This is a genomic window from Peptoniphilus koenoeneniae, assembly GCF_030812875.1.
Taxonomy (GTDB): Bacteria; Bacillota; Clostridia; order Tissierellales; family Peptoniphilaceae; genus Peptoniphilus_B; species Peptoniphilus_B koenoeneniae.
In genome coordinates this window covers 172,808-220,732 of record NZ_JAUSTN010000005.1, presented here as the reverse complement: position 1 = coordinate 220,732, position 47,925 = coordinate 172,808, and the positions used below count along the sequence as shown (strand labels likewise).

Here is a 47,925-nt window from a genome sequence, read left to right as displayed (position 1 = left end):
GGTGTCCTTTTTTCAAGAACTTTCCGCTTTAAGCTTTGTGTTTGTTTTATTCTCTTCACACTATTTATTTTTCTTGGTTCTTGCTGTCTTTTTTTTAGACAGCTTGTTTAGTATATATGATGAAAACTTTTTTGTCAACAGTTTTTTTTTTAATTAAAATTTCATTTTTTAATTTTTTTCCTGCCTCGAAAAAAGTCAGCTTTAATAGTATATGCAGCCTTTGTTTTCTTGTCAACACTTTTTTAAAAAATTTTTTAATTTTTTTTAATTTTTTGCTTTTGCGCTAAAAATAGGCTTTTCTTTGCTTTATTATCTTTATTTTTTAGTCTTTTTTATTAAAATTTCTAAATAAAAAAATCCTAAAGCCCTATAAACTTATTTTTCAAAGTTTATAAGACTTTAGGATTTTTATTTTTTTACTTTAAGCCTAAGTCAAAGCCTTGTTTTTTTATGGAATCTAATACTTTTCTTCTCTTTTCGTTAGCTTGTTCGTATCTAGTTACCACTTGTTTACTAAAGGAGTCGCTTCGTCTTCCCTCTGCCCTTGTGTCATAGTAGTGGGTCATTTCCATGTCATAGTCTTTTATCTTTTCAAGGTAAGAATCAAATTTTTTGTACTTATTTTCAAAAACTTTAAGTTCCATGGGCATTCTCGGTTTTATTTGAGGATCTTGATTGGGGTATCCCATTCCCAGTCCTACTACGGGAAAGGTAAGTTCGGGTAGGTCCAGAAGTTCTATTATTCTGTCATAGTCATTTAAAATGCTTCCAAAGTATACTGTTCCCAAACCTAAAGATTCTGCTGCAACTACCATATTTTGAGCAGCAAGGCAGGCGTCTGTAAAACCTTGAAAAAACCTGTCCATGTCCCTTGCTTTTTCAAGATTTTTTCCTTGTTCTTCCCCTATTTTTAAATTCCTATAATTATCAACTATAAAAATTAAAAGTTCCTTAACTCTTGAGGCATATTCCTGATTGCAAACCTTAGAAATTTCTTTTTTTAAATTTTCATCTTTTACTCTTATTATGGAGAAACTTTGCATTCCCGTTGATGTAGCAGTTCTGTTTGCAACTTCAAAAAGTTTTTTTAAGGTTTTGTCGTCTATTTCTTCTTCCGTAAATTCCCTTATTGATCTGTGCTTCAATTGGTTTTCAATGGTATTCATAATTTTTTCTCCTTTCAGGTTTTCTTAAGTTTCTGCTTCTTGGACTTTTTTTGCCATTTTATAGTTGTAGTACCCTGCTCCTATTATCATTGCCATTCCTATTAGGCTTAAAGAATCCACTTTTTCTCCAAAACAGATAAGGCCTAAAATTATTCCTATGGGTATGGCGCTGAAGTTATATATGCTGACTTCTGATGCAGGAGCGTATTTGTAGGCAAGGGTTACGAAAAGTTGTCCTAGGCCTGCAGTGATTCCTATCATTATTAAAAGTAAGGCTTCTTTTAAGTCGGGAACTTGGAAATTTCCCACTATAAAGGGTAAACAGCCTAAGGTTGAGTAAAGTCCGAAATAAAATATTATAACTTCTGAACGTACTTTATTTTTAAGAACTCCCAACATTGTGTAGGCCAAAGATGCTCCTATGGCGGAAATTACAGCAATCATAGCAGGCCCCGGATCGTTTACTAAGTTGGGTCTTATTACTATAAACATACCTGCTATGGAAAGTATCAGGGCAAAAATTGAATAGCCCCTAAGCTTTTCTTTTAATATAAGGGCTGCAAATACCATAACAAAAAATGGACTCATTTTTGTTATGGCAGATACGTCTGCTATTGCCATATGATTAACGGCATAAAAGTTTGTTATCATTCCTAAAAATCCGAAGGTACACCTTAAAAATAAGGGCATTTTCCCATCTTCAACTTTTAAATTTTTAAGATTTTTTTCTAATGCCAAGGCTATAAACATGCCTATTGTTATTATTAAATTTCTGGAAATAAGTTGTTGAAATATTGGTATTTCAGCTGTATATCTTACAAATATATTCATAAGAGAAAAGAAAAAGGCCGATAAAAACATATAAAGAGCCCCTTTTTTTCTGTCTACTTTGATACTATCATCTCCTCTAAAAATTTTTTTAGTATATCTATTTCTTCTTTTGTATTAAATGTGGATAGGGATAATCTTACCATTCCTCTTTCTTCAGTGCCAGCTCTTTTGTGTAAAAGAGGAGCACAGTGGGAATTTGGTCTTGAACAAAGCTCAAGTTTTTCCCAAAGTATTTGGGAAACAAAGGCCGAGTCATAATCTAAAAGATTGAAGGATAAAATTGGAAGATGATTTTTTTCAAAATCTCCATATATTTTTATTCCTTCTATGTCTTTTAAAGAATTGTATAGGTAAGAGCTTAATTCTTCAAGTTTTTCATAGGGGGGATTTTTTAAAAGGTAATCCACTCCGGCTCCAAGTCCTATTATGGAATGGACATTTATCGTTCCATATTCAAATAGGTCTGGATAAATGTCTGGAGTGTGTCTTTCAAAGGATCTATAGCCGCTTCCTCCACTGAAGACTGGCTTAAATTTTTCAGAACTTCTATTTATTATGCCCCCTGTACCTGTGGGTCCATATAGGGATTTATGACCAGTAAAACAATAAATTGCATTTTCAAATTTGCTCAAATCAGTTTTTATTGCTCCGGCTCCCTGGGCTCCATCTATTATTAAAAGTAGCTTATGTTTTTTTGTAAAAGCATAAATTTTTTCCAAGTCGCTTATATTTCCCACTACATTGGAAGCCTGGGTTATTATAAGGGCCCTGGTATTTTTTCTCAAAAGTCCTTCCAAGTCCTGATATTTTAAATTAAATTTATCATCACAATCTAAAAAGCTTATTTCCATTCCCCTGTCTTGAAGTTGATAAAGGGGTCTTAAAACAGAATTGTGTTCTAAGACACTTGTGATTACATGGTCTTTTTCATTAAACAAGCTTTTTATAACTAAATTTAAGGAACTTGTAATGTTAGGGGTAAATGCAATGTCCATTGCTTCCACTCCGAAAAGTTTTGCAATGGACTTTCTAACTTGATAAATTTTATTCATGGCCGCTAATGCTGGTCCATAGGCTCCCCTTGAAGGATTTGCGTATTTTCCTGAAAGGGCATCTGACATGGCAACTTTTACTTCTCCCGGCTTTATTAAACTTGTTGCGCTGTTGTCAAAATATATCATAACTTTTCTATCTCCGGCAGGGCAAAGGTACAAGATCTGGGATTTCCATAGGTGAAGGTGTATCTTCCCAAAAGGTGCATATCTTTTTTGTCAAAAAGTTTTTCTATTTCTTCTCTATTTTCAAAGGGGCTTCTAAGACAAAAACCACAGCCCGACTGAACTTTTGAAGGAACAGGTATAAGCCTTGCTTCAATATTATTTTCTTTTAAAAGGTCATTAGCAGCTTCAGAATAATTTAAACCCTCAAAGGTATACACAATATATTTCATTAAGGTTTCACCACCCTGTAAGTGGCCATAAGCCTTGCTATTTCATACATATTAGTTATTGTTCCCACTTGAATTTTTTCTTTAAGACCATATTGACCGGCGCAAAGTCCGCAGGAAAAAATTTCAACTCCTCTTTCTTCCAAAAATTTTAAATCTTTTATGGAATCTTCCCAAGTTGCAGGAATATAAACTCCCTTATTGTAAAAAATTATTTTTTCAGGAAGGTGGTTTTGCTCAGTTAGGGCGTAGATAAAGCCTCCTAAAAGTTTTTTAGAAAAGTCCTCATCTCCTACTCCCATCATATCTGATGAAATTACAACTATATAGGCATCTGAACTTTCACTTACTTTTTTACTTTCTTTTTTTTCTCCATTTTGTGTAAATAAAACTTCAAAATCAGTCTTTGAATTTTCTTTTACCTTGGTAATATAGCCCATTTGTTCTGCTAACTTTGAAAGATTTTCTGTTGCAATTAAATTATCTACAAGAACTGTAAATTCTTTTTCCTTTTCATCTTCAATAAATTTTTTTGACATTATAACAGGTTTTGGACAAGGAATCCCCCTGGCATCTATAATTTTCATACTACTCTTATACCTCCCTCTTCTTCTATTTCTCCAATTCTTTTTAAAAATAAATTTTTTTCTCTAAATCTTCTCATGACTTGTTCGCCCTTTTCCCTATCTATGGTAAAGAGCAGTCCTCCCGATGTTTGTGGGTCAAATAGAAGTTCCTCCATGGCAAAATCATCTATTTCAAATTTTACATTTTTTAAATAATTTCTATTTCTTTGACCACCTGCTGTAAATAAAAATTTTTTAGCTGCATCAAGAGCTCCAGGAATTTCTGGAATCATAGAAGAATAAATCCTGGCTCCATGATTTCCTATCATTTCATTTAAGTGGCCTAAAAGACCAAATCCAGTCACATCTGTAACGGAAGATGGATTAAATTCTTTTAAAACTTCGCCACTGTATTTGTTAAGGCTTATCATGGATTTTACCGCTTCCTCATAGGATTCTTTACTTGCCTCATTTTGCAAATAAGCTCCAGCAACTAAGGAAACTCCCAATTTTTTTGTAATAAAAATATAATCTCCCGGCTTTGAGCCTGTATTTCTCCAAATTTTTTCAGGATTTACCATGCCCGTTACGCTTAAACCATATTTTATTTTTTTATCATGAATGGAATGACCGCCTGAAAGGGAAGCTCCTGCCTCTTTAACCTTGTCAGCTCCACCCCTTAAAATTTCTTGTAAAATATTTATGTCTTCCTCTTCTGGAAAGGCGACAATGTTAAGAGCTGAAATAACTTGTCCACCCATGGCATATACGTCGCTCATGGCGTTGGCAGCGGCAATTTGCCCAAATATATAGGGATCTTTTACCATAGGAGGAAAAAAATCCAAAGTGTTTATTATGCCAATTTCATCTGTAAGTTTTATGACGCAGGCATCGTCTTTTCCTTCAAAACCTACAATAATTTCCGGTCTTTTATAAATGCCCAAATTTTTTAAAATTTCATCTAAATTTCCGGCTCCTATTTTTGCATTGCAGCCTCCGCAAACTTCAAGTTCCACATTCTCATCTCCTTTGTATATTTTATCACAGTGTTGTAAAATGACAATGGAGGTCGGATAAGCCTATGTTTGAAGATAGTAAAATTGAAGATGTAATAGACAAAGATTTTATTTATATAGATTTAAGAAGCCCATCAGAATATAAATCTTCTCATATTGCAGGAGCTTTAAATTTGCCAATTTTAGATGATGATGAAAGAAAAATCGTCGGCACCCTTTACGATAATTCCCAAGTGGAAAAAGCAAAGCTTTTGGCTGTTAAATACGCCTCAGTAAAGCTTTCAGACTTTTATGAAAAAATTGTAAACCTTACAAAAGAAGCCACTCCTATTTTATATTGCTCAAGGGGCGGCATGAGGTCTGGTGTTTTATTTAATTTTTTAAGATCTATGAAAATCCCTGTGAAAAAATTGCATGGAGGCTATAAGGCTTATAGAAATTACCAAATTGAAGCCCTTAAAAAAATGACGGAAGAAATTGATTTTATAGTCCTTGACGGCTATACAGGTTGTGGAAAAACTCACATTATAGAGGAACTTAAAGGCCTGGGCCTTGATACTTTAAATTTGGAAAAATGTGCAAACCACAGAGGATCTATTTTAGGAGCTGTCCTTTTAAGTGACCAACCCTCCCAAAAACAATTTGAAACAAATATTTTTGAAGAACTTAGAAAGAGAAAATCAAACCTTGTTTTTGTGGAAGCTGAAAGCATAAGGATTGGAAAATTAAATGTTCCCAAATATCTTTTTGACAAATATAACTCTTCAAAGAGGATTTTAATCACTTCTTCCCTTGAAAAAAGGAAGGAAAGAATAAAAAAAGATTATGTTCATGACAATGACCTTGAATTAATCGACACTTTAAAAAATTTAAAAAAACGTATTAATGAAAATCTTGTGGATCAAATGATAAAAGAAATAGAAAATAAAAACTATGACATAGTTATAGAAAGACTTATGATGAATTATTACGATCCCCACTATAAAAGTTCAAACAAGACTTTTATTAAGGAATTTTTAAATGAAAATTCGAGGGATACGGCTTTAAAAATTAAAGATTTTATAAATGAAAAAAATAAGATGTGAAAAAATCACATCTTTTTTTATATTTATTAAACTTATATCTTGTTCTTAAAAAATTCTTCAATTCCCCTTAATAAATTTCTGTTGTCCTCTGTTTTTAAAAGGCAAAATCTGAAAAAACTTTCATCTAAATTTTTAAAGGAGGCGCAATCTCTTATTACCATTTTTTCTTTTAAAAGATATTCCCTTAAATCTTTTGCACTTTTACCATTTAAGATTTTTACCAAGATAAAATTTCCCTGAGATTCATAAACTTTAAGGTCTTTTATTTCTTTTAAATGGGAAATCATATATTTTCTTTCCTTGCTTATGTGCTCATAAACCCTTTCTTCATAATCCCTATCTAAAAACATGACTTTTCCCATTATTTCAGCAGCTATATTTACTCCCCAAAGGATAAGCTTTTTTGAAAAACTTTCTAAAACTTCTTCATTTCCACTTATACCATAGCCAAGTCTTATTCCAGGACTTGCAAAAAATTTGCTTGTGGAACGGACTGCCAAAAAATTTTTATACTTTTTAATAAGTTCAAGGGAAGTATATCTTTTTATATCTGTAAATTCCACATAGGTTTCGTCTATTAAAAAATTGCAACTTTCATTTTTTAATAGGTCTTCTATTTCTTCTTTTGTAAAAATGGAACCTGTGGGATTGTTGGGATTTGCAAAGGCGAATAATTCTATTTTTTCATCTTTTATTATCTTTATAATCTCTTTAAGGTCAGCCTTAAAATTTCTTTCTTCTTTTAAATTATAATAAAATATTTGAGCATTTATTTTTTTAAGTTCATTTTCATATTCACTATAACAAGGGGACAATAAAAGGGCTTTTTTAGGATTTATAAGCCTTATATAGTTACAAATAAGCTCCGTTGTCCCTGAACCTAAGATTATATTTTCTTCATCTATTTTTGTGTAAGTTGATATGGAGTTTTTAAGGTCAAAATATTCCGGATCTGGATAAGTTGTAAATAAATTTAAATTTTCCTTTAAGTAATTTATAGCTTTTTCTGAATTTCCAAGGGGATTTATATTGGAAGAAAAATCCCTGATTTCTTTTACGTCAAACTTATATTTTCTTGCAAGTTCAAAGAGATTTGCTCCGTGACTGTCTTTTTTTATTTTCATAGTATCTTTCCCTTTCTTATTCTATAATGTAATTATATAAGTCATTTTGTTTTAAAACAACGGAGGTAGTTATGAAAAATTTTTTAAACGACTATAACGATAGAGGCCACGAAAAAGTTTATGACTTCTTAAGCAAGCTTCCCGAAAGGGGTTTAAAGGGTTATTCTCTTGATGAATATTCTTTTTCTGTAAGGGAAAAGTTGAAAAAAGAAATAGGAAGAGACGATATTGATGTGGAATTTGTTGCAGGAGGGACTGTGGCAAATATTGTATGTGCAACCCACACTTTAAGAAACTATGAAGCTATTGTTTCTGCAAAGACTGGACATATTGCCATCCATGAAAGTGGAGCTCTTGAAGCAACAGGTCATAAAATTATTACCTTAGAAAGTGAAGACGGAAAATTAAATCCCGAGCTTCTTTTAGATAGACTTTCTCTTTTCGGAGCTGAAAATGATGTTATACCAAAGATGCTTTATATTTCAGAAACTGCTGAAACAGGAGCTGTATATACAAAGGACGAATTAAAGGATCTTTATGAAATTTGCCTACAATATGGACTTTATATGTTTATTGACGGTGCAAGACTTTCAGTTGCTCTTGCTGCAACAGGTATGACTTTAAAAGATATTTCAGAGGTTTGCGACATTTTTACAATCGGTGGAACTAAAAACGGGGCCCTTTTCGGAGAAGCTCTTGTTATTGTAGATGAAGACCTAAAGGAAAGATTTAGAAATCACATGAAACAAAAGGGTGCAATTATGGCAAAAGGCTTTATCCTTGCAGCGCAATTTGACGGACTTTTCGATCAAGGTCTTTATTATGAAATTGGAAAAATTGCCTATGAAAAAGCTATGACTTTAAAGAAAAAACTTTATTCTTTAAATATTTCCTATGCCTTTAAGCCTGAATCAAACCAAATTTTTGTTAAACTTTCAAAAGATCAAATTGAAGAACTTAAAAATAGAGAAGTTTTATTTGATGTGGAAAATTTGGGAACAGATAAGTTCAATGTAAGATTTTGCACTTGTTACAGGACAAGTGATGAAGAAATTGACGGCTTAATAGAAGATTTAAAAGAAATTTTATAAAATAAAAAAACAGTTTATGGCTTTCGTTTTTCACGAAAGGAACCATAAGCTGTCTTTTTTTGTTTAAAAATTAAGTTTCATGTCCCCATCTTTTATCCAATTTGCCTTTTTTAAAACCATATAAATTATATAACTTACTAGGGCAGGCAAAATAATATGAAGAAGTATTATAAGTCCCAATAACTTTGTAAAAGGAACATTTTCCATGGCGGTAAAAGTTGCAATTTGTCCTACTAAACCACTGGTACCCATGCCGCTTCCAAGAGGAGTATTCTCCATTTTAAAAACTAGAGTGGCAAGAGGCCCAAGTATTGCCGAAGCAAGAGTTGGCGGTATTAAAACCTTTGGATTTTTTATAATATTTGGCATTTGAAGCATGCTCGTTCCAAGACCTTGAGCAACAAGACCTTGCAGACCGTTGTCCTTAAAAGATGTTACAGCAAATCCTATCATCTGACAGGAACATCCAATAGTTGCAGCTCCGCCAGCAAGACCGGAAAGAGAAAGCATCATACATAGGGCTGCACTGGATATGGGAAGGGTTAAAACAATTCCCACTATAACCGAAACAATTATGCCCATTAAAAATGGCTTTTGATTTGTTGCAATCATTATTATACTTCCTATACCCGTCATAAATTTTTGAATATAGGGTCCTATAAAGGTGGCTACAGTTACTCCCACAAGAACTGTCACAACAGGAGTTATTACTATATCTATTTTTGTTTCCTTGCTTACAATTTTTGCAACCTCTACTGCAATTAAACTTGCTATATAAACTCCCATAGGTCCACCCAGTTCATTTCCGCATATTCCTACAAGAGTTATGGAAAATAAAATTAAATTAGGTGCTTGAAGGGCGTAGGCTATGGAAACTGCTATTGCAGGTCCCGTTGCTTTTTGAGCTAAGGGCCAAATTGTCTTGCTTAAAAATTCTATGCCCAAGCTTTGTCCCAAAGTGTTAAGTATAGTTCCTACCAAAAGACTTGCAAAAAGTCCATATGCCATTGCTCCCAAGGCATCTACAAAATAAATTTTCGGAGATAGGGAAATGCCCTTTCTCTTTAAAAAAGTTCTCATCATGTCCTCCTTTTTTTACGCTGTTTATTATTATACACCTATTTTCTTGAATGAAATAAGATAAAAAACGAGAAAGCAAAAATAAAAAGAAAAGATCAATTGAAAAAATTTTAAAATAAATTGAATAAAAAATTTTGAGTTTTTCTCCAACCCAATACACGCGGACCGGTAAACCGGTCCCTAGGCCCCACAAAATCCCACGCATAAATTTATGGTAATTTCATCCAAACATGGAATCCACGCAGGAATGTGGGGTAAATTTATGCGAAAGAATTCATAAGATTAAATCTTTACATATGAATGTAGGGACCAATTTATTGGTCCGGTCGCCGTAAGGCGAATTATTTGGAAACAAAATAAAAAACGAAAAAGAATAAATGGAGAAAATGTATGTTGAAAAATTTAAAATAAAATAAAAATAAAAATGTAAATTAAAATAAATTTTAAATCAAATATTTATTTTGTTCTCCCACATTATACACGCGGACCGGTAAACCGGTCCCTACAAGATTTTCAAGGGTTATTGTGAAAATAAATTTGTTTAAAATGAAAGGATTTCTTAAATAATTTAAAAAATCCATTGATTTTATTTTCATATTTTCAATGGATTTTTTGCTTTTTACTTATTTATTTCTTTTTCAAATTGATCTTTTAAGGATGTTTTTAATTTTACTCCCAATTCTTCAAATACTATGTCAAGCTTTTGGAAGAGCTCTATGAAATTTTCCTTGTTTATGTTGTTGCCCATATGACCTATTCTGAAAACTTTATCTTCTATGTCTTGAATACTTCCTGAAATAATCATTCCATGTTCTCTCATTTTTCTTGTGATTTCTCTTGCATCTATTCCTTCTGGGGATAAAACTGCTGTTACTGTGTTGGAGTGGGAGTCTAAGGGATAAAGTTTAAGTCCTGCTTTTTCTATGGTCTTTCTTGTTGATTCTGCATATTTTTTATGAAGGTTTATGGAGTCTTTTTCAAATAAGATGTCCAGAGCCATATTTAGGGCGTAGACTAAGTTTTCATTCATTGTATAGGGAAAATCAAAGGAGTCATAGGTGTAGTTGTAATAATTTTCAAAGTTTAAATAATAACTTGAAACTTTTGTTTTTCTTTTGGCTATTTTTTCTTTTGCCCTTTGTGAAATTGTTATTGTTGTAAGTCCTACTGGGGCTGAAAGACATTTTTGGCTTCCTCCTATTAAAATGTCAACTTTGTCTTCATCAAAGTTTATTTCTTCTCCACCTATTGCTGAAACTGAATCTACTATGGTTAAAATTCCTCTTTTATTTAAGGCTCCTGCTATTTCTTTTATGCTGTTTGTAATTCCCGATGGAGTTTCGCAATGAACGAAGGTGGCAATGGAAAAGTCTGAGTCTTTGTCTAAAAATTCATTTAATTTTTTAAGGTCTATTCCTCTTCTATAATCAAATTTAAGCTCTACTGCCTTGCCGCCGTATCTTTCTACATAATCGCTAAAGCCTTTTCCAAAATACCCGTTGTGAAGGACTAAAACTCTTTCTCCTCTTTCCATTAGGGAGCAAACTGCTCCTTCAAGACCCATAATGGCTTCTCCTAACATTAAAAATGAGGTTGCTTCTGTTTTTAAAAGTTTCGAAATCTTTTTTTCCACGTTTCTGTGAAATTTTGTATATTCAGGATCCAGGTCTGGGTTGGTTAAAAACTGACCCATTGCATCCATTACTCTTTTATCTATACTTGTTGGTCCTGCACATAATAATTTCATTTTTTTCTCCTATCTATTTTGTAAATTCATCAAAAAGTTTGTCAAATCTGTCACTGCTTGAGCCTATTATCTTATACCAAATTCCATCTATGGAAACAAAGGTGTTTTTTCTTAAAATTTCAATTTTCCCTCCGTTTTTCTTATATAAGTTTAAGACTCTTATTTCCGAGCTTTCTGAAGCGTCTTTAGTTGATTTTTTGCCTTTTATTTTTTTTATTGCTGATGCCATGACTTTTATTGATTGTTTGTCATTTACCGTTCTCATGGTTTCTTCTTTATATTTTACAAATTCAAGGTATTCTATATCCCTTGGATTTATTTTTATTATTCTGTTTTGAATGGCAAAAAAACTGCTGCTTATATAAATTAAAAAGGCTATTAGTAAAACAATTTTTATTTTTTTCTTGTTTTCCCTTTTCCTTTTTCTGTCAATCATTTTTTGGTTCAAATTTTAAGCACTCCTGTCATAAATACAAATCCTCTGCCCATTACTCTTGTCATATCAAATTCTTCCAAATATTGAGCATAAACTTTTGAAGTTCTGTTCATATGGCTTCCCTGGGTACAAGTTATTCTTCCTGTTTTTGATAGGTTAAGACTTCTTAAATATTGTAAAACCGTGGCGGCACTTGTTCCGGAACCTGGCTCTTCAAAAATATCTATCCCTGGGCTAAAGGTCCTTTGGCTTATGTTTATAAAGTCATCGCTTGTAAAGGCAAGGATACTTATTGCTTCTTCCCTTTCTACCAATTTTTTTGCTTCTTGGTAGTCGAGCTTTATGTTTTGTAGGCTTTCTTCATCTTTTATGGGAACTACTAGGTCGCAAATTCCCGAGGATATTTTTTTTATGGGAAATTCTTCATCATTAAGGCCTATTTTATCTTTACTTATGCCTAAGATTTTTTCCATTTCTTCTTTTGTTACTTGTGTGGGCTTTTCTTCCAAGGTTAATCTCATTTTCACATTTGTAACTTTACTATCAATATAATCTATACAAACAGGAATTTTACCGCACTTTGTGTGTTGTATTATCTTTATTTCACCTTCATCTATTGGCATTATATATTCCTCTTCTGCTAAGGCGTAAAAGGTTGCTATTGTTGCATGACCACAAAGATCAATTTCCCCTTCTTTTGTGAAAAATCTTGTAGAATACCTATTTACGTCAAGTTTTTTTATAAATACCGTTTCGCTTTGATTTAAGTCTTTGGCAATATTTTGCATGTCTTTTTCGTCCATATTGCCATTATCTATTACAACTCCTGTTGCGTTTCCTGTAAATGCTCTATTAGAAAATGCGTTTACTAAATACATTTTGTATTCTTTAATCAATATATTTCATCCCCCAGTATTACATTTGAAATTCTTTCTAAGTCTTCATCTGAGTAAAATTCTACTTCCAGCTTTTTTATTTTTCCCTTTCCCTTTATGGAAACCTTAGTTCCCAAAGCTCCGGAAAGTCTTTCTCTTAAATCTTTAAGATACTTATCTTCTGCAATTTCAGGGCCCTTATCTTTAGAATCTTTTGTTCCTCCTATAAATTGGGCTATTGTGATCCTTTTATTGGCAATTCTTCTTGCTTCTTTTACTTGCCTTTGAGGATCTTCTATGGAAAGGAGAATCAGTCCATGAGATAGGGATAGTTTTCCTGTATTAATCATGTCTTTAACTTCTTGGGGAAGTTTTAAAAGTCTTATTCTGTTACCTATATATTGCCTGCTCTTGCCCATTAATTTTGCTAAATCTTCCTGGGTCATGTCATATTCTTCAAGAAGTTTTTCATAGCCTCTTGCTTCTTCAAAAGCAGTTAAATCCTTACGTTGAACATTTTCTATTATGGCTATCTTATCAGACTGAAAATCATCCAAATCCTTTATGATTGCCGGTATTTTTTTAAGACCTGCAAGCTTTGAAGCGCGAAAACGCCTTTCCCCTGCAACTATAATATAATAATTTTCCTTGGGTCTTAAAACTATAGGTTGAATAATTCCATACTCTCTAATAGAATCTGCCAGCTCCATAAGAGAATCCATATCGAAAAATTGGCGAGGCTGATCTTCATTTACTTCAATTTTATCTAATTCAACTTCTCTTAAACTTGAATTATTTTCCAAATCTTCATTTTTATTTTTCTCATCAAGATTATTTTCTTCATAAAAATTTTCAAAGTCCTGATTTGTTTCTTCCTTTATATTAATAATATCTTCAATTATTTCTTCTGAATTGTTGGTTAAGAAATTTTCTATACCTCGTCCCAAACCTCTTTTTTTAACCAAAAAATCACCTCTTTAAAATTTCTTTGGCAAGCCTTCTATAAGCAAAAGCCCCCTTGCTTATACCTTCATACCTGAAAATATCCATTCCATATCCAGGAGACTCGGCAAGCCTTACATTTCTCGGGATCATAGTTGAAAAGACCTTATCCCCGAAAAATTTCCTAACATCATCGACAACTTGCTTACTAAGTTTATTTCTGCCGTCATACATGCACATAATAACTCCGAAAATTTCCAACTTATTATTAAAGTTTTCCCTTACAAGGTTTATGGAATCCATAAGTTGTGAAACTCCCTCAAGAGCGTAATACTCAGTTTGAACGGGAATTAAAATGCCATCTGAAGCAATAAGAGCCATCATGGATAAAATTCCAAGAGAAGGAGGGGAATCAATAAGAACATAATCATAGGCTTCCTTTAATTTATCCAAGTGGTTTTTTAACCTGTATTGCCAGTTTCCATCCCTTGCAAGCTCAATTTCAACGCCTGCAAGCTCTCCATTAGATGGAATTATATCAACATTTTTTGATGGAGTTTTTAAAATTAAATCCTCTTTTCCATCAATTATCAAATCATAGATAATATCCATATCCCCATTTTTATCAAGACCTATTCCACTAGTTGCATTGGCTTGAGGATCGATATCAACTATCAAAACCTTTTTCTTAGATCTTCCCAGAGCTGCTGCAATGTTTATAACACTGGTAGTTTTCCCTACTCCGCCCTTTTGATTGAAGATCGTTAAAACCTTAGTCTTTGATTTATTCTTATCTTCTATGATTTCAGTATTGTCAATTTTTTCTTCTTTTATTTTTTCAGTCACAATTAAACCTGCCTATAAAATAATCTATAAGAACATATGTTCTGTAATATATTTAAATTTTTACTTTCTTATTTATATTATAAGAGATAGGGATTCTTTTTTAAAGGGAAAGTGTTTTTATTTTTATATTTTTTATGCTTCACGTAGAGCATTTTTGTTTTTATGTTTTTTATGCTCTACATAGAGCATTTTTTTCAATAAACTTTTATCCATATTTTTTCTTTTTCGTTTTTCCATTTTATTTTATTTAATTCGGCTTACGCCGCCGGACCAATAGCAGATATTTGCAGCCAAATCAAAGATTTGGGCAAATAGTTGCATGAGACCTACCACGATTTTTTTCAAAAATCGGGTTAGGGCTTCAAATTGGTCCCTACATTCGCTTGCAGGGGTTTATTCTTGTGAACCCTCTTCGCATAAATAAACTCCTCATTCTTTCGTGGATTCCATGTTTGGATGAAATTACAATAAATTTGTGCGTGGGCTTTTGTGGGTTGTAGGGACCGGTTTACCGGTCCGCGTGTATAACGTGGGAAAACAAACCATGCATTTAATTTAAAATTTATTTTAAATTTTTTTATAAATATTTTTTTACGCTCTACGTAGAGCATTTTATTTTTCATTTTTTACGCTCTACCTAGAGCATTTTTATTTTATGTTTTTTTATGCTTCACGTGGAGCATTTTTATTTTATGTTTTTTTACGCTTCACGTGAAGCATTTTTATTTTTCATTTTTTTATTTTGTTTCCAATTATTCGCCTGACGGCGATCGGACCAATAAATTGGTCCCTACATTCTGTTGCAAATATTTACTCTCTTGAAACCTGTACGCATAAACAAACCCCTCATTCTAACGTAGGATTTGTGGGTTGTATGGACCGGTTTACCGGTCCGCGTGTATTGGGTGGGAGAACAAACCACACATTTTTTTATAAATTATTTTTATGCTCTACATGAAGCATTTTTAAAATTTATTTTTTTATGCTTCACGTAGAGCATTTTTATTTTATGTTTTTTTACGCTCTACGTAGAGCATTTTTATTTTATGTTTTTTATGCTTCACGTAGAGCATTTTTTGTTTTAAATCTTATGCACTATAAAAGAACATATGTTTGTATTTATTTTCAAAAAAATAAGAGCCTTTTTAGGCTCTTTTGTTTTTATAAGGGTTGTGTCCTTGGTTTTCCGCCGGCTCTTGGATATTTTTTTGGGGTTTCTCTTATTTTTTCTACTATTATAAGGCTATGGAGGATTTCTCCTGGCAGTCTTATTTCTTTTATGTCTACAATTTTTCCTCCCAAAATATCTATGGCGTTTTTTGCTTCTTTTACTTCTTCCTTGTATTCGCTGCCTTTCATGGCTATAAAATATCCGGCTTTTTTTACAAAGGGCAGGCTGTATTCTGCAAGGCTTGACATGTTTGCCAAGGCTCTATTGGTCACCAGGTCAAATTTTTCTCTATAATCTTCTTTTCTTCCATATTCTTCAGCTCTTCCATGGACTGCTTCAATATTTTTTAAGTTTAATTCTTTTATAACTTCTTGTAAAAAAATTATTCTCTTGTTTAAGGAGTCCATAAGGGTCATTTTTAAGTCTGGATACATTATTTTTAGGGGAAGTCCTGGAAATCCACCGCCTGTCCCTATATCTATAAGGCTTTTACCTTCTTTTATTAGCCCCGTATTTATAAGGGTGAGGCTGTCTAAAAAATGCTTTATATATATTTCTTGGGCTTCAGTTATTCTTGTGATGTTTATTTTTTCATTCCATTCTAAGAGGAGTTTTTTATAGATTTCAAATTGATTTATTTGTTCCGGATTTATGTCTATATTGTATTCTTTTAATATTTCTTCAAATTTCATTTTCTCTTCTCATTTTTTCAAGTCCTATTAAAAGCACATTTATATCGGCAGGGGATACACCTGTGATTCTTGCGGCTTGAGCTATACTTTCCGGCCTTATTTTTGATAGTTTTTCTATGGCTTCAAGTCTTAGTCCTTGAATTTTTTTGTAGTCCAAATTTTTATCAAGTTTTTTGCCTTCCAATTTTTTAAATTGATTTATTTGTTGGGCTTGTTTTTTAATGTAGCCTTCATATTTTATTTCTATTTGAACTTCTTCTATAATGTCGTCTCTTAATTCTTGTCTTTCTGGATCTAAGGCTGCAAGTTTTTTATAGTCCAATTCCGGTCTTCTTATGAGCTCTTCAAGGCTTAAGACGGTTTTTATAGGAGTTGAACCTAAGCTTTCAATTATCTTGTTATTTTTTTCATTTGGATTTATTTTTACTTCCTTAATCCTTTTAAGTTCTCTTTCTATATTTTCTTTTCTATAAAGATATCTTTCATACTTTTCAGGGCTTACAAGACCTATTTTATATCCCTTTTCAGTCAGTCTTAAATCTGCATTGTCTTGACGAAGGGTAAGGCGATATTCAGCTCTTGCAGTCATCATCCTATAGGGCTCTTTTGTTCCTTTTGTTACAAGGTCATCTATTAATACTCCTATATAGGCTTCACTTCTATTTAAGATTAAAGGTTCTTTTTCCTTAACTTTTAAAGCTGCATTTATACCTGCAATAAGTCCTTGGGCTGCTGCTTCTTCATAGCCACTTGAACCATTTATTTGACCGGCAAAGAATAGGCCACTTATATCCATGTGTTCCAATGAACGGTCTATAACTGTTGCATCTATTGCATCATATTCTATGGCATAGGCACTTCTCATAATTTTTGCATTTTCAAGACCTAAGATATGTTTATAAATTTCAACTTGCACTTCTTCAGGTAGGGAAGAGCTTACTCCTTGAATATACATTTCATCTGTTGAAAGTCCTTCCGGCTCAATGAAAACTTGGTGAGATTTTTTATCCTTAAATCTCATTACCTTATCTTCAATAGAAGGGCAGTATCTTGGTCCTGTACCTTCAATATCTCCTAAATAAAGGGCACTTCTCATAATGTTGTCCCTTATAATTTCATGGCACTTTTCCGTTGTATAAGTTAAGTGACAATCTATTTGGTCTATGGTCATGTCCTTATCTATATTATCAAAGGAAAAGGGAACTATTTTTTCATCACCCTTTTGTACTTCCATATTGGAAAAATCTATGGAAGATTTTAAAACTCTTGCAGGAGTTCCCGTTTTAAGTCTCATTAGGCTAAGGCCCAAATCCCTTAGGGAAGAGGAGAGTTCATTTGCCGGTTGAAATCCGTCTGGCCCTGCAGGATAATTTACTTCGCCCATAAAAACTCTGCCCTTTAAATAAGTTCCTGTTGCCACAACTACAGCCTTGGCACCGTAAATTGCCCCTGTTTTTGTTAAAACTCTCTTAACTTTTTTATCTTCAACAATTATTTTTACAGCCTCTCCTTGACGTAAATCCAAGTTTTCTGTCTCTTCAATAACTTTTTTCATGGAGTCGTGATATTTTCTCTTATCTGCCTGAGCTCTTAAACTGTGAACTGCTGGGCCCTTTGAAGTGTTAAGCATCCTTGACTGAATAAAAGTCCTGTCAATATTTCTTGCCATTTCACCACCAAGGGCATCAATTTCTCTAACTAAATGGCCCTTTCCAGTGCCTCCTACATTGGGATTGCAGCTCATTGCAACAACTGAATCCAAATCAATTGTAAGAAGTAAAGTTTTAAGGCCCATCCTTGCAGAGGCAAGACCCGCTTCACTTCCTGCGTGTCCTGCTCCTATTACAACAACATCATATGATTTTGCTTTATATTCTCTAACTTCCGCCATATCTACCTCTATTTACCAATACAAAATTCTTTAAAGACCTTATCCAGAATATCTTCCGTACTAGTTTCTCCTGTAATAAGTCCCAGCTCATTTAAAGCCTGTCTTAAATCAACTTCAATTAAATCTAAAAATTCCTGACGTTTAATACCGTCAATAACTGATTCCATTGAACTATAAGCATCTTTTAAAGCTCTTACGTGCCTTAAATTATTTACATAAAAATCTTCTTTGCCAACAATTTGGCCTTGAAAAAACATCTCCACAATTTTATTTTCAATTTCTTCAATAGAACCCTCTAAAATGGAAACGCTCATATATTTCTTATCCTTTAAGAGGTCTTTAATTTCCTCATCTGAAACTTTTCTTTTTAAATCACTTTTATTTAAAAGAATAAGGGTCTTTTTATTGTCAAGAAGTTTTATAATTTCTCTATCATCATCATTAAAAGGCTGAGAAGGATCTAAAAGGGCAATAATAAGATCAGCATCTTCAATAGATTTTTTTGCTCTTTCAACTCCAATTTGTTCAACCTTATCATCAGTTTCTCTAATGCCTGCAGTATCCGTTATCTTTAATAAAATTCCATCAAGATTAATATAATCTTCAATAATATCCCTTGTAGTGCCGGGAATATCAGTAACAATAGCTCTTTCATACTTGAGCATGGCATTTAATAAACTGGATTTTCCAACATTGGGCTTGCCTAAAATAACTGTATTTATTCCATCACGAATAAGCCTTCCCCTGTCAGAACCTGAAATTAATTTAAAAAGATCATCTTTAACTTCAAAAGCATCTTCAAGTAAAGATTCATACTGAGCTTCTACAATTTCATCTTCGGGAAAATCAATATTTGCAACAATAAGAGAAATCATAGCCATAATTTTTTCACGAATAAGAGAAATAAGTCCCGTAAGCCTTCCTTCCAATTGCTTTACCGATTGCTCATAAGAAGAATCCGTCTTTGCCTTTATAAGGTCAATAACAGCCTCTGCCTGGGATAAATCCAATCTTCCGTTTAAGAAAGCTCTCTTTGTAAATTCACCTTTTTCCGCAAGCCTTGCACCCTTATCTATAATTAAGTTTAAAATTTTTCTTACGGATATAATTCCCCCGTGACAATATATTTCCACAAGATCTTCACGAGTGTAGGTGTAGGGCTTTAACATTTTTACAATTAAAACTTCATCAATAACCCTATTTCCGTCAACAATGTGTCCATAAGATAAAAATCTGTTTTTTATATCTGTCAGAGAAATATTTCTTTTTGATCTAAAAATTTTTTCTGCAATTTCAATACTCAAGGGTCCGCTCATTCTAACTATGCCTATTCCAGCCTCACCCGTTGCACTTGATATTGCACATATTGTATCAACCATATTTCACCTCTTTATCATTATATCAATAAAACTTTTTTAAATTATATAATTATTTCGCCAAAAATCATAATAAATTCTCCACTTAAAGTCAATTAATGTTAATATATAGTATGTAAACAAAATTTTTTTAATTTAAAAATACAAGATATGGGAAGGTAGAAATGAAAATAAAAAAGCGAAACGGTAGAACCGTTGATTTTAATTTGGAAAAAATAGTTATAGCCATTAAAAAAAGTTTTATAAGTATTAATAAAAACTTTGAAGATTCCGAAATTTTAAAAATGGCTGAAGAAGTTAAAAGTCAAATTGAAAAAGACTACAATCCGGAAAAACTTCCCACAGTGGAGCAAATTCAAGATTTAGTTGAACTTACCCTTATTGAACACAAATATATTGACGTTGTAAAATCCTACATCACTTACAGGGCTAAACATTCTCAAGATCGTATGGTTGTTGAAGGATTTAAGGAATATATAAAAGATGAAAAACTTTTAAATATAATAAGGAAGCTTCGTGATGATTTTGATGGAAGTTTATATAAAATTGAAGCCCTATTTTTAAAATTTAAAAGTTTTTGCAAGCCCAATATGGAAAAAAATGAAATCAGAAATATTTTAATTAAGGCTGCTGCAGAACTTACAACAAAAGAAGCTCCAAAATGGGAATATATAGCGGGAAGATTTTATCGCTACGACTTGGAAAAGAAAATCATAGAAACTTATGATGGCAAAGATTTTTATGAAAAAATTAAATTTTTAACAGAAAAAAATCTCTACGGAAAATATATTTTGGAAAACTACAGGGAAGAAGAAATAAAAGAATTGGAAAAAGTCATGGATCCTAAAAGGGACAGACTCTTAACCTATTCTTCCATAGACCTTTTGGCAAAGAGATATTTAATAAGAAGCCATGACATGAAAATATTAGAAAGACCCCAGGAAATGTTTATGGGCATTGCCATGCACTTGGCTCTTCCAGAAAAAGAAAACAAACTTAAATGGGCAAAGAGGATTTATGATGTTCTTTCTTCTTTAAAAGTTACAGTGGCAACTCCCACTATGAACAATGCAAGAAAGCCCTTCCATCAACTTAGCTCATGCTTTATAGATACAGTACCCGATACCCTTGATGGAATTTATAGGTCCATAGACAACTTTGCAAAAGTTTCAAAACATGGTGGAGGAATGGGTCTTTACTTTGGGAAAGTTCGTGCTGCCGGTAGTGATATAAGAGGCTTTAAGGGTGTTGCAGGAGGAGTAATCCGCTGGTTAAAACTTGTAAATGACACTGCTGTTGCTGTTGATCAATTGGGAGTAAGACAAGGTTCCTGTGCAGTTTACCTTGATGCTTGGCACAAGGACTTGCCGGAATTTTTACAACTTCGTACAAATAACGGAGATGACCGAATGAAAACTCATGACATCTTTCCGGCTGTTTCCTATCCAAATTTATTTTTCCGTCTTGCTAAAAATAATATAGATGCCGACTGGTATATGTTTGATCCCCATGAAATAATGATAAAAAAAGGTTATTGTCTGGAAGATTTTTATGGGGATGAATGGGAAAAGAAATATTATGAATGTGTAAATGACAAAGAAATCTCAAGAAGGGTAATGAGCGTTAAAGATATGGTAAGGCTAATTATAAAATCTTTAACTGAAACAGGAACTCCCTTTGCCTTTTTTAGAGATAATGTAAATGAAATGAATCCCAATTCTCATAAGGGCATGATTTATTCATCAAATCTTTGCACTGAAATAATGCAAAATATGAGTCCCATAGAACTTATTTCTCAAGAAATACAAAGTGAAGAAGGACCTGTTATAGTTACAAAGACAAGACCCGGCGATTTTGTAGTTTGTAACTTGGCAAGTCTTGTCCTTGGAAATATAAATCTTCACGATGAAAAAGAAGTGGAATATGTAATAGAAACTGCCGTAAGAGGACTTGATAATGTAATAGATTTAAATTATTATCCTCTTCCTTATGCAAAAATAACAAATCAAAAATATAGGGCAATAGGTCTTGGAACAAGTGGCTACCACCACGCTCTTATAAAGGAAGGCTTCGCTTACAGTGATGAAGAAGACCACTATAAATTTGCTGATGAAATTTATGAAAAAATAAATTATTACGCAATAAAATCTTCCATGAAAATTGCAAAAGAAAAGGGTTCCTATGAATATTTTAAAGATAGTGATTGGGAAAATGGAAGATATTTTGAAAAGAGAAACTACACCGATGAAAGGTGGACTAAATTAAAAGAAGATGTGAAGTCCTACGGCCTTCGTAACGGATATATAATGGCAGTTGCACCTACAGGTTCAACTTCTATAATTGCAGGCACTACAGCAGCGGTAGACCCTCTTATGAAGAGATTTTTCCTAGAGGAAAAGAAAGGCTCAATAATTCCAAGAGTTGCCCCAGAACTTAATACACAAACTTTCTGGCTCTATGAAAATGCCCATGAAATAGACCAATCAATAACAATAAAGGCAACTGGCATAAGACAAAGACACGTTGATCAGGGCCAATCGGTAAACCTATATATAACCAACGAATTTACCATGAGACAAATTTTAAATCTCTATATCCTTGCCAGTGAATTGGGACTTAAATCAATTTATTATGTAAGAGGAAAATCTCTTGAAGTAGAAGAATGTGAAGTATGTGCATCTTAAAGGAGGAAAAAATGGAACTGAAAAGAAGAGGACTTTTCAATGAAAATGGAGACATTGAACTTTCAAAAAGAAAAATAATTAACGGAAATACCACTAACTTAAATGATTTTAACAACATAAAATACAAGTGGACCAGCGATTGGTATAGACAAGCCATGAACAACTTTTGGATTCCCGAAGAAATCAATCTTTCAACGGACGTTTTAGATTACAGAAAATTAGATCCCTATGAAAAAAAGGCCTATGATAAAATTTTAAGCTTTTTAATTTATCTTGATTCAATACAAACGGCACAACTTCCAAACTTAGAAGCCTATATAACTGCCAATGAAATCAATCTTTGTCTATCAATACAAGCCTTTCAGGAATCAATACACTCTCAAAGCTATTCCTATATTTTAGACACCATCTGTTCACCGGAAGAAAGAACGGAAATCTTATACCAATATAAGGACGATAAATTTTTACTTGAAAGAAACAAATATATAACAGACCAATATGCAAGTTTCTTAAATGAAAAAAACACAGACACTCTAATGAAGGCAATGATAGCAAATTATATTCTTGAAGGAATTTATTTTTACTCCGGATTTATGTTTTTCTACAATTTGGGAAGAAATGGAAAGATGCCTGGAACAGTACAGGAAATAAGATATATAAATAGAGATGAAAACACCCACCTTTGGCTTTTTAGATCAATAATACTAGATCTTAAAAAAGAAAGCCCTGAACTTTTTACCCAAGAAAAAACTGAAGAATACAGAGCCCTTCTTAAAAAAGGTGTGGAAGAAGAAATAGCCTGGGGAAAATATGTAATAGGAAATAATATTCAAGGCCTAAACGAAGAAATGGTTGAAGATTATATAAAATACTTAGGCAATTTAAGAGCAAAAAATTTAGGTCTCGATGCCCTTTATGAAGGCTATGACAAGGAACCAGAAAGCATGAAGTGGGTAAGTCAATATTCTGACATAAACGAAATAAAAACCGACTTCTTTGAAGCAAAAGTATCAGCTTACTCAAAATCCAGCATAATAGAAGATGACCTATAATAAAATAAAAAAGGTGGAATCAAAAGAGATTCCACCTTTTTTATTAAGGTGACTTTTTATTTTATGAAAAAGTTTTTAATTTAAAATCTTTTATTTATTTAGAGATTCTTCATATTTCTTAAAAATTGCATTTAAGATTACTCCCACAAGTGCTGCAAGAGAAAGACCGGATATGGAAACAATATCCGTTATTTTTATACCCACATTTATTCCCACATGACCACCTAAACCGAGAATCAATATAGTTGCCATAACAATTATATTTTTAAGATTAAAGGGCATATGAGAATTTTTAATAGTCTTAACTCCGATTACGGCAATCATAGAGAAGAGAATGACACTTATTCCGCCCATAACTGCAGTTGGAATAGTTTGTAAAAATCCTCCTATCTTGCCTATACAACCAAGACCTATGGCAAAAACAGCCGCAAGTCTTAAAATACTTGGATCATAATTTTTAGTAATTGCTAAAACTCCTGTATTTTCACCGTAAGTTGTATTTGCAGGTCCTCCAACAAATCCTGCAAACATAGTTGCAAGTCCATCTCCTAAAAGAGTTCTGTTAAGACCCGGATCTTCAATAAAATTTTTCCCTACAACTTGTGAATTTGTAGTTATATCTCCAATATGTTCCATAAATACTGCAAGAACTACAGGCGCAATTATCATAATAGCTCCAAAGGAAAATTTAGGTAAACTTAATGGAGGTATTGCAAAACTTTCAGCAGTTCTTAAGGGCTCCAAATCTACAATCCCAAGTTTTAAACTCATTAAATATCCCACAACAACCGCAATTATTATGGAAAGTTGTTTTAAAAAGCCCTTTGCAAATTTATTAAGACAAATGCAAGTTAAAAAAGTTACTCCAGCTGCAAGATAATTTGAGCTTGCCATACCAATAGCGGTGGGAAGTAAATTAAAACCTATAACAATAACCATGGGACCAACTACTTGGGGAGGAAAATATGAAGTTATTTTTCCAACTCCCAGCTTTTTTATTAAAAAAGACATTATTACATACAAAAAGCCTGCCACAATTATGCCTCCTTGAGCATATGACAGACTTCCGTAAATTTTTGAAACACTTTGAATAACAGGAATGAATGCAAAAGATGAACCTAAAAAAACCGGTACCTTTTTCTTCGTACAAAAATGGAAGATTAAAGTACCGATACCCGCACACATTAATGAAGTTGAAACATTAAATCCTGTTAAAAGAGGAACCAAAACAGTTGCACCGAACATTGCAATCATATGTTGCAAAGCCAAAACAGTCTTTTTAGCAACTTTTAAAGCTTGGAATGAATTTTCTCTTTCAATTGATTTTTCCATTATAAATTTTCTCCTTCTATACATTTTTACTAATTTTACTCTTATAAAATTTTAAAGTCAAGAATATTTTTTAATAAATTTAAATAAATTTTAAGGCTTAAGGTTAAGATAAAAACTTGACACCGTAGAATTAAATAAATATAATTCTATGGTGGAGAGGAGGCGATATTTGTGAAGAGAACTTTTCAACCGAAAAACAAACAAAGAAAAAGAGAACACGGTTTTCGTGCAAGAATGAGAACTAAATCCGGTAGAGCTGTAATTAAAGCGAGAAGAAGAAAGGGAAGAAAGAAACTTTCAGCATAATGAATGAAATTTTAAAAAAGAACAGGGATTTTCAAAAAGTTTATAATAATAAAAATGTAGCCGGCAACAAAATCTATACAATGTTTATTAAAAAAAATAATTTGGACTTTTCAAGGATTGGATTTACCATAACAAAAAAATTCGGTCATGCAGTTCAAAGAAATAAATATAAAAGAAGACTTAAAATGATTTTAAGAGATTTTGAAATCGTGCCAGGTTATGACATTGTAATTGTTTTAAAAAAAGATACTTTCGGAGTGAGCTACCAAGATATGAAAAAAAGTTTCGCTCATATTTTAAATAGAAAGAAGCTGATTAAATGAAACACATTATGATTTTAATAATTAACTTTTATCAAAAAATTATTTCTCCGTACCTGCTTCCAGGTAGGCACTGCAGATTTAATCCCACATGTTCCCAATACGCCAAAGAAGCCTATATTAAATATGGCTTTTTCAAAGGGACCTATCTTTCAGTTAAGAGAATTTTAAGATGCAATCCCCTATGTAAAGGCGGTTATGATCCTCTTCCCTAAATAGGAGGAAATATGTCAGCAATAAGTAGAGTATTAGGTATGTTTTTTAAATTTATTTATGACAGCCTTTCAGGAATTATGAATGAACCTAAAAGCATATCAATTTTTGCTATTACTATTATTATCTCTACAATAATTTTAAAGATTATAGTTATGCCTATAAGTATTTCTCAAATGAAAAACCAAAAGAAAATGGCTGAACTTCAACCTGAACTCCAAAAAATTCAAAAGAAGTACAAGGGAGATCCAAAAACTCTTGCAGCTAAACAACAACAGCTTTATAAAGATGCAAACTACAATATGTTAAGCGGTTGTCTTCCCATGGTTATTCAAATGATAATATTATTAGCATTTTATAGGGTCTTTTATGAACCGGCAAAATATGTTTTTACAGAACCCGGTGCCTATGACCAAATAGCAAAACATTTTTTCTATATTAAAAATATAGATCATCCGGATACAAGTCTAATACTTCCTGTTGTTGCAGCTTTTGCTACATTTTTGTCTTCGTGGATAATGTCAAATAATCCTGCTACAAAAATGCAACAAACTGAACAATCAAAGTCCATGATGAATACTATGAATATTCTTATGCCTATAATGATTTTTTTAATGGGCAGAAGATTTGCAGCGGCTCTTGTATTATACTGGATAGTTTCCAGTTTATTCCAAGTTTTCCAAACACAAATTCAAAATATAATCATCAAACGTGAAGTGGAGGCTGAACAATGACTTATGTAATTAAAACCGGAAAAACCGTAGATGAAGCAGTAAATGAAGCTCTTAAAGAACTAAAACTTTCTCGTGACAAAGTTAATATTGAAATCCTTCAAGAGGCCTCAAAGGGCTTTTTAGGATTCGGCTCAAAAGATGCAGCCGTAAAGGTAAGTGAAAAAGAAGATACTAAAGATATTTTAAAAGAAATTTTTAGTTCAGACCTTGAATCAGAAAAGAGCAATAAGGTAAACCTTAAAAACAAAAAAGAAAACAAAACTGAGGTAAGTAAAAATTCAGAATTTTCTCAAAAAAATCTTATTGAAGATAAAAAAATAGAAGAAAATAAAGAAAAGGCTGAAGAAAATAAAGTTGAAAAGCTTGAAGAAGATAATTCAGAAGAAGATTCTTACGACTACAGCCTAAACGAAGAAGAATTTAAAAATCTTGCCAAAGAATTTATAGAAAAAGTTATGACTCCTTTAAATCTTGAATATGAGTTGGAAACATCTCTTGAAGAGAATGTTTTAACTGTAAATATTTTAGGAGACGAGAAAAAACTTGGAATTGTAATTGGAAAAAGAGGAGTAACCCTTGATGCAATCCAATATCTTTTAAGTTTAATAATTAATAAACATTCTGACAGATTTGTAAGAGTAATAGTAGACTCTTCTGGTTATAGACAAAGAAGAAAACAAACTCTTGAAAGTCTTTCAGAAAGAATGGCAAAAAAAGTTGTAAGAACAAATAGGTCTGTAAAACTTGAACCTATGAATGCCCATGAAAGAAAAATAATTCATGAAGCCCTTCAAAATTTTGAAGGAGTTTTAACTCATTCAGAAGGAACAGAACCTTACAGAAGAATTGTAATTCAAAGAGAAAGAAAATATTAAAAATTTAAAAATATTTTAATTTAAAAGTGTTTCTTAATGAAACACTTTTTTATTTATAAAGCCCTTTTTTTCGCCCTTTATTGAATTTTTTAAAGAGGGTGTGCTTGTTGATAACTTTTATTTTATTTGTTAAAATAAAGTTAATATAATTAAAAAAATGTGGATAATTTTAATTGTTGTTGAAAAAAATACTTATTAACAAACTGTTGATAAATCTGTTAATAATCTGTTTCTTAATATTTTTATTTTTTTTATTTTTTATCAATTTAAGCTTTTCATACAAAACTTATCAACAAAATAAACTTATTAACAGTTGTTTATAAATCTTTTTATCTACAAAATATCTACAATTGTTAATAAGTTTTATACATGTTTTTTATCAACATAACTTTTATCCACTTAAGGAGGAATAAATGAATCAGGAAATTTCTGAAATTTGGAAAAATTTTATGAATCTTATCAGAAAAAATTCCATGAGCGAAATATCTTTTAATACTTGGTTTAAAAAAATGAATCCCAGGGAAATTAATAGAGAAAATAACGAATTTGTAATTTCCGTTCCCAATGATTTTACAAAAAGATATCTTCAAAATAGTAAAGTAAATATGGATTTAATTAAAAGATGTCTTTATGAAGCTTCCTCTGTTCATTATGACATTAAAATTATTGCAGATGACGAAGACACAAATAGATTTAATTTTAAAGATGACTTTTATATTGAAAAATCAAGGCTTAATCCTAAATATAATTTTGAAAATTTTATAGTTGGAAAAAGCAATGAATTTGCCCATGCGGCAAGTCTTGCAGCTGCAGAAAGTTATGAAAATCCTGAAGCCGCTCATTCAAATCCTCTTTTTATCTACGGAGGAGTAGGTCTTGGTAAAACTCACTTAATGCAAGCTATAGGTCATTTTATATTAAGTCAAGATCCCAATAAAAAAGTCCTTTATGTTACAAGTGAACAGTTTATGAATGAACTTATAAATTCAATAAAGACAGGAAAAAATGAAGACTTCAGAAATAAATACAGGTCAGTTGATGTACTTTTAATTGATGATATTCAATTTATTGCAGACAAAGAAAGCACTCAAGAAGAATTTTTTCACACTTTTAATGCCCTTCATGATGCAAACAAACAAATTGTACTTACATCAGATAAACCGCCTAAAGATATAAAAGCTTTAAAAGAAAGGTTGGTATCCAGGTTTGCTTGGGGATTAATAGTTGATATACAAGCACCGGACCTTGAAACGAGAATAGCCATTCTTCGTTCAAAATCAGATACTGAAGGTTTTAACGTTCCAGAAAATGTTTTAAATTTTATTGCTCATAACGTAAGAAGCAATATTCGTGAACTTGAAGGCGCTCTTACAAGAGTAAAGGCCTTTTCAAAACTTGCAAATGGAGAAATAACAGAAGAACTTGCAAAAGAAGCTATAAAAGACATTTACAATACTAAAAAGAAAAAAGTTATAAACACAAAACTTATTAAAGAAGTTATATCAAAAAACTTTGACATTAGTATTGATGACATAAATTCAAAAAAAAGAACAAGAGAGATAGCTTACCCGAGACAAATAGCCATGTACATTACAAGAGAACTGACTGATTTGTCCCTACCTAAGATAGGGGAAGAATTTGGAGGAAGGGATCATTCCACTGTAATTCACGCTTATGAAAAAATAAGAAAAGACATTGAAAGAGATGTTTCTTTAAAAATAAAGGTAAGAGATCTCATAAAAGAAATTAAAAGTTAATGTGAATAAACTATGACTTATAAAAACTTATTAACAAATTATAAATAAGACTTCCTTTTGAATTTTTAATAAGTTAAATACTTATCCACAAATTAACAGCTCCTACTACTATTACTAATATAATTTTATATTATTGGAGGTAACATGAAATTTAATATAAGCAAAAAAGAATTGTCAAAACATATATCAATAGCTCAAAAAGCAATTTCTTCAAGATCTGCTATGCAAATATTAGAAGGTCTTTTACTTGTTGCAGAAAACAACACCTTAACAATAATAGGTACTGATACTGATTTAACAATTATAACAAGTGCAAGTGCCATTGTTGAAGAAGAGGGAAAAATTGTAGTAAATTCAAGACTTTTTGGAGATATAATAAGAAAACTTGACGATTCGGATATAAAAATAAGAATTGAAAAACACAATATGAACATTATTTGCAACAAGAGTGAATTTAATATAACTTGCCAAAGCCCCGATGAATATCCTATGGTAACAAATTTTGAAGAAAAAAATTCTTTTAAAATTTCCAGTGAAGAACTTAAAGAAGCTATAAGAAAAACATCTTTTGCAGTTTCTCAGGAAGATACAAGAAAGATGTTTACAGGTGTTTATATGGACTGCACCAAGGGAATAAATTTTGTTGCCCTTGATGGTTTTAGAATGAGTTTAGTTAAACTTAATAAGGAAACTAAAGAAAGTAAATCAATAATACCGGCAACAAGTTTAAATGAACTTTCAAAAATTTTAGAAGACTCTCAAGTTGATGTAAAAGTTGGAGAAAATAAAATTTTATTTGAATTTGATAATACAAAATTATATTCAAATTTATTTGGAGGAGAATATTTCAGCTACAAGGATTTAATAAGAGATAACCACACTACAAAAGTAAAAGTAGACAGGGGTCTTTTCCAAATAAGTCTTGAAAGAGCATCTCTTCTTGCTAAAGAAGAAAGGGCAAATCTTATAAAACTTGAAATAAAGAAAAATAGTTTAGTAATAAGTTCAAATACTGAAATAGGAAATGTAACTGAAGAAATTCCTTGCCAAACTGAGGGAGATGAACTTACAATTGCCTTTAACTCAAAATATCTTCTTGATGGAATAAAAATAATTGAAGATAAAGATGTTGTTCTTAATTTTACAGATTCAGTAAATCCTTGCATTATAAACACTGATTCTTACACATATTTAGTTTTACCTGTAAGACTTGCAAAGTAGGTTTTTTATGGAAAGAATAAAAATAGACACTCCCTTTATAAAACTCGACAGTTTTTTAAAACTTGCCTTGGGAATAAGTGGGGGAGACGCGAAAAATATAATTAATGAAGGTCTCGTAAAAGTAAATGAAAATATTGAAACGAGAAGGGGCAAAAAACTTTATGATCACGATAAAGTAAGCTTTGAAGATGAAATTTTTGAAGTAATATGCTTGTAAAATCAATTAGATTAAAAAATTTTAGAAATTATAAAGAAGCCCTCTTTAAAGATTTTGAAAAAATAAATGTATTTATAGGGAAAAATGCCCAGGGAAAGACAAATTTTATAGAAGCTTTGTTTTTTCTTATAAGAGCCAAGAGTTTTAAAAATGCAAAAGATACGGAACTTATAAGTTTTAATGAGGATTTTTGTGAAGTTGAGGGAATAATTTCTTTAAAAAATGTTGAAAATTCTTTTAAAATACAAATTTCAAGATACGATGGGAAAAAGTATTTTTTAAATGATAAAGAAGTAATTTTAAAAAATTATAAAAAAGCCATAAGTCCCGTTGTTTTTAAGCCGGATGATCTTTATATTGTAAAAAATTCTCCTCAAGACAGGAGAAAATATATTGATGATATTTTAATAAGTATAGATTCAATTTATGCTTACAATTTAAGTTCATACAAAAAAATTCTTTTTGAAAGAAACAAAATTTTAAAAGATTATAATAAAAATTTAAAATTATTGGATATTTATGACATACAACTTGCAAAATACGGATCAAAAATTTTAATAGACAGGCTTAAATTTTTAAAAAATCTTGAAGAATTTTCGAAAAAATACTATAAGGACCTTTCAAAGGACGATTTTAAAATTTTATATCTTTCAACAATACCTCCTAAAAAAAGTCTTGAAGATACTGTTGATATGTATATTAAAATTTTAAAAACAGTAAGAAATAGAGATTTGGATTTAAAAATAACAACAATAGGTCCCCATAGGGACGATATTGATTTTAAAATAAATGATAGGTCCGTTAAGACTTACGGATCTCAAGGGGAAATAAGGTCTGTGGTTTTAAGTTTAAAACTTGGCGAACTTAAGCTTTTGACCCTAAAAAATAATATAAATCCAATACTTTTATTGGATGATGTTTTTTCAGAACTTGACAGTGAAAGAAGAAATTATCTTTTTAATTCTATTAAAGATATTCAAACTTTTATAACTTCAACAAGTGCTGAAAATTTAAAATTTAATGAAGCCAAGTATTATTTAATAGAAAATGGAACTTATAAGGAGATAAAATGACAAATAATAGGCATTATGGTGCTGATGATATTGAGGTTTTAACTGGTCTTGAACCTGTAAGAGTAAGACCTGGAATGTATATAGGTTCAACAGGAAGTAAGGGACTTCATCATTTAATTTATGAAGTTGTAGACAATTCCATTGACGAGGCTCTTGCAGGTGTTTGCGATACAATTACAATAAATTTAAATGAAGATGGCTCAGTAACTGTTATTGACAATGGTTCAGGAATACCTGTTGAAAAACATAAGACAACTAAAAAATCAACTCTTGAAACTGTACTTACAATTTTACACGCAGGAGGAAAATTTCATAATTCCGCCTATAAAGTTTCAGGAGGTCTGCATGGAGTAGGGGTTTCTGTAGTAAATGCCCTTTCTACAAAACTTATTGCAGAAGTAAAAAGAAATAAAAAATTATATAGACAAGAGTTTTCCATTGGAAAACCTACAAGTGAATTAGAAATTGTTGAAGAATTAAAAAAAGATGAAACGGGAACAAAAATTACTTTTTATCCTGATCCTTCTATTTTTGATACTTTAGAGTTTGATTATCACACTCTTGAAAGACGGTTTAGAGAAATGGCTTTTTTAAATAAGGGTGTAAAAATTATTTTTAATGACAATAGGGATAAAAATAATATAAAAAATAATACCTTTATGTATGAAGGTGGAATAAAATCTTTTGTTGAATATATTGATTCAAAAAAGAACCCCATTCACAAGGAAATTATCTATATTGATGAAGTAAGAGAAAACACTGCAGTTGAAATTGCAATTCAATATACAGACAGCTACAATGAAACAGTTTTGACTTTTGCAAATAACATAAATACAGAAGAGGGCGGAAGTCACTTATCAGGTTTTAGGTCAGCTCTTACAAGAACAATAAATGACTATGGAAGAAAGTATAATCTTATTAAGGAAAAGGAAGAAAATCTTTCAGGGGATGATGTAAGAGAAGGACTTACTGCTGTAATAAGTGTAAAAATTCCAAATCCTCAATTTGAAGGACAAACTAAAGCAAAGCTTGGAAATTCAGAAACAAGGGGAATAGTTGATTCAGTTCTTTCCGATAACCTTTCAAGATTTATGGAAGAAAACCCTAAAATTTCAAAAACAATTTTAGATAAGGCTCTTTCAGCAAGAAGAGCAAGGGAAGCTGCAAGAAAAGCTAGAGATTTAACAAGAAAAAGATCTATCTTAGATTCCATGAGTTTACCGGGAAAACTTGCTGATTGTCATGAATCAGACATTTCATTAAATGAAATATTTTTAGTGGAAGGGGATTCTGCGGGTGGTTCTGCAAAATCAGGTCGTGATTCAAATTATCAGGCGATTTTATCTTTAAGAGGTAAAATTATGAACGTTGAAAAGGCAAGACTTGATAAAATGTTAAATTCTGAAGAAATAAAAGCTATGATAACTGCCTTTGGTACAGGCATAGGAGAAGAATTTGACCTTTCCAAACTAAGATATGGAAAAATTATTATTATGACCGATGCCGATGTTGATGGTGCTCACATTATGACCTTACTTTTAACCTTCTTCTTTAGATACATGAAACCTCTTATAGAAGAAGGCCATGTTTATGTGGCACAACCACCTCTATTTGGTATAAAAAGAGGGGAAAAGGTAATAAGATATTGCTACGATGAAAACGAACTGGAAAGAGCCCTTAATGAGCTTGGAAGAGATAAAAATTATAAGATAGCAAGATACAAGGGACTTGGAGAAATGAATGCGGATCAACTTTGGGAAACTACAATGGATCCGGATTCAAGGCTTCTTTTACAAATTCATGTAGAAGATTTAATTGAAGCTGATGAAGTTTTTTCAACTTTAATGGGAGTTGATGTAGATCCAAGACGTGAATTTATTGAAGAAAATGCAAAATATGCAGAAAATATAGATGCATGAGGTAGATTATGGTAGAGAAAAATGAAAATGGAATAATTGAAGTTGATATTTCAAAAAAAATGAGGAGTTCTTACCTTGACTACTCCATGTCGGTTATAGTTTCAAGAGCTCTTCCAGATGTAAGAGATGGACTTAAACCTGTTCACAGAAGAATTGTTTACGGAATGCAAACCCTTGGTATTACACCGGATAAGAGTTTTAGAAAATCTGCAACTCTTATAGGTGAAGTAATGGGAAAATTTCACCCCCATGGAGATTCCAGTATATATGATGCCGCAGCAAGACTTGCTCAGGATTTTAACATAAGATATCCCCTTGTAGAAGGTCAAGGTAACTTTGGTAATGTTGATGGAGATAGACCAGCCGCTCCTCGTTATACAGAAGTCAGGATGGATAAAATAGCTCTTGAAATGTTAAGGGACATTAATAAAAATACTGTTGATTTTGTTCCTAATTTTGATGAGAGAGAACTAGAACCTACAGTTCTTCCATCAAGATTTCCAAACTTAATTGTAAATGGATCTGCAGGTATTGCAGTAGGTATGGCAACAAATATGGCTCCTCACAATTTAAAAGAAGCTATAAATGCAGTTGTATCTTATATGAGAAACGAAGACATAAGCATTGAAGAAATCATGAAGGATTTAAAGGGTCCGGATTTTCCTACAGGAGCAATAATTTTAGGGAAAAAGGGAATAATTGATGCTTATAAAACAGGAAGAGGAAAGATACAAGTTAGGGCAAGAGCTGAAATTGAAGAATATAAAAACAGAAGTAAAATTGTCGTAACGGAAATTCCTTACCAAGTAAATAAATCAAATTTAATAATAAAAATTGCAGACTTAGTTAAAAATAAAGAAATAGAAGGCATTGCAAATATAAAGGACCTTTCATCTCATAAAAAAGGTATAAGAATTGAAATAGACCTAAAAAGAGATGCAAATCCAAAGGTAATATTAAATCAACTTTATAAAAATACCCAAATGCAAATAACCTTTGGTATTATAAATCTTTGCCTGGTAGATGGAGAACCTAAAGTTTTAAATATAAAAGAACTTATTAAATATTATGTTGACCATCAAAGGGAAGTTGTAAGAAGAAGAACTGAATTTGATTTAGATAAGGCAAAGGCAAGGGCCCACATCATTGAAGGTTTAAAAATAGCTCTTGATAATATTGACAGAATTATAGAAATTGTAAGAAATTCAGAAGACGATGCTGAAGCAAAAGAAGCTTTTACAAGGGAATTCGGACTAAGTGAGCTTCAAGGTCAAGCAATTCTCGATATGAGAATTAAAAGACTTACAGGATTAGAAAGAGAAAAATTAGATAATGAATATAACGACTTAATAAAGCTTATAGCAAAACTTGAGTCAATTCTTGAAAACAAAAAATTGTTGGATCAAACAATAATTGATGAAATTGAAGAAATAAAGGAAAAATATTCAGATTTAAGAAGAACTGTAATTGTTGCAGATGAAGGAGAAATAGACGAAGAAGAGTTAATTGCAGAAGAAGATGTTGTAATAACCCTTACCCAATTTGGATATATAAAAAGAATGCCTGAAGGAACCTATAAACCACAAAGGCGTGGAGGAACGGGAATAGCAGCTCTTACAACAAGGGAAGAAGATTTTGTAAAAGACCTTTATATAACATCAACTCACGATACAATTTTATTCTTTACAAATTTCGGAAGAGTATATTCATTAAAAGCCTACGACATTCCCGAAAGTTCAAGACAGGCAAAGGGAACTGCAATTGTAAATCTTTTAAATCTTTCAAGAGATGAACAGGTTACAGCAGTTGTTCCTGTAAGAGATGAAGAAGAAAGCTCAAGTCTAACAATGATTACTAAAAACGGACTTGTAAAAAAGACCGGATACAGTGAATTTAAAAATATAAGGAAAAATGGACTTAATGCAATAAATTTAAGAGAGGGAGATTCTCTTATAGCAGTAAGACTTACAAAGAAAAACGATGAAATTATACTTGTAACTAAAAACGGAATGAGTATAAGATTTGGTGAAAATGCAGTAAGGTCTATGGGAAGAAGTGCTCAGGGAGTAAAATCAATAGAACTTAAAGATGATGATGAAGTTGTAAGTTTTGATATAGCGGAAAATGAAAAATATTTGCTTGTAATAAGTCAAGGCGGCTACGGAAAGATGACTAAGATGAGTGAATATAGAAATCAAAACAGAGGCGGCATAGGTCTTATTACTTATAAAATTACAGAAAAAACAGGAAAAGTAATTTCTGCAAAAGTAATAGATAAATCAGATGAAGTTATGATGATAACGGAAAAGGGAATAGTGATAAGAATACAAACCGAGGGTATTTCAGTAATGGGAAGACACACATCAGGAGTAAAACTTATGAACCTTAAAGATTCCGAAGTAGTAGCCGTTGCAAAATATGTGGGAGATGAAATATAAATGGGCTTTGAATTGAAAACAAAGGTAGAAGAAAAAATTATTGTAAAAGCAATAGGTGAACTGGATATATTTGCAACTGATGAATTTAAAGAAAAAATAAGCGAGATTTACAAAGAGAATAAATTAGATATTTTGTTTGATTTTGAAAATTTAGATTATATAGATTCAACAGGACTGGGATCCTTAATTTTTATCTATAAAGAAATGGTAAAAGACAATAAGAAAATAGAGCTTATAAATGTTAAACCAAACATCAGAAAATTATTTTTAATAACAAAACTTGATCAAATGTTTGAAATTAGGTGAAGACATGGATAAGATAAAAATAAGCATACCTCAAAAAATAGAATATTATTCCTCTGTAAGATTATTTATTTCAGGAATTTTATCTAACTTTGACTTTGATGTTGAATATATAGAAGACTATAAGATGGCAGTAACAGAAGGCTTAAACATTTCAAAAATCCAGGGAAAATTAGAAAACATAGAAATTGAATTGGACATTGAAGAAAATTATATTATGACCTTTATAAAGGGAATAGAAGAAAATTTTAAAGAAGAAGAAATAGAAATGTCCAAACTTATAATAGAGTCCCTAATAGATAAAGTAATTTTTGAGGCGGACGGAATAAAATTAATAAAAATCAGAGAATAATATGGAAAAAAACAACTCCAAAGAAAAAAAATCAATTAAAGAAGAGCGAAGAAAAAAATTTGAAGAGTATTATAAAACAAAAGATCCAGAAATAAGAGAAGAATTAATAAAAGATCATCTTTATATTGCAGATATTCTTTCAAAAAAATATTCGGGAAGGGGCATAGAATACGAAGACATATATCAAGTAGCCTCAATAGGGCTAATATATGCAGTAGATAGATATGATCCCAAAAAAGGATATGAATTTTCTAGTTTTGCAACTCCCACAATAATTGGTGAAATAAAAAAATACTTTAGAGATAAAGGATGGACAATAAGAGTACCAAGAAGAATTCAGGAACTCTCAAAAAAAATTAATAATGCAAAAGTATATTTATCTCAAAAATATCAAAGAGCGCCTACAGTAAACGACATTGCAAAATATCTTTCCAGCACACCGGAAGAAATACTCGAAGCTGCAGAAGCATCAAAAGTATATTCTCTTCAATCCCTTGATGTTATCTATGAAGCCACAGAAAGTGACAGAGATGTAAATCTTTCTGAAATCATAGGAGAAGATGAAGAATATTTTGATAAAATTGAAATGAACGATTTTATAGAAAAACTTCTTGAAAATTTAAACGAACTTGAAAGAAACATTTTGATGGAAAGATATTTTAAAAAGAGTACACAAATAGCAATAGCAAAAAAATTTCAAATATCTCAAATGACAGTATCCAGAATAGAAAAAAAAGTTTTAGAAAAATTAAAAAAAGAAATAGAAAAAAATCTTGGAGAATAAAAATGAATAGAAGAAAATTTTTACTCAACTTAAATAAGATAGTATATTTTTTTGAAATGTTAATTTCAATATTGTTAATAGTTGGAATAATTATTTCAGTGCCGGATATTTTCAGATACTATCATTCTATAATAATTTCACCAGCAGAACCCAGTTATGAATTATTTAAACACTTTTTAGACCACGTTCTTTTACTTGTAATAGCTGTTGAATTTGTCCTCCTAATGGTTGCCCATTCGGACTCAACAATAATTCACTTAATAATGCTTGTAATAGCAAGAAAGATGCTAATAAAATCAGACACCATGAATGACATCATAATAGGAGTAATAGCAATATCATTATTATTTGCAGTAAGAAAATTTTTAATAGGAGCATCAGACGTAGGAATATTTTCATCAAATGATAATGTATTTAGTGCTTCAACAGACATAGAAGAAATAAACAGAAAATGTAATTTTCAAATAGAAGATTTGGGATATAATTCTATAGGCGGTTTGGTTTCAGATCTTATACAGGAAAAAGGTTATGACCTTGAACTGGGAACAATGGTAGATGACGGAAAATATATTTATGAAGTTATAAAAAGTTCTAACAACGTAATAGAAAGTGTAAGCATCCATCCTATAAACTGAAAATAAAAATAGAAAACACGCAAAAAGCGTGTTTTTTTTATTTTTAAAAAATAAAAAAATTTTCTATGCTATAATGCAAAAGAGGTGTAAGTAAAATGAAAAAAATTTCCTTGGCAAAACTTTTTTGGACTTTTTTTAAAATAAATGCCATAACCTTTGGGGGAGGCTACACAATTGTTCCCATAATAAAAGATATATTTGTGGAAGATTTAAAATTAATAGATGAGGAAAAAATGCTTGATATAGTTGCTCTTGCCCAGGGAGGACCGGGAGCAATGGCAATATCCACATCAGTCTTAACAGGATATAAATTAAGAGGACCTGTGGGAGCCCTTGTTTCACTAGTGGCATCAAGTCTTCCCTGTTTAATAACTCTTTCGATAATTTCAAAATTTTATCAAGCTTTTAAAACAAATTTTTATATAAGTTCAGCTCTTTTAGGTATAAGTGGGGCAATAAGTGCCGTACTTTTTATAACAGTATACAGGATGGGAAAAAGTGCAATTAAAAAATTTCCTATTTTTTCAAGTTTTGTAATTATAAGTGTTTTTATCCTGGGATTTTTCTTTAAAGATATAAATAAAATTTATTTAATTATATTTTCAGGTCTTTCAGGACTTATAATTTTTAGTCTTTTTAAGGAGAAAAAAAATGCTGATTGATTTATATTTAACCTTTTTAAAAATAGGAATGATGGCTTTTGGTGGAGGATATGCAGTAATTCCCCTTATAGATGAATTTGTTGTGGAAGGAAATAAATGGATGAATTCAAAGGAATTTTTAGATTTGATTTCTATTTCTCAAATGACGCCGGGACCTATAGCAATAAATTCAGCAACCTTTGTAGGACAAAAAGTAGATGGAATAATAGGTTCAATAGTTGCAACTCTTGGAGTTATAACACCTCAATTTATTTTAATGATGATCCTTGGATATTTTTTATTTTCAAAAAATAAAAAATTTGTATCTCTGGATAGGATGTTAAATGGAATAAAGGCAGGGGTGGTTTCTCTTATTTTAATAACGGCTATAAATCTTTTTAACCAATCGGTTTTTAAGGGAGCCTATTCTTTGGAAAATATGGTTTTTCCCGCAGCAGTAACTTTTATATTGGGACTTATCCTATATGGAAAAAGAACTTCTCTCTTTAAAATAATAGGAATAAGTGCAGCTTTAGGCATAGTTTTAAATTTAATAATAAAATAAAAAAATGGACTTTTAAAAAACAAGTCCATTTTCTTTTATTGATTTAAATTCATTTAATAAAATTTTAAATTCCTTGGTTATAAATTTATCTTTTTTGTAGTGAAGGATAAATCTTTTCTTAAAATTAATGTCTGAAATAATTTCATAATTTTTAGAGATTATTTCAGGTAAAAAAGCAAAATAAGGGCCAAGCTCAAGAAGTTTTAAAACGGAATCCAAAGAAGAAGATTCCCAAGCTGTATCAAGTATGTATTTTTCTTTTAAAGCTTTTAAAACTTTTATAGGATAAGAATTTGACCAGGAAATAAATTTAAGGTTGTGAGGACTTAAACTTAAATTTTCTTTTTTTGTACAAAGGACAAAATTTAAATCAATAAAATCTAAATCATCTTTATAGGAAAAAAGATTTTCGCCTAAGAAAAGGCAGTCAAGTTCATTATTTTCAAAAAGTTTTTTTAAAACATTTGAATCCTTTAAAACGAATTTAAGGCAAATATCATATTTGTTTTCTAAATTTCTTTTAAACTTTTCAATTAAATCCAAAGGCACATCTTCACTTATGCCAATTTTAATTAAAGAAGTGTTTAAAAGCTCCAAACTTATGTCTTCAAAATCTCTAAGAAGTTTTTTTGAAGAGTGATATAATTTATATCCCGCATCTGAAAGAAAAAGACTTTTACTTACTCTTTCAAATAAAACAACATTAAACTCCTTTTCTATTTGAGCAATTGCATGAGAAACAGTAGGTTGGGATATATGTAAATTTTCTCCAGCTTTAGACATATTTTTAGTATTTGCAACTTCTAAAAATATTTCCAAATCTCTAAGGGTCATATTTGTACCTCCTATAATAAAAATATTATATCAGTTTAATGAGCAAAAGTTAAATAAAATTTAATTATATTCAAAAAGTAATTTTTTATATAAGTTTGCATTTACTTAAACTCTCCCTTATACTGAATTAATAGGAATAAAGAATAATAATATAGAAAAAAAATATGAAAAAAACAAGAAATATAAATCTTACTGAAGGATCAATTTATAAGGGCATAATTGCCTTTTCAATTCCCCTTCTATTATCAAATTTTTTACAACAATTATATAATACGGCAGACCTTGTAATTGTCGGCAGATTTGCAGGAAAAAATCCCATGGCCGCAGTAGGTTCCACAGGACAGATAAGTGCGCTATTAATAGGGCTCTTTTTTGGTTTAACCACAGGAGCAAGTGTAGTAGTATCTCAAGTTTACGGAGCAAAGGATAGAAAAAAACTTGAAAAAAGCATTACAACTTCTTATGCCATAGCCATATTAGGTGGAATAATTTTAACAATAGTGGGAATCCTCTTATCCCCTTGGATTTTAAGGGCTGTAAAAACGCCCGATGAGATTATGGATATGGCTGTAAGTTATATGAGGATTTTTTTCTTGGGAATGATACCCCTTTTAGTTTACAACATGGGATCTGGTATATTAAGGAGTATGGGAGATTCAAAAAGGCCCTTTAACTTTTTACTTGTAGCGGCAATTACAAACATAATTTTGGATATAATTTTAGTTGCAGTTTTTAAAATGTCTGTTGAAGGGGCAGGCTGGGCAACATTTTTTGCTCAAGTTATAAGTGCAATCCTAGTAACCTACTCTCTAATAAAATCCGATTTTGTAAGACTTAACCTAAAAAATATTTTTAAAATAGACACAGATATTTTAAAAGAAATATTTAATATAGGAATTCCAGCCGGGATTCAGTCAGCTATTATCTCCTTCTCCAATGTTTTAATTCAATCAAAAATAAACGAGTTCGGTGCAGATGTAATAGCAGCCTATAGTGCTGGAGGAAGGATAGATAATTTTATCTATATGGGAATTGTTTCCGTAGCCCTTTCAGCAACTACCTTTACAGGACAAAATATAGGTTCAAGAAATTATAATAGGGTTCGTCAGGGAACAAAAGTGAGTATTATTATAGGAGTAGCGGTTTCTTTATCCCTAAGCCTATTCACCTTTGTATTTGCAGATCCCCTTATAAAATTGTTTAATAAAGACCCCTATGTAGTTGAAGTGGGTAAAATATATATCAGAATTTTATGCACAACTTATTTTATTTTCTCCATGAGCGAAGTTTTAGGAGGAGTAATAAGAGGGGCAGGCTTTGCCATGGCACCTATGCTTATTTCAATAGTTTTCATGTGCGGAGCAAGGATGATTTGGATTTATATAGTCTTAAAAATGATTTACAGAGTGGAAATTATTTTTATGGCTTGGCCTGTAACATGGGTTCTTGCCTTTATAGCAAACTACTTTTATTATAAATTTGGAAAGTGGAGAAGACTTCTTCCCATTTAAAAAAATAAATAAAAATATGAAAAAAGGCCTTAGGGTCTTTTTTTGATATAATATAAACATGGTAGAAGGAAAAATAACAAGGATGGAAAAACTCAGCCTAAAAGACGCCTATGAATTTCAAAATTGGGGTCAGTATGAAAATCCTTTATTAAGAGATTACAACTTCATAGAAGATAAAAATTTTTTAATTAAAAATTGGTACCAAGAAAAAACAAAAAACAGATATAATGAATATTGGACAATTTTTGCTAATCAAAAACCTGTGGGTTTTATATCTTTTAAAAAAATAAATAAAATTTTTTCATCAGCAGTTTTAGGTTTGGCAATAGGAGCAAAATATAATAACTTAGGCTACGGACAAGATGCTTTAAAAACCATGGCGGACTATTATTTTAAAGAAAGAGGATTAAAAAAAATAACATTAAAAGTTGCAGCCTATAACAAAAAAGCCATTCACATCTATGAAAAAATTGGATTTAAAAAGGTTTCAAAGGGCCTTATGTTTCTTGAAAAAGATTTGTACCAGTATGGCCAAGGACAGGGTTTTGTAAAAATTTTAGGTAAAAAATTAATGTCTTATATTGTTATGAAATTGGAAAGGTAAAAAAATGGGAATTTTTTTAAACAAATGTCAGTTGGACTTAGGTTCAACCTCAATAGAAAATATATTTATTAATGACTTTATGCCCTCAGCAGATGGGTCTTTTGTAAAAGTTTATATAATGGGTCTAAAACTTCTAAAAGAAGGCCAAGGTGGGGCTGTAAAAGCTTCAGACATGGCAGATTTATTAGGTATACTTGAAAATGACGTGTATAGGGCTTGGGATTATTGGGAAAAACAAAATTTAATAAAAATAAAAAGAGAAAATGATGAGATGGACATATACTATGTAAACTTAAAAGAACTCTATATAAAAAATGTTTGGAACACTGAAAACAAAAGTCGTGAAAATTTCAGCCAAATAGTAGAAAATCCTCAAGTGGCAAACTTTTTATCAAGAATTGAATTTCTTTTAAGAAAGAGCATTTCCCCCATGCAAAAACAGGATATTTACAACTGGATAGGAGTTTATAATATGCCCATGAGTCTTATTGAAGAAGCCTTTTTCTTTGTAACAGAAATAAAAAACATATACAATGTAAAATATGTTGAAAAAGTTGTAAGGGACTGGAGCGAAAAAAGTATCAGAACTCCAGAAAAACTTGAAGAAAATTTCAAAGAGCATGAGAAAAAATATTACAACTATAATTTTGTTATGAAATCCATAGGTCTTACAAAAAAAACCTTCAACCAATTTGATTTTGATTTGATAAATTCCTGGTATAGTGAATTTTCAGAAGATATAATTGAAGAAGCTCTTTCAAAAACTGTAAACATACAAAGTCCAAACTTAGGTTATGTAAATGGAGTTCTTGAAAATTGGAAAAAAAGCGGCTATACAAGTTTAGATCAAATAAGGTTAAATGACACAAAAGATAAAAAAGTTAAAAAAGTGGGACCTAATTTTAAAAACTTAAACAAGAAAACAGATTCTTATACGGGAAAAGAACTTGAAGATATTGCCAAGAAAAAAGTTGAAAAACTTCTTGATTCTATGGATAAGGGTGAATAATTTGAAAATATTTCAAAAAATTTCTAACGAATATGAAGAAATAAGAAATGAAAATACAAAAATTGAAGAAGAAAGAAAAAGGGAAGTTTATGAAAAAATCCCGGAGCTTCAGTCTATTGAACAAGAGATAAATCAAATAGGAATTAGGGCTTCTCTTGCAAGTTTAAAGGGAAAAGACACAGAAATTTCCAAAGATGAACTTAAAAATTTAAAAAATTTAAGAGATCAACTTTTACTTGCAAATGGCTATGATGTAAATTATTTAGATAAAATTTACACCTGTAAAAATTGTAAAGATACGGGAATAAGTGAAAATGGAAAAAGATGTTTTTGCATGGAACAAAAAATGGCAAAAGAACTTTATAAAATGAGCAACTTAGATTACACCCTAAAAAAAGAAAACTTTGAAACTTTTGACATAAATATTTTTTCCAACGAAACCTATATTGAAGGAGAAAAAACTCCCAGGCAAAACATGGAAGACATTTTAAATATTTCCTGGAGATTTATTTCAACTTTTGAAAAGGCCAACGACATGAATTTACTTTTTTACGGCTCCACAGGTCAAGGCAAGACTTTTTTAGTAAACTCTATAGCAAAAGAACTTTTAGATTCTGGCATAAATGTAGTCTATCAAACAGCTTGGGAAATATTTGATATGCTTGAAAAAAGAAGATTTAGAAGAGATGAAGATTTTGACGAGCTTAAATTTACCATGCTTATTGAATCTCAACTTTTAATAATAGATGATTTGGGAAGCGAATTTGCAAACACCTGGCTTGCATCTGAAATTTTTAACATTTTAAATTCCAGAATGTTAAAGGGTAAAAAAACTATAATTTCCACAAACTTAGAACCTAAAGAACTTTCAGAAAGATATTCTCAAAGAGTTTTTTCAAGAGTTTATGATAAATTTTTCCCAATAAAATTTTACGGACCAGATCTGAGATGGGAAAGAAAATAAAAATATAAATTAAGGCGATTTTTATCGCCTATTTTTTTTAAAACTTTTAAAAAATTATCATTCTTTTATAAATATTGTGATTTGGTATAATAGAAGGAGGAGGTCTATATGAGCGATAAAATTTTAGTCTGTGATGACGAAGCTGCAATAGCAAATATAGTCAAATATAATTTGGAAAGAGAAAAATATGAAGTTGAAGTTGCTTATGATGGAGAAGAGTGTCTTAAAATTTTAGAAAATAATGATTTCGGTCTTATTATTTTAGATGTTATGATGCCAAAACTTGACGGTTTTTCAACTTTAAGGGAAATCAGAAAGAAAAATAACATTCCAGTTATAATGCTCACTGCAAAAGAAGACGAAGTTGATAAAATCCTTGGTCTTGAACTGGGAGCTGATGATTATGTAGTTAAACCTTTTTCCATGCGTGAGCTTATTGCAAGAGTCAAAGCAAATTTAAGAAGGCGAGACTTTGAAGCTGAAGATAAATCTCAAGTTAAGGAAGAAAATGAAATTATTGAAGAAAATGATTTAAGAATAGATCTTGCAAAATATGAAGTAAAAAAACGTGGAAAAGTTGTAGAACTTACCCTACGTGAGTATGAACTTTTAAAATTTTTAGCCTTAAATAAGGGACAGGTTTTTTCAAGAGAAGAGCTTCTTGAAAAAGTGTGGGGCTATGAATATTACGGAGACATTCGTACAGTTGATGTTACAGTTCGTAGGCTTCGTGAAAAAATAGAAGATAAAAACAAAGAATTTAAATACATAATAACCATACGAGGAGTAGGTTATTATTTTGGAGGTTAAAATGTTTCAAAGCGTCAAATGGCGACTTATAACTATATACTTGGTTCTTGAGCTTATTGTACTTTCAATTGTAAGCTCATTTATAGTAAATAGACTTGAAACTGAACAAATAGGAAATATTTCGAAAAACATGGAGGCTAATGTAAATTCACTCATTAGCTCTTCTTTTAATGTTTTTAATGAAGACCTATATAAAAATAAAAATAAGATTGACGAACTTATAAATAATTGGCGCCTTTATTCAAATGAAAGTATTTATGTAATAACATCTGAAAAAGAACCCATTATTATTTCCTCAAACACCAATGCAAGGGATTATTTTTTAAACAACAGGCAAAATGCCCTAACTTATAAAAATTTAGAGCCGGATTTAATTTTACAGGCCCTTCAAGGGAAAAAAGCTGAAAGCCTTGTAGAAAATAAAAATACATCTGAAAACACAAAACATCTCTTAAAACCCATTATAAGTGACGATGGAGAAGTAAAGGGTTTAATTTATGAAGTTTGTGACTTGCAAAGCGTATATAATGTTTTAAATTATGCAAAAAATATCTTAACAAGTGCCATAATTTTTGCCCTTGTAATAACCTTGGTTTTAGCCTACATACTGGCAGGATCCATAACAAGACCTATAAAAGATTTAACTTTAAAGGCAAAGGAAATGGCGAAGGGAGATTTTAATCAAAGGGTAGAAGTTAAAAGTGATGATGAAATTGGAAAATTAGGTAACACTTTTAATTATCTTACAGATGAATTAAATCTTACCATTGACAAAATGAACATTGAAAAGTCAAAACTAAATACAATTTTTGATTATATGGCTGAAGGAGTAATTGCCGTTAACAGAAATGGAATTTTAATTCATGCAAACCCTATAGCCAAGAGAATTCTAAACTTAAATGACAAGTCTATGGGAAGTCCCATAGATTTAATAAGAGTAAACATAGATAAACTTAATTACTCGGACTATAAAAGCCTTAGGGGAGAAAAAAATTTGGATCTTAACAATAATTTTTATAAGGTGAAATTTGCCCCCTATAAAAGCGAAGGTTTAAATTCAGGAATAATAGTAGTTCTTCAAGACATAACAAAAGAACACAAACTTGATTTAATGAGAAGGGAATTTGTTGCCAATGTATCCCACGAATTAAAAACTCCTATTACAACAATAATGTCCTATACGGAAACCCTTTTAGAGGTTGACCTTGATGAAAAGGGAAGAAAAAACTTTTTAAAAGTTATTGAAAAAGAAAACCAAAGAATGGCAAGGCTTGTGTCTGATTTATTACAACTATCTAACATGGATTACAAGCAAACGAATTGGAAGTATGAAGCTTTAAATACTTATGATTTTATAAGTGAAAATGCTGAATCTCTTGAAGTTTTATTAAATAAAAAAAGACAAAAATTAACTTTGGACATTCCTAAAGATATAAATAAAATGTTTGTGGATAGACATGGAGCAGACCAAGTTTTCAGAAACATTTTGGCAAATGCCATTAATTATACAGAAGATATGGGCAAGATAGAAGTAAAAGCAAGAAGTCTTGGAGCAAATGTAACAATAGAAGTAAAAGACAACGGAGTGGGAATTGCAAAAGAAGATTTAAACAGAATTTTTGACAGATTTTACAGAGTTGAAAAATCACGTTCAAGGGCAATGGGAGGAACGGGACTTGGTCTTTCCATAGCTAAGGAAATTATTGAATCCATGGGTGGATCAATAAAAATAGAATCAGTTTTAAACGAGGGGACAAAAGTTACTTTAAACTTTGCAGGTGTCTTATGAAAAAAATTTTGTCAAATTTAGCAATAATTTTTTTATCCTTTCTTTTAATCTTCCAGGGACTATTTTTATGGATATCTCCGGGGATTTTAAAAAAGAGAGAAAAAATAGAAGAATTTAATACCCAAGACATGATTAAAAAAATTTTTACCCCAAGATATATACTTGCAAACTTTTCACCAAAAAACCACGGTCTTATTTTTAAAATCAGTAACTACTGGAAAGAAGACTTGGATAAAATAGGAAAAATATTAAGCCAAACAGGCCTTGATGAAACTGAAGAAATAAGTATGGAAGAATATATGGCCTTGCAGGAAAAGCCCTCAATAGTATATAGATTTTCCCAAGTTATGGACGGTCGTGTTTTTATAAATGTCATGGACTATGAAAGAAAAAATAGGGATATAATAAAGGGTAATTTCAGTGAAATCTATTTTTCCCAAGATGGAGATGTAATTTTACACTCGGCGGATAAAAATTATAAATTAAAATATGAAGAAGAAGACTTTGTAAAAGATAGGCTAACTGAACTGGCGAAAAGTGATTACTTAGACGTACTAAACTTTAAAGAACTTTACGGAATAAATAAAAACATATATCTTCCAAAAGATAAAATTATCTATCTTAGAGATATATCCTATGTAAACGAAGTATCTAAACTGAACAATTTACAAAAGGCCAACATGGCTATGAAATTTTTATCAAAAGACATTGACTACATCAAGGAAATAAAAGACCAGGAAGGAAATACCTATGTCTATGGGCCGAGTTTTTTAAAAATTTTGGACAGAGGACTTATAGCTTATAAAAATACTGACCAGGTAAAAAAAGAAGATAGCCAAAAATATGAAAATTTAATACTTGCCTGTAATTTTATAGGATCAAAGACTGGAAAAACTGACGGTTTTTATTTTAGCGGTTACAACATTCAAAATAATGACGACTTTAATTTAAACTTTGAATTTAGAGAAGATGGAATTCCCTTAATTTTTACTGAAGACAAAAAAGACTATATAAACTTAAAAATTTCATCAAAACAAATTACAGAATATCAAGAAATTTACAGAAGAAGCGAAGAAGGAGAAGGCGTTATAAAAATGCCTATAAGAACGAAAAAATTGGAGGACATAATTCTCGAAAACCCTCAAATATTTTCTGAAGGCATAGAAGGAGCCTTAAAAAACATAGGGGGAGTAAGTCTTGTATATTTAGATTTAAATGAAAAAAATTTGAAAGCAGGCCTTAAAATCAGTTATAAAAATAAATCCTACTATTATTCTTATGAGGCGGAAAAATTTATTGAGGTGAAAAATGGATTGGCAAAGAGCTAAAAAAATTATGCTTTTAATTTTGCTTATAACAAATTTAATATTATTCGCCTTGATTTTATACAGATATGAAAATTATAAAGACAAGACCTCAAGTGGTGAATTTATAAATAAAGTAAGTGAGCTTTTAAAAACAAAAGACATAAGCCTTGAAACAAAAATCCCAAAATATAAATTAAATATGAAAAGTTTAAACGTTGAATTTGAAACCTACGACTTAGACAAAATGAATAGCCTGTTTTTTAATGATCTGGGAATTGTAAGCACAACAACAAG

Annotated in this window: 47 protein-coding genes (1 of these 47 running past the window's edge); 29 read left to right on the top strand and 18 right to left on the bottom strand. The window is 31.0% G+C overall.

All coding sequences use genetic code 11. The features are described from left to right. Positions 1-416: 416 nt before the first annotated feature. Genes J2S72_RS06110 through selD form a run of 6 tightly spaced genes read right to left on the bottom strand, consistent with a single transcriptional unit; the run spans position 417 to position 5,026 of the window. Entirely contained in the window at positions 417-1,166 is a 750-nt protein-coding gene (locus J2S72_RS06110) for an NADPH-dependent oxidoreductase (RefSeq protein WP_023055061.1), read from the bottom strand. Between the two features lie 24 nt (positions 1,167-1,190). Continuing rightward, positions 1,191-2,060, bottom strand: a complete 870-nt coding sequence (locus J2S72_RS06105) for a DMT family transporter (protein WP_255349227.1) — start codon at positions 2,058-2,060, stop codon at positions 1,191-1,193. Continuing rightward, entirely contained in the window at positions 2,051-3,178 is a 1,128-nt protein-coding gene (locus J2S72_RS06100) for an aminotransferase class V-fold PLP-dependent enzyme (protein WP_023055068.1), read from the bottom strand. The genes J2S72_RS06105 and J2S72_RS06100 overlap by 10 nt, the downstream gene beginning before the upstream one ends. Beyond that, positions 3,175-3,447 (bottom strand): putative Se/S carrier protein, encoded by a 273-nt coding sequence (locus tag J2S72_RS06095; protein ID WP_023055064.1) that lies wholly within the window; start codon positions 3,445-3,447, stop codon positions 3,175-3,177. The genes J2S72_RS06100 and J2S72_RS06095 overlap by 4 nt, the downstream gene beginning before the upstream one ends. Then, the gene (gene yedF / locus J2S72_RS06090) at positions 3,447-4,031 is read right to left on the bottom strand and encodes a sulfurtransferase-like selenium metabolism protein YedF (RefSeq protein ID WP_023055053.1); all 585 of its coding nucleotides are present in this window, start codon (positions 4,029-4,031) and stop codon (positions 3,447-3,449) included. The genes J2S72_RS06095 and yedF overlap by 1 nt, the downstream gene beginning before the upstream one ends. Continuing rightward, the gene (selD, locus tag J2S72_RS06085) at positions 4,028-5,026 is read right to left on the bottom strand and encodes a selenide, water dikinase SelD (RefSeq protein WP_307495181.1); all 999 of its coding nucleotides are present in this window, start codon (positions 5,024-5,026) and stop codon (positions 4,028-4,030) included. The genes yedF and selD overlap by 4 nt, the downstream gene beginning before the upstream one ends. Positions 5,027-5,091: 65 nt before the next feature. Here selD and mnmH point away from each other — a divergent pair, with 65 nt between their 5' ends. Next, positions 5,092-6,111 carry a tRNA 2-selenouridine(34) synthase MnmH gene (gene mnmH / locus J2S72_RS06080; protein ID WP_307495180.1) on the top strand — a complete coding sequence of 340 codons (1,020 nt, stop codon included), beginning with the start codon at positions 5,092-5,094 and terminating at the stop codon, positions 6,109-6,111. A gap of 32 nt (positions 6,112-6,143) precedes the next feature. Here mnmH and J2S72_RS06075 read toward each other — a convergent pair whose 3' ends face one another. Continuing rightward, entirely contained in the window at positions 6,144-7,235 is a 1,092-nt protein-coding gene (locus J2S72_RS06075) for a pyridoxal phosphate-dependent aminotransferase (RefSeq protein ID WP_307495179.1), read from the bottom strand. 71 nt (positions 7,236-7,306) lie between these two features. Here J2S72_RS06075 and J2S72_RS06070 point away from each other — a divergent pair, with 71 nt between their 5' ends. Beyond that, positions 7,307-8,326 carry a threonine aldolase family protein gene (locus J2S72_RS06070; RefSeq protein WP_307495178.1) on the top strand — a complete coding sequence of 340 codons (1,020 nt, stop codon included), beginning with the start codon at positions 7,307-7,309 and terminating at the stop codon, positions 8,324-8,326. Positions 8,327-8,389: 63 nt separating this feature from the next. Here J2S72_RS06070 and J2S72_RS06065 read toward each other — a convergent pair whose 3' ends face one another. The 9 genes from J2S72_RS06065 to mnmE all read right to left on the bottom strand — a co-directional run bounded on the left by J2S72_RS06065 (position 8,390) and on the right by mnmE (position 19,385). Beyond that, entirely contained in the window at positions 8,390-9,406 is a 1,017-nt protein-coding gene (locus tag J2S72_RS06065) for a PTS sugar transporter subunit IIC (RefSeq protein WP_307495177.1), read from the bottom strand. Between the two features lie 619 nt (positions 9,407-10,025). Next, on the bottom strand, positions 10,026-11,153 hold the full coding sequence (locus tag J2S72_RS06060; protein ID WP_023055047.1) for a pyridoxal-phosphate-dependent aminotransferase family protein: 1,128 nt from the start codon (positions 11,151-11,153) through the stop codon (positions 10,026-10,028). A 13-nt stretch (positions 11,154-11,166) separates the two neighbouring features. After that, the gene (locus tag J2S72_RS06055; protein ID WP_023055034.1) at positions 11,167-11,601 is read right to left on the bottom strand and encodes a hypothetical protein; all 435 of its coding nucleotides are present in this window, start codon (positions 11,599-11,601) and stop codon (positions 11,167-11,169) included. Further along, a complete protein-coding gene (locus tag J2S72_RS06050; RefSeq protein WP_023055037.1) occupies positions 11,598-12,485 on the bottom strand; it encodes a PhzF family phenazine biosynthesis protein in 888 nt (295 codons plus the stop codon). The genes J2S72_RS06055 and J2S72_RS06050 overlap by 4 nt, the downstream gene beginning before the upstream one ends. Next, positions 12,482-13,429, bottom strand: coding sequence for a ParB/RepB/Spo0J family partition protein (locus tag J2S72_RS06045; RefSeq protein ID WP_023055046.1), 948 nt, complete (start codon positions 13,427-13,429; stop codon positions 12,482-12,484). Before J2S72_RS06045 ends, J2S72_RS06050 begins: the two co-directional genes overlap by 4 nt. Before the next feature lie 4 nt (positions 13,430-13,433). Further along, positions 13,434-14,207 carry a ParA family protein gene (locus J2S72_RS06040; RefSeq protein ID WP_036739129.1) on the bottom strand — a complete coding sequence of 258 codons (774 nt, stop codon included), beginning with the start codon at positions 14,205-14,207 and terminating at the stop codon, positions 13,434-13,436. A 1,206-nt stretch (positions 14,208-15,413) separates the two neighbouring features. Continuing rightward, positions 15,414-16,115 (bottom strand): 16S rRNA (guanine(527)-N(7))-methyltransferase RsmG, encoded by a 702-nt coding sequence (rsmG, locus tag J2S72_RS06035; protein WP_307495176.1) that lies wholly within the window; start codon positions 16,113-16,115, stop codon positions 15,414-15,416. Continuing rightward, positions 16,105-18,006, bottom strand: coding sequence for a tRNA uridine-5-carboxymethylaminomethyl(34) synthesis enzyme MnmG (gene mnmG / locus J2S72_RS06030; RefSeq protein ID WP_307495175.1), 1,902 nt, complete (start codon positions 18,004-18,006; stop codon positions 16,105-16,107). Before mnmG ends, rsmG begins: the two co-directional genes overlap by 11 nt. Positions 18,007-18,014: 8 nt before the next feature. Beyond that, complete coding sequence (gene mnmE, locus J2S72_RS06025) at positions 18,015-19,385, bottom strand: tRNA uridine-5-carboxymethylaminomethyl(34) synthesis GTPase MnmE (protein WP_023055044.1); 1,371 nt, start codon at positions 19,383-19,385, stop codon at positions 18,015-18,017. Positions 19,386-19,546: 161 nt separating this feature from the next. On the opposite strand from mnmE, the gene J2S72_RS06020 reads away from it, so the two are divergent. Beyond that, positions 19,547-22,066 (top strand): ribonucleoside-diphosphate reductase subunit alpha, encoded by a 2,520-nt coding sequence (locus J2S72_RS06020; protein WP_307495174.1) that lies wholly within the window; start codon positions 19,547-19,549, stop codon positions 22,064-22,066. 11 nt (positions 22,067-22,077) lie between these two features. Continuing rightward, on the top strand, positions 22,078-23,118 hold the full coding sequence (locus J2S72_RS06015; protein ID WP_023055014.1) for a ribonucleotide-diphosphate reductase subunit beta: 1,041 nt from the start codon (positions 22,078-22,080) through the stop codon (positions 23,116-23,118). A 90-nt stretch (positions 23,119-23,208) separates the two neighbouring features. Here J2S72_RS06015 and J2S72_RS06010 read toward each other — a convergent pair whose 3' ends face one another. Beyond that, a complete protein-coding gene (locus J2S72_RS06010) occupies positions 23,209-24,450 on the bottom strand; it encodes a uracil-xanthine permease family protein (protein WP_023055022.1) in 1,242 nt (413 codons plus the stop codon). Positions 24,451-24,621: 171 nt separating this feature from the next. On the opposite strand from J2S72_RS06010, the gene rpmH reads away from it, so the two are divergent. The 17 genes from rpmH (at position 24,622) to J2S72_RS05925 (ending at position 38,803) form a co-directional block, all read left to right on the top strand. Then, positions 24,622-24,756, top strand: coding sequence for a 50S ribosomal protein L34 (gene rpmH / locus J2S72_RS06005; RefSeq protein WP_023055015.1), 135 nt, complete (start codon positions 24,622-24,624; stop codon positions 24,754-24,756). Next, on the top strand, positions 24,756-25,079 hold the full coding sequence (gene rnpA / locus J2S72_RS06000; protein ID WP_023055021.1) for a ribonuclease P protein component: 324 nt from the start codon (positions 24,756-24,758) through the stop codon (positions 25,077-25,079). The genes rpmH and rnpA overlap by 1 nt, the downstream gene beginning before the upstream one ends. After that, positions 25,076-25,291 carry a membrane protein insertion efficiency factor YidD gene (gene yidD, locus J2S72_RS05995; RefSeq protein WP_023055058.1) on the top strand — a complete coding sequence of 72 codons (216 nt, stop codon included), beginning with the start codon at positions 25,076-25,078 and terminating at the stop codon, positions 25,289-25,291. Before rnpA ends, yidD begins: the two co-directional genes overlap by 4 nt. A 12-nt stretch (positions 25,292-25,303) precedes the next feature. After that, the gene (locus J2S72_RS05990; RefSeq protein WP_023055025.1) at positions 25,304-26,023 is read left to right on the top strand and encodes a YidC/Oxa1 family membrane protein insertase; all 720 of its coding nucleotides are present in this window, start codon (positions 25,304-25,306) and stop codon (positions 26,021-26,023) included. Beyond that, the gene (gene jag / locus J2S72_RS05985) at positions 26,020-26,898 is read left to right on the top strand and encodes an RNA-binding cell elongation regulator Jag/EloR (protein ID WP_023055039.1); all 879 of its coding nucleotides are present in this window, start codon (positions 26,020-26,022) and stop codon (positions 26,896-26,898) included. The genes J2S72_RS05990 and jag overlap by 4 nt, the downstream gene beginning before the upstream one ends. Positions 26,899-27,311: 413 nt before the next feature. Further along, positions 27,312-28,655 (top strand): chromosomal replication initiator protein DnaA, encoded by a 1,344-nt coding sequence (gene dnaA, locus J2S72_RS05980; protein WP_307495173.1) that lies wholly within the window; start codon positions 27,312-27,314, stop codon positions 28,653-28,655. Between the two features lie 144 nt (positions 28,656-28,799). Continuing rightward, positions 28,800-29,876, top strand: a complete 1,077-nt coding sequence (gene dnaN / locus J2S72_RS05975; protein WP_023055072.1) for a DNA polymerase III subunit beta — start codon at positions 28,800-28,802, stop codon at positions 29,874-29,876. A 7-nt stretch (positions 29,877-29,883) separates the two neighbouring features. Then, entirely contained in the window at positions 29,884-30,093 is a 210-nt protein-coding gene (locus J2S72_RS05970) for an RNA-binding S4 domain-containing protein (RefSeq protein ID WP_023055066.1), read from the top strand. After that, positions 30,084-31,166 carry a DNA replication/repair protein RecF gene (gene recF / locus J2S72_RS05965; protein ID WP_023055062.1) on the top strand — a complete coding sequence of 361 codons (1,083 nt, stop codon included), beginning with the start codon at positions 30,084-30,086 and terminating at the stop codon, positions 31,164-31,166. Before J2S72_RS05970 ends, recF begins: the two co-directional genes overlap by 10 nt. Continuing rightward, the gene (gyrB, locus tag J2S72_RS05960; protein WP_023055024.1) at positions 31,163-33,085 is read left to right on the top strand and encodes a DNA topoisomerase (ATP-hydrolyzing) subunit B; all 1,923 of its coding nucleotides are present in this window, start codon (positions 31,163-31,165) and stop codon (positions 33,083-33,085) included. The genes recF and gyrB overlap by 4 nt, the downstream gene beginning before the upstream one ends. An 8-nt stretch (positions 33,086-33,093) precedes the next feature. Further along, the gene (gyrA, locus tag J2S72_RS05955; RefSeq protein WP_307495172.1) at positions 33,094-35,523 is read left to right on the top strand and encodes a DNA gyrase subunit A; all 2,430 of its coding nucleotides are present in this window, start codon (positions 33,094-33,096) and stop codon (positions 35,521-35,523) included. Beyond that, positions 35,524-35,829, top strand: coding sequence for an STAS domain-containing protein (locus tag J2S72_RS05950; RefSeq protein WP_023055055.1), 306 nt, complete (start codon positions 35,524-35,526; stop codon positions 35,827-35,829). A 4-nt stretch (positions 35,830-35,833) separates the two neighbouring features. Then, a complete protein-coding gene (locus J2S72_RS05945; RefSeq protein WP_307495171.1) occupies positions 35,834-36,178 on the top strand; it encodes an ATP-binding protein in 345 nt (114 codons plus the stop codon). 1 nt (position 36,179) lies between these two features. Continuing rightward, positions 36,180-36,962, top strand: coding sequence for a SigB/SigF/SigG family RNA polymerase sigma factor (locus J2S72_RS05940; RefSeq protein ID WP_307495170.1), 783 nt, complete (start codon positions 36,180-36,182; stop codon positions 36,960-36,962). A 2-nt stretch (positions 36,963-36,964) separates the two neighbouring features. Beyond that, positions 36,965-37,597 carry a transporter associated domain-containing protein gene (locus J2S72_RS05935; RefSeq protein WP_023055019.1) on the top strand — a complete coding sequence of 211 codons (633 nt, stop codon included), beginning with the start codon at positions 36,965-36,967 and terminating at the stop codon, positions 37,595-37,597. 95 nt (positions 37,598-37,692) lie between these two features. Further along, the gene (locus J2S72_RS05930; protein WP_023055050.1) at positions 37,693-38,259 is read left to right on the top strand and encodes a chromate transporter; all 567 of its coding nucleotides are present in this window, start codon (positions 37,693-37,695) and stop codon (positions 38,257-38,259) included. Beyond that, the gene (locus J2S72_RS05925) at positions 38,249-38,803 is read left to right on the top strand and encodes a chromate transporter (protein WP_023055031.1); all 555 of its coding nucleotides are present in this window, start codon (positions 38,249-38,251) and stop codon (positions 38,801-38,803) included. The genes J2S72_RS05930 and J2S72_RS05925 overlap by 11 nt, the downstream gene beginning before the upstream one ends. A gap of 12 nt (positions 38,804-38,815) precedes the next feature. Here the strand turns inward: J2S72_RS05925 and J2S72_RS05920 are convergent, their stop codons facing one another. Continuing rightward, positions 38,816-39,637 carry a LysR family transcriptional regulator gene (locus J2S72_RS05920; protein ID WP_307495169.1) on the bottom strand — a complete coding sequence of 274 codons (822 nt, stop codon included), beginning with the start codon at positions 39,635-39,637 and terminating at the stop codon, positions 38,816-38,818. A 164-nt stretch (positions 39,638-39,801) separates the two neighbouring features. Here J2S72_RS05920 and J2S72_RS05915 point away from each other — a divergent pair, with 164 nt between their 5' ends. From J2S72_RS05915 to J2S72_RS05880, 8 genes are all read left to right on the top strand, one after another. Further along, entirely contained in the window at positions 39,802-41,148 is a 1,347-nt protein-coding gene (locus tag J2S72_RS05915; protein WP_307495168.1) for an MATE family efflux transporter, read from the top strand. Between the two features lie 82 nt (positions 41,149-41,230). Further along, entirely contained in the window at positions 41,231-41,752 is a 522-nt protein-coding gene (locus J2S72_RS05910) for a GNAT family N-acetyltransferase (RefSeq protein WP_307495167.1), read from the top strand. A 4-nt stretch (positions 41,753-41,756) separates the two neighbouring features. After that, positions 41,757-42,761: a DnaD domain protein gene (locus J2S72_RS05905; RefSeq protein WP_307495166.1), complete on the top strand. Its 1,005-nt coding sequence runs from the start codon at positions 41,757-41,759 to the stop codon at positions 42,759-42,761. Between the two features lies 1 nt (position 42,762). Continuing rightward, the gene (locus J2S72_RS05900; RefSeq protein WP_307495165.1) at positions 42,763-43,725 is read left to right on the top strand and encodes an ATP-binding protein; all 963 of its coding nucleotides are present in this window, start codon (positions 42,763-42,765) and stop codon (positions 43,723-43,725) included. Positions 43,726-43,833: 108 nt separating this feature from the next. After that, positions 43,834-44,535, top strand: coding sequence for a response regulator (locus J2S72_RS05895; RefSeq protein ID WP_307495164.1), 702 nt, complete (start codon positions 43,834-43,836; stop codon positions 44,533-44,535). Position 44,536: 1 nt separating this feature from the next. Then, a complete protein-coding gene (locus J2S72_RS05890) occupies positions 44,537-46,324 on the top strand; it encodes a HAMP domain-containing sensor histidine kinase (protein WP_307495163.1) in 1,788 nt (595 codons plus the stop codon). Continuing rightward, positions 46,321-47,652, top strand: a complete 1,332-nt coding sequence (locus J2S72_RS05885; protein ID WP_307495162.1) for a hypothetical protein — start codon at positions 46,321-46,323, stop codon at positions 47,650-47,652. Before J2S72_RS05890 ends, J2S72_RS05885 begins: the two co-directional genes overlap by 4 nt. Continuing rightward, positions 47,633-47,925, top strand: the start of a protein-coding gene (locus J2S72_RS05880) for a hypothetical protein (RefSeq protein WP_307495160.1). The gene runs 550 nt beyond the window's last position; 293 of the gene's 843 nt are visible here — the first part of the coding sequence; the start codon lies at positions 47,633-47,635; the stop codon falls past the right edge of the window. The genes J2S72_RS05885 and J2S72_RS05880 overlap by 20 nt, the downstream gene beginning before the upstream one ends.

Excerpts from the sequence above, each read along its gene's own strand:
- J2S72_RS05885 (WP_307495162.1), top strand. The coding sequence starts at position 46,321 with ATGAAAAAAATTTTGTCAAATTTAGCAATAATTTTTTTATCCTTTCTT.
- J2S72_RS06010 (WP_023055022.1), bottom strand. The coding sequence starts at position 24,450 with ATGGAAAAATCAATTGAAAGAGAAAATTCATTCCAAGCTTTAAAAGTT.
- J2S72_RS05890 (WP_307495163.1), top strand. The coding sequence starts at position 44,537 with ATGTTTCAAAGCGTCAAATGGCGACTTATAACTATATACTTGGTTCTT.
- J2S72_RS05925 (WP_023055031.1), top strand. The coding sequence starts at position 38,249 with ATGCTGATTGATTTATATTTAACCTTTTTAAAAATAGGAATGATGGCT.
- J2S72_RS05920 (WP_307495169.1), bottom strand. The coding sequence starts at position 39,637 with ATGACCCTTAGAGATTTGGAAATATTTTTAGAAGTTGCAAATACTAAA.
- gyrB (WP_023055024.1), top strand. The coding sequence starts at position 31,163 with ATGACAAATAATAGGCATTATGGTGCTGATGATATTGAGGTTTTAACT.
- mnmG (WP_307495175.1), bottom strand. The coding sequence starts at position 18,006 with ATGGCGGAAGTTAGAGAATATAAAGCAAAATCATATGATGTTGTTGTA.
- gyrA (WP_307495172.1), top strand. The coding sequence starts at position 33,094 with ATGGTAGAGAAAAATGAAAATGGAATAATTGAAGTTGATATTTCAAAA.
- J2S72_RS05895 (WP_307495164.1), top strand. The coding sequence starts at position 43,834 with ATGAGCGATAAAATTTTAGTCTGTGATGACGAAGCTGCAATAGCAAAT.
- J2S72_RS06095 (WP_023055064.1), bottom strand. The coding sequence starts at position 3,447 with ATGAAATATATTGTGTATACCTTTGAGGGTTTAAATTATTCTGAAGCT.
- J2S72_RS06065 (WP_307495177.1), bottom strand. The coding sequence starts at position 9,406 with ATGAGAACTTTTTTAAAGAGAAAGGGCATTTCCCTATCTCCGAAAATT.
- mnmH (WP_307495180.1), top strand. The coding sequence starts at position 5,092 with ATGTTTGAAGATAGTAAAATTGAAGATGTAATAGACAAAGATTTTATT.
- yidD (WP_023055058.1), top strand. The coding sequence starts at position 25,076 with ATGAAACACATTATGATTTTAATAATTAACTTTTATCAAAAAATTATT.
- J2S72_RS06075 (WP_307495179.1), bottom strand. The coding sequence starts at position 7,235 with ATGAAAATAAAAAAAGACAGTCACGGAGCAAATCTCTTTGAACTTGCA.
- J2S72_RS06110 (WP_023055061.1), bottom strand. The coding sequence starts at position 1,166 with ATGAATACCATTGAAAACCAATTGAAGCACAGATCAATAAGGGAATTT.
- J2S72_RS05905 (WP_307495166.1), top strand. The coding sequence starts at position 41,757 with ATGGGAATTTTTTTAAACAAATGTCAGTTGGACTTAGGTTCAACCTCA.
- J2S72_RS06100 (WP_023055068.1), bottom strand. The coding sequence starts at position 3,178 with ATGATATATTTTGACAACAGCGCAACAAGTTTAATAAAGCCGGGAGAA.
- mnmE (WP_023055044.1), bottom strand. The coding sequence starts at position 19,385 with ATGGTTGATACAATATGTGCAATATCAAGTGCAACGGGTGAGGCTGGA.
- J2S72_RS06060 (WP_023055047.1), bottom strand. The coding sequence starts at position 11,153 with ATGAAATTATTATGTGCAGGACCAACAAGTATAGATAAAAGAGTAATG.
- yedF (WP_023055053.1), bottom strand. The coding sequence starts at position 4,031 with ATGAAAATTATAGATGCCAGGGGGATTCCTTGTCCAAAACCTGTTATA.
- J2S72_RS06015 (WP_023055014.1), top strand. The coding sequence starts at position 22,078 with ATGGAACTGAAAAGAAGAGGACTTTTCAATGAAAATGGAGACATTGAA.
- J2S72_RS06020 (WP_307495174.1), top strand. The coding sequence starts at position 19,547 with ATGAAAATAAAAAAGCGAAACGGTAGAACCGTTGATTTTAATTTGGAA.
- J2S72_RS05990 (WP_023055025.1), top strand. The coding sequence starts at position 25,304 with ATGTCAGCAATAAGTAGAGTATTAGGTATGTTTTTTAAATTTATTTAT.
- J2S72_RS05910 (WP_307495167.1), top strand. The coding sequence starts at position 41,231 with ATGGAAAAACTCAGCCTAAAAGACGCCTATGAATTTCAAAATTGGGGT.
- dnaA (WP_307495173.1), top strand. The coding sequence starts at position 27,312 with ATGAATCAGGAAATTTCTGAAATTTGGAAAAATTTTATGAATCTTATC.
- J2S72_RS05950 (WP_023055055.1), top strand. The coding sequence starts at position 35,524 with ATGGGCTTTGAATTGAAAACAAAGGTAGAAGAAAAAATTATTGTAAAA.
- J2S72_RS05930 (WP_023055050.1), top strand. The coding sequence starts at position 37,693 with ATGAAAAAAATTTCCTTGGCAAAACTTTTTTGGACTTTTTTTAAAATA.
- J2S72_RS05940 (WP_307495170.1), top strand. The coding sequence starts at position 36,180 with ATGGAAAAAAACAACTCCAAAGAAAAAAAATCAATTAAAGAAGAGCGA.
- J2S72_RS05915 (WP_307495168.1), top strand. The coding sequence starts at position 39,802 with ATGAAAAAAACAAGAAATATAAATCTTACTGAAGGATCAATTTATAAG.
- recF (WP_023055062.1), top strand. The coding sequence starts at position 30,084 with ATGCTTGTAAAATCAATTAGATTAAAAAATTTTAGAAATTATAAAGAA.
- rsmG (WP_307495176.1), bottom strand. The coding sequence starts at position 16,115 with ATGAAATTTGAAGAAATATTAAAAGAATACAATATAGACATAAATCCG.
- jag (WP_023055039.1), top strand. The coding sequence starts at position 26,020 with ATGACTTATGTAATTAAAACCGGAAAAACCGTAGATGAAGCAGTAAAT.
- J2S72_RS06070 (WP_307495178.1), top strand. The coding sequence starts at position 7,307 with ATGAAAAATTTTTTAAACGACTATAACGATAGAGGCCACGAAAAAGTT.
- J2S72_RS05945 (WP_307495171.1), top strand. The coding sequence starts at position 35,834 with ATGGATAAGATAAAAATAAGCATACCTCAAAAAATAGAATATTATTCC.
- J2S72_RS05970 (WP_023055066.1), top strand. The coding sequence starts at position 29,884 with ATGGAAAGAATAAAAATAGACACTCCCTTTATAAAACTCGACAGTTTT.
- rnpA (WP_023055021.1), top strand. The coding sequence starts at position 24,756 with ATGAATGAAATTTTAAAAAAGAACAGGGATTTTCAAAAAGTTTATAAT.
- dnaN (WP_023055072.1), top strand. The coding sequence starts at position 28,800 with ATGAAATTTAATATAAGCAAAAAAGAATTGTCAAAACATATATCAATA.
- J2S72_RS05935 (WP_023055019.1), top strand. The coding sequence starts at position 36,965 with ATGAATAGAAGAAAATTTTTACTCAACTTAAATAAGATAGTATATTTT.